General features: G+C 65.4%; 60 protein-coding genes and 3 tRNA genes. 19 read left to right on the top strand and 44 right to left on the bottom strand.

Annotation, left to right across the window (positions count from 1 at the left end; all coding sequences use genetic code 11):
• Nucleotides 1–169: 169 nt before the first annotated feature.
• The 3 genes from QMZ26_RS18050 to QMZ26_RS18040 all read right to left on the bottom strand — a co-directional run bounded on the left by QMZ26_RS18050 (nucleotide 170) and on the right by QMZ26_RS18040 (nucleotide 1,847).
• Complete coding sequence (locus QMZ26_RS18050; RefSeq protein WP_079222567.1) at nucleotides 170–373, bottom strand: hypothetical protein; 204 nt, start codon at nucleotides 371–373, stop codon at nucleotides 170–172.
• 133 nt (nucleotides 374–506) lie between these two features.
• A complete protein-coding gene (locus tag QMZ26_RS18045) occupies nucleotides 507–1,046 on the bottom strand; it encodes a DUF3011 domain-containing protein (RefSeq protein ID WP_108758165.1) in 540 nt (179 codons plus the stop codon).
• A 141-nt stretch (nucleotides 1,047–1,187) separates the two neighbouring features.
• A complete protein-coding gene (locus QMZ26_RS18040; protein WP_200734555.1) occupies nucleotides 1,188–1,847 on the bottom strand; it encodes a response regulator transcription factor in 660 nt (219 codons plus the stop codon).
• Nucleotides 1,848–2,087: 240 nt separating this feature from the next.
• On the opposite strand from QMZ26_RS18040, the gene QMZ26_RS18035 reads away from it, so the two are divergent.
• The 9 genes from QMZ26_RS18035 to QMZ26_RS17995 all read left to right on the top strand — a co-directional run bounded on the left by QMZ26_RS18035 (nucleotide 2,088) and on the right by QMZ26_RS17995 (nucleotide 7,089).
• Nucleotides 2,088–2,795, top strand: coding sequence for a hypothetical protein (locus QMZ26_RS18035; RefSeq protein ID WP_283222242.1), 708 nt, complete (start codon nucleotides 2,088–2,090; stop codon nucleotides 2,793–2,795).
• On the top strand, nucleotides 2,792–3,343 hold the full coding sequence (locus QMZ26_RS18030; protein ID WP_079222570.1) for a GTP-binding protein: 552 nt from the start codon (nucleotides 2,792–2,794) through the stop codon (nucleotides 3,341–3,343). The genes QMZ26_RS18035 and QMZ26_RS18030 overlap by 4 nt, the downstream gene beginning before the upstream one ends.
• On the top strand, nucleotides 3,336–3,710 hold the full coding sequence (locus tag QMZ26_RS18025) for a roadblock/LC7 domain-containing protein (protein ID WP_283222241.1): 375 nt from the start codon (nucleotides 3,336–3,338) through the stop codon (nucleotides 3,708–3,710). Before QMZ26_RS18030 ends, QMZ26_RS18025 begins: the two co-directional genes overlap by 8 nt.
• A 99-nt stretch (nucleotides 3,711–3,809) precedes the next feature.
• Entirely contained in the window at nucleotides 3,810–4,136 is a 327-nt protein-coding gene (locus QMZ26_RS18020) for a hypothetical protein (protein ID WP_200734558.1), read from the top strand.
• 106 nt (nucleotides 4,137–4,242) lie between these two features.
• On the top strand, nucleotides 4,243–4,686 hold the full coding sequence (locus QMZ26_RS18015; protein ID WP_283222240.1) for a pilin: 444 nt from the start codon (nucleotides 4,243–4,245) through the stop codon (nucleotides 4,684–4,686).
• A gap of 171 nt (nucleotides 4,687–4,857) precedes the next feature.
• Nucleotides 4,858–5,313, top strand: a complete 456-nt coding sequence (locus QMZ26_RS18010; protein WP_283222239.1) for a pilin — start codon at nucleotides 4,858–4,860, stop codon at nucleotides 5,311–5,313.
• Nucleotides 5,314–5,428: 115 nt separating this feature from the next.
• The gene (locus tag QMZ26_RS18005) at nucleotides 5,429–5,905 is read left to right on the top strand and encodes a pilin (RefSeq protein ID WP_283222238.1); all 477 of its coding nucleotides are present in this window, start codon (nucleotides 5,429–5,431) and stop codon (nucleotides 5,903–5,905) included.
• 103 nt (nucleotides 5,906–6,008) lie between these two features.
• Complete coding sequence (locus tag QMZ26_RS18000) at nucleotides 6,009–6,575, top strand: hypothetical protein (RefSeq protein ID WP_283222237.1); 567 nt, start codon at nucleotides 6,009–6,011, stop codon at nucleotides 6,573–6,575.
• A gap of 4 nt (nucleotides 6,576–6,579) precedes the next feature.
• Nucleotides 6,580–7,089, top strand: a complete 510-nt coding sequence (locus QMZ26_RS17995) for a pilin (protein WP_283222236.1) — start codon at nucleotides 6,580–6,582, stop codon at nucleotides 7,087–7,089.
• Nucleotides 7,090–7,128: 39 nt separating this feature from the next.
• Here QMZ26_RS17995 and QMZ26_RS17990 read toward each other — a convergent pair whose 3' ends face one another.
• Nucleotides 7,129–7,392, bottom strand: coding sequence for a hypothetical protein (locus QMZ26_RS17990; protein WP_283222235.1), 264 nt, complete (start codon nucleotides 7,390–7,392; stop codon nucleotides 7,129–7,131).
• Nucleotides 7,393–7,788: 396 nt separating this feature from the next.
• Here QMZ26_RS17990 and QMZ26_RS17985 point away from each other — a divergent pair, with 396 nt between their 5' ends.
• From QMZ26_RS17985 to QMZ26_RS17965, 5 genes are all read left to right on the top strand, one after another.
• Complete coding sequence (locus QMZ26_RS17985; protein WP_200733605.1) at nucleotides 7,789–8,064, top strand: hypothetical protein; 276 nt, start codon at nucleotides 7,789–7,791, stop codon at nucleotides 8,062–8,064.
• A gap of 9 nt (nucleotides 8,065–8,073) precedes the next feature.
• The gene (locus QMZ26_RS17980; protein WP_200733604.1) at nucleotides 8,074–8,307 is read left to right on the top strand and encodes a DUF1653 domain-containing protein; all 234 of its coding nucleotides are present in this window, start codon (nucleotides 8,074–8,076) and stop codon (nucleotides 8,305–8,307) included.
• A gap of 72 nt (nucleotides 8,308–8,379) precedes the next feature.
• On the top strand, nucleotides 8,380–9,147 hold the full coding sequence (locus QMZ26_RS17975; protein ID WP_345782694.1) for a transporter: 768 nt from the start codon (nucleotides 8,380–8,382) through the stop codon (nucleotides 9,145–9,147).
• A 47-nt stretch (nucleotides 9,148–9,194) separates the two neighbouring features.
• Nucleotides 9,195–9,767 (top strand): TetR/AcrR family transcriptional regulator, encoded by a 573-nt coding sequence (locus QMZ26_RS17970; RefSeq protein WP_283222234.1) that lies wholly within the window; start codon nucleotides 9,195–9,197, stop codon nucleotides 9,765–9,767.
• Between the two features lie 13 nt (nucleotides 9,768–9,780).
• On the top strand, nucleotides 9,781–10,113 hold the full coding sequence (locus QMZ26_RS17965; RefSeq protein WP_283222233.1) for an SMR family transporter: 333 nt from the start codon (nucleotides 9,781–9,783) through the stop codon (nucleotides 10,111–10,113).
• Nucleotides 10,114–10,145: 32 nt separating this feature from the next.
• On the opposite strand, the gene QMZ26_RS17960 is transcribed toward QMZ26_RS17965, so the two are convergent.
• Together QMZ26_RS17960 and QMZ26_RS17955 are read right to left on the bottom strand one after the other, a co-directional pair.
• Nucleotides 10,146–10,319, bottom strand: a complete 174-nt coding sequence (locus tag QMZ26_RS17960; protein ID WP_108747071.1) for a DUF1328 domain-containing protein — start codon at nucleotides 10,317–10,319, stop codon at nucleotides 10,146–10,148.
• Nucleotides 10,320–10,416: 97 nt separating this feature from the next.
• A complete protein-coding gene (locus QMZ26_RS17955) occupies nucleotides 10,417–11,055 on the bottom strand; it encodes a LysE family translocator (RefSeq protein WP_283222232.1) in 639 nt (212 codons plus the stop codon).
• 151 nt (nucleotides 11,056–11,206) lie between these two features.
• Between QMZ26_RS17955 and QMZ26_RS17950 the strand changes: the two genes are divergently transcribed.
• A complete protein-coding gene (locus tag QMZ26_RS17950) occupies nucleotides 11,207–11,899 on the top strand; it encodes an aspartate/glutamate racemase family protein (RefSeq protein ID WP_283222231.1) in 693 nt (230 codons plus the stop codon).
• A gap of 148 nt (nucleotides 11,900–12,047) precedes the next feature.
• Here QMZ26_RS17950 and QMZ26_RS17945 read toward each other — a convergent pair whose 3' ends face one another.
• The 12 genes from QMZ26_RS17945 to thrS all read right to left on the bottom strand — a co-directional run bounded on the left by QMZ26_RS17945 (nucleotide 12,048) and on the right by thrS (nucleotide 21,409).
• A complete protein-coding gene (locus QMZ26_RS17945) occupies nucleotides 12,048–12,440 on the bottom strand; it encodes a hypothetical protein (protein WP_108747073.1) in 393 nt (130 codons plus the stop codon).
• Nucleotides 12,441–12,743: 303 nt separating this feature from the next.
• Nucleotides 12,744–13,055, bottom strand: coding sequence for a helix-turn-helix domain-containing protein (locus tag QMZ26_RS17940; RefSeq protein WP_079222584.1), 312 nt, complete (start codon nucleotides 13,053–13,055; stop codon nucleotides 12,744–12,746).
• On the bottom strand, nucleotides 13,042–13,173 hold the full coding sequence (locus tag QMZ26_RS17935) for a hypothetical protein (protein ID WP_283222230.1): 132 nt from the start codon (nucleotides 13,171–13,173) through the stop codon (nucleotides 13,042–13,044). The genes QMZ26_RS17940 and QMZ26_RS17935 overlap by 14 nt, the downstream gene beginning before the upstream one ends.
• 427 nt (nucleotides 13,174–13,600) lie before the next feature.
• Nucleotides 13,601–13,677, bottom strand: a tRNA-Pro gene (locus QMZ26_RS17930).
• Nucleotides 13,678–13,745: 68 nt separating this feature from the next.
• The gene (locus tag QMZ26_RS17925) at nucleotides 13,746–14,102 is read right to left on the bottom strand and encodes a MerR family transcriptional regulator (protein WP_005410431.1); all 357 of its coding nucleotides are present in this window, start codon (nucleotides 14,100–14,102) and stop codon (nucleotides 13,746–13,748) included.
• Nucleotides 14,083–14,382 (bottom strand): integration host factor subunit alpha, encoded by a 300-nt coding sequence (locus tag QMZ26_RS17920; RefSeq protein ID WP_005410432.1) that lies wholly within the window; start codon nucleotides 14,380–14,382, stop codon nucleotides 14,083–14,085. Before QMZ26_RS17920 ends, QMZ26_RS17925 begins: the two co-directional genes overlap by 20 nt.
• A gap of 27 nt (nucleotides 14,383–14,409) precedes the next feature.
• Entirely contained in the window at nucleotides 14,410–16,806 is a 2,397-nt protein-coding gene (gene pheT, locus QMZ26_RS17915; RefSeq protein WP_283222229.1) for a phenylalanine--tRNA ligase subunit beta, read from the bottom strand.
• A gap of 83 nt (nucleotides 16,807–16,889) precedes the next feature.
• Nucleotides 16,890–17,885, bottom strand: a complete 996-nt coding sequence (gene pheS / locus QMZ26_RS17910) for a phenylalanine--tRNA ligase subunit alpha (RefSeq protein WP_283222228.1) — start codon at nucleotides 17,883–17,885, stop codon at nucleotides 16,890–16,892.
• A gap of 196 nt (nucleotides 17,886–18,081) precedes the next feature.
• Complete coding sequence (rplT, locus tag QMZ26_RS17905; protein ID WP_005410435.1) at nucleotides 18,082–18,441, bottom strand: 50S ribosomal protein L20; 360 nt, start codon at nucleotides 18,439–18,441, stop codon at nucleotides 18,082–18,084.
• Nucleotides 18,442–18,452: 11 nt separating this feature from the next.
• Nucleotides 18,453–18,650: a 50S ribosomal protein L35 gene (rpmI, locus tag QMZ26_RS17900; RefSeq protein ID WP_005410436.1), complete on the bottom strand. Its 198-nt coding sequence runs from the start codon at nucleotides 18,648–18,650 to the stop codon at nucleotides 18,453–18,455.
• A 266-nt stretch (nucleotides 18,651–18,916) separates the two neighbouring features.
• Nucleotides 18,917–19,444 (bottom strand): translation initiation factor IF-3, encoded by a 528-nt coding sequence (gene infC / locus QMZ26_RS17895; protein ID WP_075076340.1) that lies wholly within the window; start codon nucleotides 19,442–19,444, stop codon nucleotides 18,917–18,919.
• 63 nt (nucleotides 19,445–19,507) lie between these two features.
• Nucleotides 19,508–21,409, bottom strand: a complete 1,902-nt coding sequence (thrS, locus tag QMZ26_RS17890) for a threonine--tRNA ligase (protein WP_283222227.1) — start codon at nucleotides 21,407–21,409, stop codon at nucleotides 19,508–19,510.
• Between the two features lie 361 nt (nucleotides 21,410–21,770).
• On the opposite strand from thrS, the gene QMZ26_RS17885 reads away from it, so the two are divergent.
• Genes QMZ26_RS17885 through QMZ26_RS17870 form a run of 4 tightly spaced genes read left to right on the top strand, consistent with a single transcriptional unit; the run spans nucleotide 21,771 to nucleotide 26,061 of the window.
• The gene (locus QMZ26_RS17885) at nucleotides 21,771–23,909 is read left to right on the top strand and encodes a TonB-dependent siderophore receptor (RefSeq protein ID WP_283222226.1); all 2,139 of its coding nucleotides are present in this window, start codon (nucleotides 21,771–21,773) and stop codon (nucleotides 23,907–23,909) included.
• A 7-nt stretch (nucleotides 23,910–23,916) separates the two neighbouring features.
• Nucleotides 23,917–24,228, top strand: coding sequence for a hypothetical protein (locus QMZ26_RS17880; RefSeq protein WP_108747078.1), 312 nt, complete (start codon nucleotides 23,917–23,919; stop codon nucleotides 24,226–24,228).
• Nucleotides 24,228–24,491 (top strand): hypothetical protein, encoded by a 264-nt coding sequence (locus QMZ26_RS17875; RefSeq protein ID WP_108758148.1) that lies wholly within the window; start codon nucleotides 24,228–24,230, stop codon nucleotides 24,489–24,491. Before QMZ26_RS17880 ends, QMZ26_RS17875 begins: the two co-directional genes overlap by 1 nt.
• A 10-nt stretch (nucleotides 24,492–24,501) precedes the next feature.
• Nucleotides 24,502–26,061, top strand: coding sequence for a PepSY-associated TM helix domain-containing protein (locus QMZ26_RS17870; protein WP_079222590.1), 1,560 nt, complete (start codon nucleotides 24,502–24,504; stop codon nucleotides 26,059–26,061).
• Between the two features lie 123 nt (nucleotides 26,062–26,184).
• On the opposite strand, the gene QMZ26_RS17865 is transcribed toward QMZ26_RS17870, so the two are convergent.
• From QMZ26_RS17865 to tpiA, 26 genes are all read right to left on the bottom strand, one after another.
• On the bottom strand, nucleotides 26,185–27,369 hold the full coding sequence (locus QMZ26_RS17865) for a glycoside hydrolase family 18 protein (RefSeq protein WP_283222225.1): 1,185 nt from the start codon (nucleotides 27,367–27,369) through the stop codon (nucleotides 26,185–26,187).
• Nucleotides 27,370–27,521: 152 nt separating this feature from the next.
• A complete protein-coding gene (gene pnp, locus QMZ26_RS17860) occupies nucleotides 27,522–29,630 on the bottom strand; it encodes a polyribonucleotide nucleotidyltransferase (protein ID WP_283222224.1) in 2,109 nt (702 codons plus the stop codon).
• 150 nt (nucleotides 29,631–29,780) lie between these two features.
• Nucleotides 29,781–30,041, bottom strand: a complete 261-nt coding sequence (gene rpsO, locus QMZ26_RS17855) for a 30S ribosomal protein S15 (protein WP_005410445.1) — start codon at nucleotides 30,039–30,041, stop codon at nucleotides 29,781–29,783.
• Nucleotides 30,042–30,214: 173 nt separating this feature from the next.
• Nucleotides 30,215–31,123, bottom strand: coding sequence for a tRNA pseudouridine(55) synthase TruB (gene truB, locus QMZ26_RS17850; protein ID WP_283222223.1), 909 nt, complete (start codon nucleotides 31,121–31,123; stop codon nucleotides 30,215–30,217).
• A 106-nt stretch (nucleotides 31,124–31,229) separates the two neighbouring features.
• Nucleotides 31,230–31,613, bottom strand: coding sequence for a 30S ribosome-binding factor RbfA (rbfA, locus tag QMZ26_RS17845; protein ID WP_019660575.1), 384 nt, complete (start codon nucleotides 31,611–31,613; stop codon nucleotides 31,230–31,232).
• Between the two features lie 198 nt (nucleotides 31,614–31,811).
• Nucleotides 31,812–34,460, bottom strand: coding sequence for a translation initiation factor IF-2 (gene infB / locus QMZ26_RS17840; RefSeq protein WP_283222222.1), 2,649 nt, complete (start codon nucleotides 34,458–34,460; stop codon nucleotides 31,812–31,814).
• A 92-nt stretch (nucleotides 34,461–34,552) separates the two neighbouring features.
• Nucleotides 34,553–36,064, bottom strand: coding sequence for a transcription termination factor NusA (gene nusA, locus QMZ26_RS17835; RefSeq protein ID WP_200734531.1), 1,512 nt, complete (start codon nucleotides 36,062–36,064; stop codon nucleotides 34,553–34,555).
• A gap of 4 nt (nucleotides 36,065–36,068) precedes the next feature.
• A complete protein-coding gene (gene rimP / locus QMZ26_RS17830; protein ID WP_079222599.1) occupies nucleotides 36,069–36,659 on the bottom strand; it encodes a ribosome maturation factor RimP in 591 nt (196 codons plus the stop codon).
• 401 nt (nucleotides 36,660–37,060) lie between these two features.
• Nucleotides 37,061–37,137, bottom strand: a tRNA-Met gene (locus QMZ26_RS17825).
• Nucleotides 37,138–37,264: 127 nt separating this feature from the next.
• Nucleotides 37,265–38,725 carry an NADH-quinone oxidoreductase subunit NuoN gene (gene nuoN / locus QMZ26_RS17820; RefSeq protein ID WP_200734145.1) on the bottom strand — a complete coding sequence of 487 codons (1,461 nt, stop codon included), beginning with the start codon at nucleotides 38,723–38,725 and terminating at the stop codon, nucleotides 37,265–37,267.
• A gap of 15 nt (nucleotides 38,726–38,740) precedes the next feature.
• A complete protein-coding gene (locus tag QMZ26_RS17815) occupies nucleotides 38,741–40,249 on the bottom strand; it encodes an NADH-quinone oxidoreductase subunit M (RefSeq protein WP_283222221.1) in 1,509 nt (502 codons plus the stop codon).
• Between the two features lie 23 nt (nucleotides 40,250–40,272).
• Nucleotides 40,273–42,444: an NADH-quinone oxidoreductase subunit L gene (gene nuoL / locus QMZ26_RS17810; protein WP_283222220.1), complete on the bottom strand. Its 2,172-nt coding sequence runs from the start codon at nucleotides 42,442–42,444 to the stop codon at nucleotides 40,273–40,275.
• A gap of 7 nt (nucleotides 42,445–42,451) precedes the next feature.
• Nucleotides 42,452–42,757, bottom strand: a complete 306-nt coding sequence (gene nuoK, locus QMZ26_RS17805; protein ID WP_053519917.1) for an NADH-quinone oxidoreductase subunit NuoK — start codon at nucleotides 42,755–42,757, stop codon at nucleotides 42,452–42,454.
• A complete protein-coding gene (locus tag QMZ26_RS17800; RefSeq protein ID WP_283222219.1) occupies nucleotides 42,754–43,413 on the bottom strand; it encodes an NADH-quinone oxidoreductase subunit J in 660 nt (219 codons plus the stop codon). The genes nuoK and QMZ26_RS17800 overlap by 4 nt, the downstream gene beginning before the upstream one ends.
• Before the next feature lie 9 nt (nucleotides 43,414–43,422).
• Nucleotides 43,423–43,911 (bottom strand): NADH-quinone oxidoreductase subunit NuoI, encoded by a 489-nt coding sequence (gene nuoI / locus QMZ26_RS17795; RefSeq protein ID WP_005410456.1) that lies wholly within the window; start codon nucleotides 43,909–43,911, stop codon nucleotides 43,423–43,425.
• A gap of 4 nt (nucleotides 43,912–43,915) precedes the next feature.
• On the bottom strand, nucleotides 43,916–45,010 hold the full coding sequence (nuoH, locus tag QMZ26_RS17790; RefSeq protein ID WP_200734141.1) for an NADH-quinone oxidoreductase subunit NuoH: 1,095 nt from the start codon (nucleotides 45,008–45,010) through the stop codon (nucleotides 43,916–43,918).
• Nucleotides 45,007–47,241, bottom strand: coding sequence for an NADH-quinone oxidoreductase subunit NuoG (gene nuoG, locus QMZ26_RS17785; protein WP_283222218.1), 2,235 nt, complete (start codon nucleotides 47,239–47,241; stop codon nucleotides 45,007–45,009). Before nuoG ends, nuoH begins: the two co-directional genes overlap by 4 nt.
• Nucleotides 47,238–48,578 carry an NADH-quinone oxidoreductase subunit NuoF gene (gene nuoF, locus QMZ26_RS17780; protein WP_079222608.1) on the bottom strand — a complete coding sequence of 447 codons (1,341 nt, stop codon included), beginning with the start codon at nucleotides 48,576–48,578 and terminating at the stop codon, nucleotides 47,238–47,240. The genes nuoG and nuoF overlap by 4 nt, the downstream gene beginning before the upstream one ends.
• Before the next feature lie 4 nt (nucleotides 48,579–48,582).
• Nucleotides 48,583–49,110: an NADH-quinone oxidoreductase subunit NuoE gene (gene nuoE / locus QMZ26_RS17775; RefSeq protein ID WP_108769456.1), complete on the bottom strand. Its 528-nt coding sequence runs from the start codon at nucleotides 49,108–49,110 to the stop codon at nucleotides 48,583–48,585.
• Between the two features lie 97 nt (nucleotides 49,111–49,207).
• Complete coding sequence (locus tag QMZ26_RS17770) at nucleotides 49,208–50,515, bottom strand: NADH-quinone oxidoreductase subunit D (protein WP_283222217.1); 1,308 nt, start codon at nucleotides 50,513–50,515, stop codon at nucleotides 49,208–49,210.
• Entirely contained in the window at nucleotides 50,512–51,261 is a 750-nt protein-coding gene (locus tag QMZ26_RS17765) for an NADH-quinone oxidoreductase subunit C (protein WP_079222611.1), read from the bottom strand. The genes QMZ26_RS17770 and QMZ26_RS17765 overlap by 4 nt, the downstream gene beginning before the upstream one ends.
• 33 nt (nucleotides 51,262–51,294) lie before the next feature.
• Nucleotides 51,295–51,849: an NADH-quinone oxidoreductase subunit B gene (locus QMZ26_RS17760; protein WP_079222612.1), complete on the bottom strand. Its 555-nt coding sequence runs from the start codon at nucleotides 51,847–51,849 to the stop codon at nucleotides 51,295–51,297.
• Complete coding sequence (locus QMZ26_RS17755) at nucleotides 51,840–52,196, bottom strand: NADH-quinone oxidoreductase subunit A (protein ID WP_079222613.1); 357 nt, start codon at nucleotides 52,194–52,196, stop codon at nucleotides 51,840–51,842. Before QMZ26_RS17755 ends, QMZ26_RS17760 begins: the two co-directional genes overlap by 10 nt.
• A 110-nt stretch (nucleotides 52,197–52,306) precedes the next feature.
• Nucleotides 52,307–52,391: transfer RNA gene (locus tag QMZ26_RS17750), tRNA-Leu, on the bottom strand.
• A gap of 51 nt (nucleotides 52,392–52,442) precedes the next feature.
• Nucleotides 52,443–52,880: a preprotein translocase subunit SecG gene (secG, locus tag QMZ26_RS17745; RefSeq protein WP_079222614.1), complete on the bottom strand. Its 438-nt coding sequence runs from the start codon at nucleotides 52,878–52,880 to the stop codon at nucleotides 52,443–52,445.
• A gap of 32 nt (nucleotides 52,881–52,912) precedes the next feature.
• Complete coding sequence (tpiA, locus tag QMZ26_RS17740; RefSeq protein ID WP_079222615.1) at nucleotides 52,913–53,668, bottom strand: triose-phosphate isomerase; 756 nt, start codon at nucleotides 53,666–53,668, stop codon at nucleotides 52,913–52,915.
• Between the last annotated feature and the right edge of the window lie 291 nt (nucleotides 53,669–53,959).

The following is a 53,959-nucleotide window of genomic DNA, read 5'->3' as shown; positions in this document are numbered from 1 at the left end:
TCATCAGTGCGGACCAACGGTCCGCACCCACCCAGCCAGTAGATCCACGCCATGCGTGGATGGGCTCATCTGTGCGGACCAACGGTCCGCACCCACCAAACCAGTAGATCCATCTGTGCGGACCAACGGTCCGCACCCACCCAACCGGCGGTGCAACCGATGGTGGCGATCAACCGTAGCTGATCGCCTCGACAAACGCGCCGCTGGCTTCCACGCGCACGGCCGCACGCTGGCCGGTGTCGGTGAAGTGCAGGCGCGCGAGGGTTTCGGCGAAATCGAAGGCGCGGACACCGTCGCGGAACTCGATCGGTTCCGGTTTGTCCGGGTGCAGCACGCGCCACTGGCGCTGCTCACATTGCAGACGGATCAACATGCGTTGCTCACTCCTTGAACAGCGTATCGATGACGGTGGGCACACCGGGAGGCGCACTGCCCCCGGTTGCCGACGATACGAGGAATGAACTGTGACCGCCATCAGATTAATCTGAATCTGAGGGCCACTGCCGTCAGTTGATCTGGAACTGGGCCCGGCAGCCATCGCTGACCCACACACCGCGGCGGTCCCAACCCCAGGTACGACCTTCCACGCAGGGGCTGCGCGACTCCTGGCGCACCAGGCGCACGTCGCGACGGATGCGCGCATCGCAGTACTTCTGCCGGCGGTCGTTGGAATGGCAGGCGATCACCTGGCCGCCGTTGCCGCCCCAACCGCCGCCGCCGTGGCCCCAGCCGCCACGGGATTCGCCCACGAACTCGGCACGGCAGCCCTGGGTCACCCACACGCCACCACGCGACTGGCCCCAGGTGCGGCCCTCCACGCACGGCGAGCCGGACAACTGGCGGATCAGGCGCGCCCGCCCGTCCAGCCGGCACTCGTTGCTGCGGTTCTTCACCGATTCGCAGCGCACGATTCCGCCGCCGCGGTTGTCGTAGCGGTCGTCATAACCACGGTTCTGCGCCTGCGCGGCACCTGCAGCCGCCAGCATCGGCAGCACGAGGCATGCCACGGTTCCCCAGCCCAGTCCCCTGCCCGATCCCTTGCCCATTGCCACATCTCCAGATGAATACGATGGCGCAAGCATCGGAGATTCCGGGCGCGCCGCACAGAGGGGGCGCATGACATGGTTGGCATTCCGTTCAAGCAACCCAACCGGGCCTGACCAGAATCGATCAGTCGGCGGCGGCGATCACTCTCCCGCCGCCGCCATCACCTGCGGCGTCCCCAGCTTTTCCTCGAACGCAAACGCGAACAGCTCGGCGTCGTTGCTGATGCCCAGCTTGCGCATTGCCGAGATCCGCTGCCGGCTGATCGTGCTGACCGTCCGCCGCAACTGTGCGGCGATCTCGGTGATGGACGGCCCGGATACATACAGCCGCAGCACTTCCAGCTCCTTGGGCGACAGCACGGACAGGGTCCGCTGGCGCCCGGCCTCCTGCAGGCAGGGGGCAAGCTCGGAGTCCAGGTAGATGCCGCCGCCCATGACCGAATCGACCGCATTGCGAAGGCCGTCCACGCCACTGCCCTTGTAGACCAAGCCGCGCACGCCGGTCCGCATGGCCATGTTGAGCGTGGTGGGATTAGTGATCATCGTGACCAGGACTACGGGAATCCTGGGGTGATTGCGACGCAGCGCCTGCAGCATCGCTTGGCCATCCGGCCGCTTTCCACCGGGCATCGAAAAGTCGGTCACCACCAGATCCACATCTTCAGTGGCGAGCAGATCGAGCAGCGCTTCCGCGCACTGCGCCTCGCCCACGACGCTGTGCCGCCCCTCTGCCTCGATCACAAGGCGGGTGCCAAACAGCACCAGCGGATGGTCATCCGCGATGGCGATTCGAGTGAGCATGGTGATTGCCTGTAAATGGTCACGCCGCAGTGCGCACGGAAAACGCTAATAACCCTTGAACGCTTCGTCAACTTAACAACGGAAAATGCAATTCCTCATCGCAAACCCGCGCTCATGCATGCCTTTCCATTAATTGCATGACCCCCGCGCACATTTGCAACTTTCCCAATAGTTTCATGGAAACAAAAACAGAAACCGACTTATATATCCACCTCCAATCACTCATGGCGCCCGATGCTCATGGTCCGATTCCGCCGCCATCCTTTCGAAGATCTCGAGGCACCGCCTGCCCCTCTGTCGATGCCAGCGGCAACGCTGCCGGCCGCGGCGCTGCCCTTCGTGCAGCAGCTGCGCATCCATCTGGCGAACGACACCGCGACGCCGCGCAGGTCCGCCTATGCCGCCGTCATCCATGACGACACAGCCGTCTGCTGGCTGGACACGAAGAACGACCGCATGATGACCACGGCGCCCGCACCGATCACGCTGACACTGCTGCAGAAACTGCTCGCCGAGGAGCACCCGGCGTTGAGCCTTGCACCGGTCACGAAGGAGGTGTTCGAGCAGCGCGCGGTCGTGTCCAGCAACCTGGCGCTGCGCCCCACGCTGTGGAACATCGCGCTGGCCGCAACACGCTTGGACCGCTTGATGCTGCCGCTGCAGATGGACGCCAAGCTGCGCCTGCGCCGCTGGCCGGACTTCCGCATCCTCGCCCACCGCCACGACCACTTCCGCCTGTGCGCGCTGTTGATCAAGCAGGGCGCCTCCGTCCAGGCGTGCTGCGACATCCTCGACCTGCCGCAACGCCAGGTGCAGTCGTTCTTCAATGCCGCCTTCCTCACTGCCTACGCCTTCCCGGTGATGGGCAGCGACGCACCGGTCCGTCCCTCGCCCACCGATGGCCTGGTCAATCTGTGGCGCCAACTTCGTATCCGCTGGAGTGCATGAGCGTGCGTGAGCACAAGATCGTCGTTATGGGCCCGCTGGGTGCGGGCAAATCCACCCTCGTGCAGACCCTCACCCACGGCAAAGCCGTGGTGACCGAAGCCCGCAATACCGACCCCAGCGTGGGCAAGGAATACACCACCGTTGCCATGGATTACGGCGACATCGACCTGCCGGGCGGCGACCGGCTGCGCCTGTATGGCTCGCCCGGGCAGGAACGCTTCTCGTACATCTGGCCGATCCTGCTGGCGGGTGCCGAGGGCGCCATCGTGCTGGTGGATGGCAGCAAGTGCGTCAACGCCACACTCGCCGGCCAGCACCTGCAGGCCATCGCCGAGCACGCGCCCACCCTGCCGGTAGTCATCGGCATCACCAAGTGCGGCCGCACCGACGATCCGATCCTGCCGCACTGGCAGGCGTGGTTGAGCGAGCAGGCCCCGCACCTGCCGGCCTTGCCGCTGGACCCGCGTGACATGAAGCAGGCCATCACCGCCATGGACCTGCTGATGAGCCAGATTGAATGCAATGCAATGGCGGCCGCACATGAGTAACGCCCTTAACGCCGCACCGGCATTGAACGCACTGGCGCGCGACGTCCCGGGCATCCAGGCCATCGTGGTTGCCAGCGCCGACGGCTTCGCGCTCGCCCAGGCCGGGCCGAAAGGCAACGTGGCCGATCGCCTGGCCGCGATGACCAGCTCGATGCTGGGCCTGGCCAGCGCGCTGGGGCGCGAGCTGCGCTTTGGCGAACTGGACACGCTGATCCTCGACGCCGCCGACGGCAAGGTGCTGATGCTGGCCATACCCGGATCGCAGCCGCGGCTGCTGATGACCGCGTGCGACCACAGCTGTGTCATCGGCAACGCCCTGTGGCATGCCAAGCAGTGCGTGCGCACGCTGGCCGACAACACGAACTGATGCATGTCGCTCTCACTGCTCAGACGACTCTTTTCTTCCAAACACCCGCAACGGACGACTGAAATGAATACCGCCATCAACAAATGCCTGGACACGCTCATGCAGATCAACGGCGCACAAGCCGTTGCACTGGTCGACTACGAGAGCGGCATGCTGCTGGGCAACGCCGGCTCGGGCGTGGACATGGAGCTGGCCGCCGCCGGCAACACCGAAGTGCTGCGCGCCAAGATGAAAACCGCCGAAGCCCTCAACCTCAACGACAGCATCGAGGACATCCTCATCACCCTGGGCCGCGCTTACCACGTGCTGCGCCCGGTGTCGGCCAAGAAGGGGCTGTTCTTCTACGTCGTGCTGGACCGGCAGAAGGCGAACCTCGCCCTCGCCCGCCGCATGGTGCTGGATGTGGAGAGTTCGCTGGCGCTGTAACGGCCACAAACGCGTTCATGGGGAAGGCGTGCCGGGGCCGCTGGAGGAGCGGCCCCGGCACTGGGATGTCTTCCTCCCAAGGAACACAGGAGGGAGAGCCACTGCCATGCATGCAGCTTCTCCGGAACACAGGGACATCGTGCTGCCGCCCCGGGCCAGACCCTGGGCGGCCATTGCCATTTCGGCGGCCATCACTGCTGTTTATGCCGTCGTCCTGGCTGCGCCAACACTCGGCGGAAACAGCGAACGCGAGTACCTGCACACCGCCGTTGCCCGCATTGGCGAGGTGATCCAGGCCGTGGAAGCCAGCTACGCAGACGGCGATCTGCGGATCAGCGACCAACATCTCGGCCTGCCCGCCAGCGCGGCGTTCTGCAGGCAACTGCGCATGCACCTGCCCGACACCGGGCACGCACGACTGCGCTGCGAACTCCGCGGCGATGGACCCGTGCGCGGCACGTTGGCACTGCAACGCACACCGCAGGGCGCCTGGCGCTGCATGGCTGAAGTACCCGACCCGCAACTGCTGCCAGCAGCCTGCCGTCCGTGAACCGTATTGATTCAACAAATGGGAAAAGTGGGGAGATCAATCCGCCGGAGGCCAATTTTCCCATTAATGGAATATACCCGGAGCGACGCCCGTGATTATCTATCGCCACGCCACGAGGCACGAGCTATCGCGGCGATTTCGATGAATAACCCACGTCACCGAGGAAAGAAGATGGACACCTCTCGTTTCCGCACACATCGTGCATCCCGCATAAACTCCCGACAGAAAGGCTTCTCGCTCATCGAGCTTATGGTGGTCGTGGCGATCATCGGCATCCTGGCGATGATTGCGCTTCCGCAGTACCAAAAATTTTCCGCCAAAGCGAAGCTGGCGAGCGCACTGGCAGAGATAGCGGGCGGAAAAGTTGGCGTCGAGTCACTCCTGGCTGCGGGCACCGAGGTAACCACAGCGGCATCGATTGGCCTCCCCGATTCCAGCTCACGCTGCAGCTTCATTACTGTCACGGCAGATGCCGTAAGTGGTGCCACAAGCATCGACTGCCGGCTTGAGAGCGACGCCACATTTGGCACCGGCAGCCTGACGTTGAGTCGCGACCCGAATGGCACCTGGCTCTGCGAGAGCGACATCCCTGAGCAGGATCTACTTCCGCGCGGCTGTCAGGCCTGATCGCAGGCACATGCCGCTGCGCAGGCTCTCATCCCTGCATACAGTCGCATGTGCCTCTCCAGTCACTGCCTCATACCGTTCCCGGCTCAATGTTGGCTTCGCCATGGAGGAAACAATGGAAAACGAACTACCAAAGGATGGCCGTGCAGCTAAACGCGTGCAAGGCCAGCAAGGCTTCTCTCTGATAGAGCTGATGGTCGTCGTGGGCATCATCGCGATCCTGTCCATGATCGCAGTCCCGCAGTACAAGAAGTTCACTACAAGATCAAAGCTGGCTGCAGCCTTGGCAGACATAGCTGGCGGGAAGGCGGGCGTGGAAGCGTGGCTGGCAGAGCGAGGCGATATCTATGGCTCAGACAACAGGAAACTGGGGCTGCCAGAAAGTAGCGAACGCTGCGAAACCATTATAGTGCGCCCCTTTGCGAACGTGGAAATCGAATGCCTCCTGCGTCCTGATGCCGGCTACAACGTTGGCACGTGGAGCATGAGCCTGATGCTGATAAGGGATTCAGACACTCATGAATGGCGCTGCTGGACTGCCATTCCCGATTACGACCTCCTCCCAAAGGGCTGCGGCCCCGATAATCCATAGCCTGTGTGAAATAAATTGGACATCCGGGCGAGTCCATCGTCGTCAATGACGCGGCGAAGCCAACACCGTGCATCCAACATGGCTCGTACTTAAGGAGTTGGGCGTGCGGAAGTTCATCAGTCTCTCGCGCATCACCCACTACACCCACATGTCCACCGTACCCGCCGCCAACGACGATCGGTTTACCCCAGAAAGCCCTGTTGCCATCACCCCCAGGCTGTACGGCCAAGCCCATGCCCTGGTCATCGCAGATGCAAACCCCTGGGTCCGCAGCGAGCTCGCCCTCGGCATTTTCCCGCATCTGCAGGGTCAGGCTCCCCGCGAAGCCCGCTCACCGTCGGAGGTACTGGCGCGCATTGCCGACCCGGCCTGCAAAGTGCTGGTCATCGACCCCTGCATGCCTACCATTGGCCAAAGCGATGGCATTCCCCTGCTGCGGCGCATCTGCTGCCTGCGCCGCGACCTGCTCATCCTGGTGCTGGCCGAGGACCCGCAGCGGCTGCTGCAGGACAGGGCTCTGCCGGGGCAGATCGAACACGTCCACGCCAAGACCGTCAGCCGTGCGTGGCTGTGGCGCTTCATCACCCCGGCGCTCGAGCAGCAGTTTCCTGACCTGCCCGCCTCCGCAGCACCCGGACGGCATGCGGCACCTCCCGGCAAAGGAGCCTAAGAAAATGCACACCGGATCTGATAATCCTGAAACAGGCCAGACGCCAGCGCGCACGATAAAAGACGCAGGTTTCTCCCTGATCGAGCTGATGGTGGTTACGGCAATCATCGCCGTTCTGGCCATGATAGGCCTGCCGCAGTACCACCTGTTTTCGACCAAAGCAAAAATTGCCGCTGGGCTTGCTGAAATCGCGCCAGCGAAGGCAGCACTGGAGCACTTGATTGCGGAAGGCGATGATTTCGATGAATCCAAGTTCGGAGGTCTGCCCTACAGACTTACCTACCTTGGGCTCCCGGCCAGTGGCACGAGCTGCTCAAACATTCTTCTCGCCAACTCCAACCCAAGTCCTTACAAGGAGGACTTCAGCATCGTATGCATCATCAGAAATGATGGAGGTACATTTGTGTATCTCATACGCGACCATACTACCGGCGCGTGGCGCTGCGAAGTTGCGGTCAAAAACGCTGCCGTTGTTCCCGCATCCTGCCAGCATTCTGACAGCATTGGCCCATAGGCGGGAACCTTCCACCATGGTCGGGCCCCGGTCTACAGGCTACCGAGCAATCGCAGGATGCAGCTCCGTAGCTTGTGCGGGCACCGGCGCGACAGCCACCGCCTGGAAACGCACGGCTTCGATGCTGTTGCCCAGCGCTTCCACGCGCACGATGCTTTCCTGCCCGGTGCGGCGATAGTGATCCCCGGCCCGCTCGACGGCGGTATCGAAGGCGGCAGCCCCCGAACCGAACGCTTCGGCGCTGCCCGCAGCGGGATCCAGCAGCGACCACTGGGCGGCACTGCATTTGACGGTAATGACCATGACGGACTCCTGTGGTGGAAGGCGCAGGGGCCAGAGGCCGTCTGCTGATGCCATCCACCCTAGTCAGCCGGTCAGGGGCGGCCTATCAGAAAAATAAGAAAAATCCGCACGGAGCTGTCAGAACGCTACCCCCATCACATCTATGAGTCCGTTTAGTGAAGGTTTTCCGTGACTCTTGTCACGAAGTCAGGCGCGCTTCACACTACCGTCACTAACAGGGGCCCCTTCCACATGCGCACCTCGCTTCCGCTGCAGCGTTCGACCTTGCTGAAGTTCTACTTCGTGGCCAGCTATCTGGTCCTGCTTGAGGAGCTGGTCCGCGCCAGCATCAGCTGAGCGCTTGTTGCCGGCGCGGAAGCAGCCGACACTGAGGCCTCCGGACCCGAGGCCATGCCGATGAAGATCGCCCTTCTGCCGGTGCTGCTGGTGCTGGCACTGAGCGCCTGCGCACAGCCCGAACCCGCGCCCGCCCGGGATGCCGCCGCCGCCGTGCCCGTGGTCGGCGGTGATCGCGACGCCCACGGCTGCATCGGTTCGGCCGGCTACCAATGGTGCCAGCGCAGCGGGCGCTGCGAGCGGCCATGGGAGTTGGCCCAGGCCCAGGGCCTGGCCAACACCGCCGAGGCCATTGATGCCTGGTGCGCGCTGCCGCCCACGCCCGCGCGGAAGTAGAATTCCCGGATGTCCGACCTCAGCCCCCTGCCCCGCCTCGAGCCGGGCCGTTACCGCCATTTCAAGGGCGGTCTGTACGAAGTGCTCGATATCGTGCGCAGCAGCGAAACCCTGCAACCGCAGGTGCTGTACCGCGCGCTCTACGGCGAAGGTGGCCTGTGGGTACGCCCGTACGCCATGTTCGTCGAGCAGGTGCCCGGCGAGCACGGCCCGCAGCCGCGCTTCGCCCGCATCGACGACTGATCCCCGCGTTCACGGCGCCCCGACGCGCGGGTCGCGCATGCTCGGCAACACCCCTCGAGCTCGTCGGCCAGCATGCGCCAGTGCATCGTTCTGTTCGGGCTTTCCATGGCCTGCCTGTCCGCACGGGCAGAGCCTCCGTCCGCCCCGCCCGCCTTTGATCGGCCCGGCCTCGGCTTCAGTACCGACACGGTAGGCCGTGGCGCCGTCGCGCTGGAGTTCGGGCTTCCTTCCTACCTGCGAGAAACCGACGCCGAGGGCGTGCGCAGTACGACCTTGTCCGGCGATGCCCTGCTGCGCACCGGCCTGGCGCCCGGCCTGGAACTGCAGGTATCGGGTACACCGTGGAATCGCCAGCGCCTGCGCGCGCCAGATGGCGAGGACACCCGCCTGCGCGGGGCGGGCGACAGCAGCGTCGGCGTGAAGTGGGCCGGCCCCGGCAGCAATGACCGGACCGCATGGGCGGTGCTGGCCACGGCCGTGGTGGCGCGCGGCGACGCAGCCTTCAGCGATGGCCGGCAATACGCACTTGCGGCGAGCGTGGAGCAGGCCCTGACCGACCGATGGAGCCTGGGGCTGTTTGCCGAGCATCAGCGCGGCGCGGGCCAACGCACGACCACGTGGGCGCCCAGCCTGTCGCTGCAGGCCACCCCGACGGTGTCCACCTATCTGGAAGCGGGCTTCTTCGACGTGAACGATGCGCCCGACCAGACGCTGGCGGGGGCCGGCCTGAGCTGGCAGGTGCGCCCGGGCGTCCAGCTGGATATCTCGTTCGACGTCGGCCTGGACGATGACAGCCCGGACCTGCAGATGGCCAGCGGCCTGTCGGTCTACCTGGACTGAACCGCGGCTGCGCTACAATCATACCGTCCAGTCGGTTTCCTTCACTTATGTCTGCATCCCCCGCCCTCACCCGCCGCAAGGCGCCCGAAGCCGTGCGCCAGGCCCTGCTCGACGCCACCGCCCGCGTGATCGGCGAGGGCGGGCTTGCTGCGCTGACCGTGCAGGACGTCGCCCGTGCCGCTGGCGTCAGCAAGGGCGCCCTGTTCCATCACTTCAGCAGCAAACAGGCGCTGCTGGACGCAACGCTGACCGCGCTGGTTTCTGCGTTCGAGCAGGATCTGCGCGCGCACATGCTGCAGGCGCCGCCCGGCCATGGCTGCTTCACCCGCGCCTACGTCGAGGTGAGCTTCAACCATCTGCTGCAGCAGACCCAGGACAACGATATCGGCCTGACCATGGCCAACCTGCTGGAACCGGCCATGCTGGCGCACTGGCGCGAATGGATGCGCGGCATGCTGGCCGAGTTCCCCGGCGAGGCCACCGACCCGCGACTCTACGCGGCGCGCTGCGCAGCCGATGGCTACTGGGCCACGGCCTATGGCCGCCCGCTGGATGAGGAAGAACGGCGCAATGCGCTGGCCATGGCGGGCGAAGCCCTGAAGCTGTGCATGCCCGGCTGACCTGGAGCCCGCGATGAATCCTTATGCCTGCCTGGCCGCCGCCATCGCGCTGGAGGTGATCGCCACCTCGCTGCTGAAAGCGTCCGAGGGGATGAGCCGGCTCGCGCCCACGCTGGGTGCGCTGGCCTGCTACGGCGTGTGCTTCTACCTGCTGGCGCTCACGATGAAATCGATCCCGACGGGCATCGCCTATGCGATCTGGTCCGGCGTGGGCATCGTGCTGATTTCGCTGATTGGCCTACTGGTGTTCAAGCAGCGCCTGGACACGCCGGCGCTGATCGGCATCGGCCTGATCTGCGCGGGTGTGCTGGTCATCAATCTGTTCTCGAAAAGCAGCGCGCACTGAGCGCGCTGCCGCCGGCCACCTGGGGCAGGCTGTCAGGCGACCTTCTTGGCCACGCTCCTGCCGATCAGGAACAGGATCACCGCGATGATGATGCCTGCCCAGAACAGGAACTTGGCGATGCCGACTGCGGTACCGGCGATGCCGCCGAAACCGAGCACACCGGCAATGAGGCCGATGACAGCAAAAATGATGGCCCACTTGATCATGTCGATCCTTTCCCCACAGGGACTAGTAACAGTGGGATCAGGTTAGGCAGGCGCCGATCCGGGTGCCGTGAGCGCGCCGCGCGCGCGGCGTGAACGTTCAGCGCGGGCGGAAGCGCAGCAGCGCGACAGCGAACGCGAGGAACACGCTGCCCACCAGCCGTTCGAACCAGCGCTGCGCGAAGGGCTTGGCCAGCCAGCGGCGCAGGCTGTGCCCACCCGCTGCATACATCACGTACCAGAACAGTTCGCAGGCGGCGAAGGTGGCCACCAGCACCGTGTACTGCAGGCCCTGCGCACGCGCGGGATCGACGAACTGCGGCAGGAATGCGGCGGCGAACAGCAGCAGCTTCGGGTTGCTCAGCCCCACCAGCAGGCCACCGCGGAAGACCGACCACGCACCGTGCACCGGCGCCAGCAGCGGCTCGCTTGCGGTGCCCGTCGCGACCGGACGGCAGCTGTCGCGCCAGGCCTTGATGCCCAGCCAGGCCAGGTAGGCCACGCCCAGGTAACGCAGCACTTCGAACAACATCGGCGAGGAGCGCAGCAACGCGCTCAGGCCAGCAGCCGAAGCGGCCAGCACCAGCAGCATGGCCAGCAGGCAGCCGGCCATGGCCGGCACGCTGCGGCGGAAACCCAGCCCGACGCTGCGGCCCAGGATATGCAGCATGTTCGGGCCCGGCGTGCCGCACAGCACGAAGACCGTGGCCAGGAACCACCACCAGGTATGCAGGGCCATTGTTGTTCTCGACGCGGGGGAGCCCACCAGCTTACGGGCTGGCGGCGTGCGGCGGTACGTACAGCGCGGGCCACGAATGACGGTTACAGAGGGCGCCCTGCACGCGGCCGCCGGTCTGTGCTGCAATGGCGGTTCCAGCATGGAGATACGCATGAAGACCCTGGGCCTGATCGGCGGCATGAGCTGGGAAAGCTCGGCGCAGTACTACCGCCTCATCAACGAGGATGTCCGCCAGCGGCTGGGGGGCGCGCATTCGGCGCAGCTGCTGCTGTGGTCGGTGGATTTCGCCCGCATCAAGCAGATGCAGCACGACGGCGATTGGGACGCGCTGGGCACGGAAATGATCGATGCCGCACGCCGCCTGCAGGCCGGTGGCGCCGACCTGCTGGTGGTCTGCACCAACACCATGCACAAGCTGGCCCCGCAGATGGAAGCCGCCTGCCCGCTGCCTCTGCTGCATATTGCCGACCCCACCGCCCAGGCGATCCTGCAGGCGGGCCTGCGTACGGTGGGCCTGCTCGGCACCGGCTTCACCATGGAAGAGGATTTCTACCGTGGGCGGCTGAGCGACCGTTTCGGGCTGGAGGTACTGGTGCCCGACGCCGACGACCGCCGCGACGTGCACGACATCATCTACCGCGAACTGATCGCAGGCGTGGTCAGCGACGCTTCGCGACAGGTGTACGTGGACGTGATCGCGCGACTGGTCGCCCGCGGCGCCGAGGCGATCATCCTGGGCTGCACCGAGATCATGCTGCTGGTGCGTGAGCAGGACAGCCCTGTGCCGCTGTTCGACACCACTACCCTGCACGCACGCGCCGCCGTGGATGCCGCACTGGCGTAGCGGTTTGTAGAGTCGAGCTTGCTCGACTGCTGTTGCTTTGCTCCGTAGAGTCGAGCTTGCTCGACTGCTGTTGCTTTGCTCCGTAGAGTCGAGCTTGCTCGACTGCTGTTGCGGACAGTCGAGCAAGCTCGACTCTACAAAGCGCGCTTCAGCCTTCGCGTATTTCCAGCGCGGTCACCAGCCACTCGACCACCGCCGGCGAATCGCACAGGAAGAACACGGCATCGCCACTGCGCGCCTCGCTGAGCAGGCGGTACACGCTGATGGCTGCGGCGGCCTGGTTGGCAATGAACACCTCGCCGCTTCGAGGCCCCTCAACCTGCCGCGACTCGCGCTGCAACGCCTGGCGCGCGGCAACGGTTTCGGCCGGCTCGGCCTCGCGGCTGAGATCCTCGCCACGCAGGCCCCATGAAACAAAGACGCGCTTTTCCTTGAACGTGGTGTCCAGGACGCGGACGCCGTCCGTGCCTGCGTCGGCCGAACGATGAATGACGGTACTGCTGATCAACGCAACCCCCTGTGGTCGTCGTGGTCCGCGCATCGTCCTGCACGCCCGCCGCAACCGCCGGTGGCGGGTGCGAGGAGAATGCCGATGCAATCGGATGTGCGCCGATGATAAGGGAAGTACCGCAGCGTATGGGCTGCGGGCCTGAACGCCCGGTATCGCACACCCTCGGTAGAGTCGAGCTTGCTCGACTGCGCCACTGCAACGCAGGTCGGACTGACTGCAACAGGACCTGGCTGGCGGCATTGCACGCCCCTCTTTGAGGCGGCCGTCGGCCTGCGCAACGCGTTGTGGCTGCAGACGAAGCCCGCCTACCGGCGGGCTTGGTGATTCGACAACTCAGACTGCCAGCGCCTCATGCACGGCATCTGGACGCAACGCCGCGATCTTCAGAAGCGTTTTTGCGGCGCCGGATGGCTCGCGACGACCCTGCTCCCAGTCTTGAAACGTACGTACCGATACGCCGAGCATTCCGGCAAACTGCGCCTGGGACATGCCAAGCCGCTGACGCGCCTCTGCAGCAATCGACACAGGCACCATATTCACAGCACCCACTTTGCCAGCCTTCACCGAGCGAACAGCCTCCAGCAGCTCTGCGCCAATATTTCGGCCAGCATCACGGGCTTCTCGTTCTTTCTTATTCATCGGCATGGCCAAGCTCCTCCGCCAGTTCGCGCAGGATGTGCGCGGGAATATCCTCTGTGGTGCCTTTTCCGTAAATGGTGAGTGCCACTACAGCTCCATTTGCCAAGCGCAGGGTATAGATCACTCTCACTCCTCCACGCTTGCCTCTGCCATCACCCGACCAACGCACCTTCCGACATCCACCAGAGCCTGGGATCACGTCCCCCGCCTGGGGTTCCGGCAATGTAGGCAACAAAATCGCTGTGCTGTTCGGCCGTCCAATAGTCGGGCCAATACCTGCTGAACAGTGGGGACTCGATCACGGTCAGTAGCAACATGTCACAACTATACGGCAGAGCCGTATAGATCACAAGTGCCTGCGGACCAACTTGTTCAGCCACAACGTCGCGCTCGCCATGCAGGACCTTGGCAGAGAGAGCCCCTGTGAGGACGCGGCCTGTCAGCTAGAGTCGAGCTTGCTCGACCGCCTCGAAGATGAGTCGAGCAAACTCGACCCTACAAACAACAAAAAAGCCCACGCATCGCTGCGCAGGCTTTCTGTTTCATCACAGTGGTCGGGACGGCCGGATTCGAACCGACGACCCTCTGCCCCCCAGGCAGATGCGCTACCAGGCTGCGCTACGCCCCGACTGATGCTGCGATGTACCCACCAGTGCGGCGGGCCGTGAAGTATAGCGGATTACGCGGGGTTTTGGATCACCGGCGAAGCAATTGCAGCACTTCTTCCAGCTCCATGCGTACCTGCTTGATGATCTGGTTGCTCAGCGCCGATTCCTCGCGCGCATCCGGACCATCCAGGCGCAGGCGCGCGCCACCGATGGTGTAACCCTGTTCGTACAGCAGGCTGCGGATCTGCCGCACCATCAGCACGTCGTGGCGCTGGTAGTAGCGGCGGTTGCCACGGCGCTTGGCCGGCTCAAGGCTGGGAAACTCGGTTTCCCAGTAGCGCAGCACGTGCGGCTTGACGTCGCACAGCTCGCTTACCTCACCAATGGTGAAGTAGCGCTTGGCCGGGATCGGCGGTAGTTCGCGGTTACTGCCCGGATCCAGCATAAGCTTCCACCCTCTCCTTGAGCTTCTGGCCCGGACGGAAGGTGACCACCGTACGGGCGGAAATCGGAATTTCCTCGCCGGTCTTGGGGTTGCGACCCGGGCGCTGGTTCTTGCGCCGGAGGTCGAAATTACCGAAGCCGGACAGCTTCACCTGACGTCCCTGTTCCAACGCTTCACGCAGCACATCGAAGAACGCGTCGACGAATTCCTTGGCTTCCCGCTTGTTCAGACCGACTTCGTCGAACAGCTTTTCCGCCATCTCCGCCTTGGTCAATGCCATTGCCTGCTACCCCTGAGTGCTTCCCGCTCAGCCGCGGATCCGGGCGTGGTGTTCACGCTCGATCGCAGTGACCGCCTCGGCCACCACCGCTTCCACGTCGCGGTCCGTCAGAGTGCGCGACTTGTCCTGCAAAATCAAGCCCATAGCGAGACTCTTGAACCCAGGCTCGACCCCCTGGCCGACGTAACGGTCGAACAGGTTCAGCTCGCGCAGCAGCGGGCCAGCGGCCTGCCGGATGGTCGCTGCCAGGTCGCTCCAGGCCACCTGTTCAGGCACCAGGAACGCCAGGTCGCGGCGCACTGCCGGGAAGCGCGACAGCTCGCCGGCACGCGGCAGCGCACGGGCGGACAGTGCCTCCAGGTCCAGCTCGAAGGCATAGACGTCAGCCTCGATGTCCATGGCCTTGGCCAGGCGCGGATGGATCTGGCCGATCCAGCCGATCACCACGCCATCGCGGTACACCTCGGCCGAACGGGCCGGATGGCCGAAGGCACGGGTGGAGGGGCGGAACTCGAGCACGGCACCGCTGGCGGCGGCCAACGATTCCAGGTCGCCCTTCAGGTCATGGAAATCGACCTTGCGGGTCGGCAGGCCCCACTGCACGGACTGCGCATCGCCACAGATGGCGGCCGCCACGCGCGGGGTTTCCAGCGGTGCCGGCCGGCTTTCGCCGGGTGACGTCTCGCCAGCCTGCTGGGCGAACACCCGGCCCACTTCGAACAGGCGCACGCGGGCCAGCTGGCGGGCGGCATTGCGGCCCAGGGTGGCGACCAGGCCCGGCAGCAGCGCCGGGCGCATGACCGCCAGCTCGGCCGACAGCGGGTTGGCCAGCGGCACCAGGTTGTCGCGCAGCTGCCACTGGGTCAGCAGCGCATCATCGACGAAGGCGAAATTCAGGGTTTCCTGCAGATCGCGGGCGATCAGCTGGCGGCGCACGCTGAGCACATCAAGCTGGGTCTCGGTCGGCATCGCCACGCGCGCCGCGCCACCCGGCAGGGTGGTCGGGATCTGCTCGTAGCCGTGGATGCGCGCCAGTTCTTCAATCAGGTCTTCTTCGATGGCGATATCGAAGCGACGGCTCGGCGCGGTCACCTGCCAGCCTTCGCCGGCAGCGGTCACGCCCATGCCCAGCGCGCGCAGGATGCGCTCGACCTCGGCGTCTTCGATGGTGATGCCGAGCACACGGGTGATGCGGGCACGACGCAGGGTGATCGTTGCCGCCTTCGGCAGATCGGCCTCGTTGACGGCCTCGGTGACCGGCGCCGGGGTACCGCCGGCCAGGTCCAGCACCAGGCGGGTGGCGTATTCGATGGCGGTGCGCGGCAGCGCCGGATCGACACCACGCTCGAAGCGGTGGCCGGCATCGGTGTGCAGGCCCAGCTTGCGGCCACGGCCCATGATGGCGGCCGGCGCGAAGTGCGCAGCCTCCAGGAACACGGCGGCGGTGTCATCGGTGACGCGGGTATCGAAGCCGCCCATCAGGCCGGCCAGGCCGACGGCACGGTCGGCGTCGGTCACCACCAGGAAGCTGTCGTCCAGCACCGCATCGCGGCCGTCCAGCAGCTTGATCGCTTCGCCGGCGCGCGAACGGCGCACGGCGATGCTGCCCTGCAGGGTGCCCAGGTCATAGGCGTGCATCGGCTGGCCCAGTTCCAGCATCACGTACTGGGTGATGTCGACCAGCAGCGACACCGGGCGCACGCCGCTGCGGCGCAGGCGCTCGGCCATCCACAGCGGGGTCTTGGCGGCGGCGTTGACGCCCTCGATGACACGACCCAGGTAGCGCGGCGCTTCGGCGCCGGCGTCGAGCTGGATGGACAGCTCGCGGCTGCCGACCGCCGCAATGGCATCGGCGGCGAAATCCAGCACTTCGCTGCGGGTGGCGGCGGCCACGTCGTAGGCGATGCCGCGCACGCTGAAGCAGTCGGCGCGGTTGGGGGTCAGCTTGATCTCGATGCTGGCGTCGGGCAGGCCGAGGTATTCGACCAGGGTCTGGCCAACCGGCGCATCATCAGGCAGTTCCAGCAGGCCCGAGGCATCGGTGTCCAGGCCCAGTTCCTTGGCCGAGCACAGCATGCCGTTGGATTCGACGCCGCGCAGCTTGGCCGGCTTGATCTTCAGATCGCCGATCTGCGCGCCGACCATGGCCAGCGGCGCGACCAGGCCCGGGCGCGCGTTCGGCGCACCGCAGACGATCTGCAGCAGTTCGCCCTGCCCTGCATCGACCTTGCACACCTGCAGGCGGTCGGCTTCGGGATGGCGCACGGCCTCGACGATGCGTGCCACGACCACGTGCTGCAGGCCGTTGCCGAGCGCGGTCACTTCTTCCACTTCCAGGCCGATGGCGGTGAGCACCGCGCTCAGTTCATCGCGCGTGGCGGAGGTTGGGACGTGGCTGCGCAGCCAGTTTTCGGAGAATTTCATGGTGTCACCCTGGTGGGCCCGGCGCATGCGCCTGGGCCTGCGTTGTTGAGTCCGCCGGGCATGGCCCGGCGCTACCTGGTCCGTTACGCGAACTGCTTCAGGAACCGCACGTCGTTCTCGAAGAACGCGCGCAGGTCGTTGACGCCGTAACGCAGCATCGCGAAGCGCTCCACGCCCAGCCCGAAGGCGAAGCCGGTGTAGCGCTCCGGATCGATGCCGACGTTGCGCAGCACGTTCGGGTGGACCATGCCGCAGCCGAGCACTTCCAGCCAGCGGGTGCTGCCGTCGGGCTGCTGCCAGGCAATGTCCACTTCCGCGCCGGGTTCGACGAACGGGAAGTAGCTGGGGCGGAAGCGCATTTCGAAATCGCGCTCGAAGAACGCACGCACGAACTCGGCCAGCGTGCCCTTCAGGTCGGCGAAGGTGGAATGCTCATCCACCAGCAGGCCTTCAACCTGGTGGAACATCGGCGAATGGGTCTGGTCGCTGTCGCTGCGGTACACCTTGCCGGCGGCGATCATGCGCAGCGGCGGCTGGTGCTCGCCCATGTAGCGCACCTGCACACCGGAGGTATGCGTGCGCAGCAGGCGGCCGTCGCCGAAATAGAAGGTGTCGTGCATGGCACGCGCCGGGTGGTGCGGCGGGAAGTTCAGCGCTTCGAAGTTGTGCCAGTCGTCCTCGATCTCCGGACCCTCGGACAGCTCATAGCCCAACCGGCCGAAGATGCCGGTGATGCGTTCCAGGGTGCGGGTGATGGGGTGCAGGCCGGCGCGGTCGCCGTTGCGGCCCGGCAGGGTGATGTCGATCGCTTCGGCGGCCAGGCGCGCATCCAGTGCGGCGTTTTCCAGCACGGCCTTGCGCTCGCCCAGCGCGCTGGACAGCGCGTCACGGGCCTGGTTGATGGCTTCACCCGCGACCTTGCGCTCGTCGGCCGGCAGGGTGCCGAGCTGCTTGAGCTGGGCGGTGATGCTGCCGCTCTTGCCGAGCAGGGCCACGCGCAGCTGTTCCAGCGTGTCGGGGCTCTGTGCGGCGGCCACATCGGCCAGCGCCTGGGTGGTGAGGGATTGGATGTCGCTCATGGGGGGCCGGAACTCCAGTCGGTCTGCCATCGCGATGCGCGAAGGGCCGACCCCTGTCGCCACCGCCGGTCCCCGCACCGCGCGCCTGCGGCGTTGCCGGGACCCAAAAAAGAATGGGGAAGGACTTGCGCCCTTCCCCATGCATTGCCTCTACCTGACACCGTTCCCGTTGAACGGCAACGGCATCGGGAAGGACTTATGCCGCCAGTGCGCCCTTGGCCTTTTCGGCCAGTGCAGCAAAACCAGCTGCGTCGTGCACGGCGATATCAGCCAGGACCTTGCGGTCCAGGGTGATGCCGGCCTTCAGCAGGCCGTTCATGAAGCGGCTGTAGCTCAGGCCGTTGATGCGGGCAGCCGCATTGATACGGGTGATCCACAGCGAACGGAAGTTGCGCTTCTTCTGCTTACGGCCGATGTAGGCGTACTGCTGTGCCTTGATGACCGCCTGCTTGGCGACGCGGAAGACCTTGCGACGGGCATTGTAGTAGCCCTTCGCCAGATCAAGGATTTTCTTGTGGCGGCGACGCGCCTGTACGCCACGCTTAACTCGTGCCATTTTTCAGTTCCTCAGAGGTAAGGGAGCATGCGGTCCAGACGGCCTGCGTCTTCTGCACGGACATGGCCCGTCTGACGCAGATTACGCTTACGCTTGGTCGCTTTCTTCGTGAGGATGTGGCTACGGTTGGCGTGGCCGCACTTGTACTTGCCCGAGGCGGTCTTGCGGAAACGCTTGGCCGCTGCCCGGTTGGTCTTGATCTTGGGCATTGCAATGTCCTTGATGGGATATGACCCTGGTTTCTGACTGATCTGGCGGCGGCCTGGGCCGCTCTTTCCGTCCTGCCATGATCGGCGTACGACCCGTCCTGGGTGGGTCGAGCCGGGCATGATACAGGCAAAACCGCCCTGCCACCAGCCCCTGCGACCCTTTCCGGCATGAATTACCGGGTTACCGCAAAAGCAAAGGGACGCCCGTGGCGTCCCTTTACCCTGAACCATTCAGCCAGGCGCCCCGGAAGGCGGCCCGTCAGGCCTCAGGTCTTCTTCTTCGGCGCGATCATCATGACCATCTGACGCCCTTCCAGGCGCGGACGGGATTCGATGACGATGTCCTCGCCCAGATCGGTCTCGATCCGGTTGGCCATCTCGCGACCCAGTTCCTGGTGGCTCATTTCACGGCCACGGAAGCGGATGTTGACCTTGATCTTGTCGCCTTCCTCAAGGAAACCGCGCATCTTGCGCAGCTTGATCTGGTAGTCGCCCTCGTCCGTGACCGGACGGAACTTCACTTCCTTGATCTCGACCTGCTTGGTCTTCTTCTTGGCCTCGCTGGCCTTCTTCTGCGCTTCGAACTTGAACTTGCCGAAATCCATGATCTTGCAGACCGGCGGATCGGCCTGCGGCTGGATTTCAACCAGGTCCAGGCCTTCATCTTCGGCCATGGACAGCGCTTCGTCGCGCGACAACACGCCGATCATTTCTCCGTCACTGCCGATCACGCGGACGCGCGGCACACGGATTTCCTGATTCTTGCGGTTCTGTTTGTTGTCAGGGGTGCTGATATTACGTTCTCCCAAGGGTATCGAACCGGTCCGGGTGCCTGTGCGCCCGGACCGGACCTTTGCTTACGCGCCCTCGGCCTGGAGCCGCTCGATGAAGGCCTGCAGGCTCATGCTGCCCAGGTCTTCGCCAGAACGCGTACGCACCGCCACAGCTCCATTTTCCTTCTCGCGGTCACCGATGACCAGCAGGTAAGGCACGCGCTGCAACGTATGCTCGCGGATTTTATAGCCGATCTTCTCGTTACGCAAATCCGAGCTGACGCGGAAGCCTTGCTCCGCAAGGGTCTTGGTCACGCTGGAGACGTATTCAGCCTGAGCGTCGGTGATGTTGGCCACCACCACCTGGGTCGGCGCCAGCCAGGCCGGGAACTGGCCAGCGTGGTGCTCGATCAGGATGCCGAGGAAGCGCTCCATCGAGCCGACGATGGCCCGGTGCAGCATGACCGGATGCTTCTTCTGGCTGTTTTCGTCCACGTACTCGGCGCCCAGGCGGCCCGGCATCATGAAGTCGACCTGCATGGTGCCCAGCTGCCAGGTACGGCCGATGGCGTCCTTCAGGTGGTACTCGATCTTCGGGCCGTAGAAGGCGCCCTCGCCCGGCAGCTCCTGCCATTCCACGCCACAGGCGGTCAGCGCCGAGCGCAGCGCGCCTTCGGCCTTGTCCCAGGTGGCGTCGTCACCCAGGCGCGATTCCGGGCGCAGGGCGATCTTGATCTGGATCTCGTCGAAACCGAAGTGCTGGTAGACCGCCAGCGCCTGCTGGTGGAACGCGGTCACTTCCGATTCGATCTGGTTCTCGGTGCAGAACACATGGCCATCGTCCTGGGTGAAACCACGCACGCGCAGGATGCCGTGCAGCGCGCCGGACGGCTCGTTGCGGTGGCAGGAACCGAACTCACCGTAGCGGATCGGCAGGTCGCGGTAGCTGTGCAGGCCCTGGTTGAACACCTGGACATGGCCCGGGCAGTTCATCGGCTTGACCGCGTAGGTGCGCTTCTCCGATTCGGTGAAGAACATGTTGTCCTGGTAGTTGTCCCAGTGGCCGGACTTCTTCCACAGGCTCACGTCCAGGATCTGCGGGCAGCGCACTTCGCCGTAGCCGCTGCTGCGGTAGACCTTGCGCATGTACTGCTCGACCACCTGCCACAGCGCCCAGCCCTTGGGGTGCCAGAACACCAGGCCCGGGGCCTCTTCCTGCAGGTGGAACAGGTCCTGCTGCTTGCCGATGCGGCGGTGGTCGCGCATTTCGGCTTCTTCGATGCGCTTGATGTACGCCTCGAGCTGCTTCTTGTCGGCCCAGGCGGTGCCGTAGATGCGCTGCAGCTGTTCGTTCTGCGCATCACCACGCCAGTAGGCGCCGGAAATGCGGGTGAGCTTGAAGGCCTTCAGGAAGCGCGTGTTCGGCACGTGCGGACCGCGGCACATGTCCACGTATTCCTGGTGGTAGTACATGCCCATCGCCTGGATGTCGTCGGACATGTCCTCGATCAGGCGCAGCTTGTAGTCCTCGCCACGGGCCTTGAAGATCTCGACCACTTCAGCGCGCGGCGTCACCTTCTTGATGACGTCGTAGTCCTGGGCGATCAGCTCGCCCATGCGCTTCTCGATGGCGGCCATGTCTTCCGGCGTGAACGGGCGCTCGGAATAGATGTCGTAGTAGAAGCCTTCGGCGATGACCGGACCGATCACCATCTTCACGTCGGGGTACAGCTGCTTGACGGCATGGCCGACCAGGTGGGCGCAGGAGTGGCGGATGATTTCCACGCCCTCCTCGTCCTTGGCGGTAATGATGCGCAGGCGGGCATCGTGGTCGATGACGTCGCTGGCATCGACCAGCACGCCATCGACCGAACCGGCGATGGTGGCCTTGGCCAGGCCGGCGCCGATCGACTGGGCGACGTCCATGACGCTGACGGGGTTTTCGAATTCGCGGCGGCTGCCGTCGGGAAGGGTGATATTGATCATCGCAATGGCTTCGTGCGGGGCCCGCTCGGGCGGGCTGGAAAGCGTTCCGGGCGGTGCCCGGGCAATAAAAAAGCGCCGCGAGGGCGCCTGGAAACACAGGGCCTTCGGGGGCAGGTCAGCGGTGGGCGGTGGTAGTGCTCATGTCGCACGCTCGGCCGGCGCTGGGCGCGGGCCACCTTGTTCCAGTCAGGGTTCTGCGTCGATCTTAAACCAGCGCGCGGCAAAGCCCAAGCCAGCCGGGCCAATGCCGTGCCAGGGCGGCTGAATGGCGGCCGCTGGCGGGGCCAGATGGCAATGATTACCATACGCAGGCGTTTCTCACTTGCGTGTGGCGCGCCCCTTCCCGGCCCTGGATCCGCCCATGTCTACGCAGTCGCTGCCGGTTCGTGCCGGCCTGTTCCGTGCCCCGCTGTCCACCCTGGCGCTTGCGCTGGCCGCAGCCCTGTCCGGCGCGCTTCCCACCCTGGCCCAAGCCGATGAAGCGCGCACGCTGGACACCGTGCAGGTGACCGCCCCCATCGCCACCGAAAGCGGCAGCGCGACCAAGACCGACACCCCGCTGCGCGAGATTCCGCAGTCGATCTCGGTCATCACCGACCGGCAGATGCGCGACCGTGGGATCCACGGCGTGGAGGAAGCGGTGTGGTATACCGCCGGTGCCCAGGGCGGCCAGTACGGCGAGGACACCCGCAGCGACTGGCTGCTGGTGCGCGGCTTCAAGCCGGCCCGCTACCTCGATGGCCTGGCCACGGCGGAAGGCACCTGGACCGGCGAATCGCGCATCGAGCCGTATGGCCTGGAGCGCATCGACGTGCTGAAGGGCCCGGCCTCGGTCAACTACGGCGCGATGCCGCCGGGCGGCCTGGTCAATTTCGTCAGCAAGCGCCCCAGCGCCAACCCGCTGCAGGAAGTGGAACTGCAGGTCGGCAACTACGGCCTGAAGCAGGCCGCCTTCGACATCGGCGGCGCGCTCAACGACAGCGGCAGCGTGCTGTACCGCCTGGTCGGCCTGGCCCGCAACAGCGACAACGTCATCGACCAGGTCCATGACGACCGCTACTACCTCGCCCCGTCCATCACCTGGACCCCGGACGAGGCCAATTCGCTGACCGTGCTGGCCCGCTACCAGAAGAACGACACGGTCGAGACCGGCGGCTTCCTGCCCTACCAGGGCACGGTGGTGCCCGGTGCCAACGGCCGCTACATCTCCCGCCACTTCTTCAGCGGCGAGCCGGGGGTGAACGACTACACCAAGGAAGCCGCGTCGCTGGGCTATGAGTTCCGCCACGATTTCGGCGACGGCACCGTGTTCAACCAGAACGTGCGCTACAGCTGGGCCGAAGTGGATGCCAGCCACGGCAGCCTGGGCCTGTTCGGCCTGGCCGCGCCGGACAGCACCGAGCTGGTGCGCTACTACTACCCGCGCATGGACACCTCCGAGAGCGTGGCCATCGACAACAACCTGACGTTCCGCTTCCACAGCGGCCGCGTCGAGCACACCGTGCTGGCCGGGCTGGACTACCGCCGCGCGCGCAACGACTACGCCTCGGCCTTCCTGTTCGGCGCGCCCAGCATCGATGCCTACAACCCGGTATACGGCGCGCCCGTGCAGGTGCCCGACTACACCTCGCGGCAGGTGCAGACCCAGGGCACGCTGGGCCTGTACCTGCAGGACCAGATCCGCATCGACCGCTGGCTGGTGACCCTGGCCGGCCGCCAGGACTGGGTCGGCACCGATACCGAACAGCGCATCGGCGGCACCGGCACCGCCCACCAGAGCGATGACCAGTTCTCCGGCCGGGTCGGCGTGAACTACCTGTTCGACAACGGGGTCAGCCCCTACGTCAGCTGGTCGCAGTCGTTCCAGACCACCATCGGCACCGATTTCGAAGGCCGCGCCTTCGTGCCGACCACCGGCGAGCAGTTCGAGGCCGGCGTGAAGTACCAGCCTGAAGGCGGCCGCCTGCTGCTGACCGCCGCTGCCTACCAGATCGAACAGGACAACACGCTCACCGTCGACCCGCAGCACACCCTGTTCTCGATCCAGCAGGGCCAGACCCGCGTGCGCGGCGCCGAGCTGGAAGGCCGCTGGAACATCGGCCAGGGCCTGAGCGTGTATGGCAGCTACACCCGCCTGGACGCCAAGGTCCGCCGCAGCACCGATGCCGCTTCGCTGGGCAAGCGGGTGGCGCTGGTGCCGAAGGAAAGCGCCTCGCTCGGCGCCGACTACACCTTCACCGCCGGCGCGCTGAGCGGCTTCGGCTTCGGTGCGGGCGTGCGCTACAACGGCGGCATCTACGGCGACATCTACAACGACTGGTACACCCCGTCGTTCACCCTGATCGACGCCAGCGTGCATTACGACCGTGGCCCGTGGCGCCTGCAGGTGAACGCCGCCAACGCGGCCGACAAGAAGTACGTGTCGGCCTGCAACAGCGCGACGTGGTGCTACTACGGCTACCCGCGCACCGTCACCGCCAGCCTGCGTTACCAGTGGTGAGCCGACGATGATCACCGTGGGCCTGTCCACGCTGGGCTTCTGCAGCCTGGCCATGCTGTCGGCGATGTTTTCCGCCCTGGCGTTCTACGCGGCATCGCCGCACTGCCGCTGGCCACGCCTGCGCCGTGCCGGCCGCCTGGGCCGGCAGATCGGCATGGTCGCGGCGGTCGCATCGCTGTGGCTGTGGATGGCCGAACTGGGCGTTGCCGCCGGCCTGGTGGCGATGCTGTGCACCTGGATGCTGGTGGCCCTGCTGCTGCCGGCACTGGCGGCCTGGCACCGTCCGGCCACGGACCTCCCCGGCAGAGGCCCGCGCTGATGTGGATGCGCGCCCTGTCGGGCATCTTCGCTGGCTTCTTCCTTGCCGCCGCTGCCACCGGCCTGCTGACCTGGCTGCCGCCGGGGCCGTGGCCGAGCGCGGTGGTGCCGGCCCTGATCGCCTTCGTCCCGCTGTGGATGCTGGCGGCGCTGTGGGCCTTCAGTTTCCGCACGGTGGCGCGCGCCTGGCTGGTGCCCGCCGCCTGTGCCGCCGGCGGCTTCGCCGCGCTGTGGCTGCTGCGCCTGAGCGGCGCGGTGCAATGAGAACGACCGCATGAAATTCAGTTCGCAGACCCTGCGTACCTTCACCACCCTGCACACCTGGGTCGGCCTGGTGGCCGGCTTCGGCCTGTTCGTGGCGTTCTATGCCGGTGCCCTCACCCTGTTCCACCACGACCTGCCGATGTGGCAGACGCCGGGCGCGGCCAGCGTGCTGCCGGCCGGGCTGGATGATGCGCAGTACCTGCTGGACGACGTGCTGGCCAAACACCCGGAGGCACGCCGCCATGTCGGCATGACCTTCCCCGGCGCCGAGCACCCGCAGCCGCTGGCCTACTGGCAAGGGGCCGACGGCGGCTGGCGCTATGCCTGGCCCGGCCAGACCGGCGGCAGCCCGACGCCGCCGCAGGCCGGCCTGGCCGAGCTGGTCAACGAGCTGCACTACAGCCTGGGCCTGCCGGTGGCCGGCATCTACGTGATGGGCATCGTCAGCCTGCTGTACGGCATGGCCCTGCTCAGCGGCGTGGTCATCCACCTGCCCAAGCTGCTGGGTGACCTGTTCGCGCTGCGCCCGGGCCGCAACCTCAAGCAGATGTGGCAGGACGCGCACAACGTGATCGGCGTGCTCAGCCTGCCGTTCCACCTGATGTTCGCGGTGACCGGCGCCCTGCTCTGCCTGGTGTTCATCCAGATCGCCCTGCTCAACCCGCTCATCTTCGAAGGCAAGGCCATGCAGGTGGTGCCGGCGGCGATGGACACCGCGCCGGTGCGCGAGGCCGCAGGCGTGCCGGCCGCACCGGGCAGCCTGCGCGAGCTGCACGCACGCGCCCTGGAAGTGGCGCGCGCACAGGGCGTTGCCGATTTCGAACCGGCCTACCTGAAGCTGGCCAATGGCGCAGATGCCAACGCCACCATCGAGATCACCGGCGAATCCAGCGGCACCCTCGGCCCGCTCGGCTCGGTGGCGCTGGATGTGGCCAGTGGCCGCGTGCTGGCCAGCCAGCTGCCCGGCCATCGCGACGCGAACCACGCCACGCTCAGCGCGGCGTACGCCCTGCACTTCGGCGAGTTCGGCAACGGCGTGGTGGTCTGGCTGTACTTCCTGCTGGGGCTGGGCGGCGCCTTCCTGTTCTACTCGGGCAACCTGCTGTGGATCGAATCGCGGCGCAAGCGCCGGCAGCCGCAGCAGCCGCGTTCGGGGGTGAACATGGCGCGGGCAACGGTGGGCGTGTGCATCGGCCTGTGCGTGGCGATTTCGGTGGCGTTCGTCACCGCGCTGGTGCTCGAACGCGTGGCCCCGGCCGCGGTGGACCACGGCATCCGCTGGGCCTGCTTCGGCACCTGGGCGGCGTGCGCGCTGTGGGCGGCCCTGCGCCGGCCGGCGCAGGCCGCGCGTGAACTGCTGTGGGCCGCAGCCATCAGCACCGCCTTGGTGCCGGTGATGCATGGCGCACTCAACGGCGACTGGCCGTGGCTGGCCGCCGCGCGCGGGCTGTGGCCGCTGTTCTGGATCGACGTGGTGGCTCTGGCGATGGCGTTCGGCTTTGCGCGGCTGGCGGTGGCCAGCCAGCGCCGTGCCCGTGATGGCGACCCCAACAGCGTGTGGGCCAATTGAGGCACCCGCCGGGCATGGCCCGGCGCTACCGGTACGCACCGCCCCGGTAGAGTCGAGCTTGCTCGACTGCTGTTGATTTCGCGCCGAAGGCAGTCGAGCAAGCTCGACTCTACAAAGGCGTGGTCAATCGCCGACGCGGGCCTTGTGCCACGGCGCCAGCATGGCGTTGAGCAGGCTGGCCTGCTCGTCATCGCCGGTCAGCTCCCACATGAACACGCCGGCCAGGCCCTGCTCGCGGGCGAACTGCGCACGCAGGCCGATGGAACGCGGGTCTTCGTAGCTGATGAAGATCTTCTCGGCCGCGTTGTACAGCCAAGGGCTCTGCGCCTGCGGCTGCCAGTGTTTCGTCCAGCCCGGCTGGTCCAGGTAACGGGCCTTGATCACCCGCCAGTCGCCGGCATCGGCCGGTGCGCTGTAGGCCTGGTACACCCCATCAGGCGCCTCGCCGGTCACCTTGAAGCCACGCCCGTAGAACGGCACGCCCAGCACCAGCTTGTCGGCCGGCACGCCATGGTCGCGGTAGTACTGCACCGCACCGGCCACGTTGTTCCAGCGCCGCAGCTCCGGCGCCAACGGGTCGGCCGCCACCTCATGCAGCGGCGCATTGAAGGTGGACACCGCCGAGAAGCCGGTGCCCATGTCGTAGCTCATCAGGTTGATGAAATCGAGCACATTGGCCAGCGCCGGCAGGTCATAGCTGGCGGCCGGATCATACGGGCCATCGGTCTGCAGGCGGCCGGCTGCGAGGGCGGCGGTCAGCAGCATCGGCTGGCCACGCTTGCGGCCGCGCGCATCCAGCGCCACGCGGAACGCCTGCGCGAGCCGGGTCATGTTCGCGCGGTCCTGCGGGCGATGGGCCAGCTCCTTCGGGCCGCCACTGACCGGGAATTCCCAGTCGATGTCCACGCCATCGAAGCTGCCCGCGTACTGGTCGAAGAACAGCGCCATGCACGAATCGACCAGGCGCTTGCGGCTGGCCTCGGTCAGCGCGGCATCGGAAAAGCCACCTGCGCCCCAGCCGCCGATGGAGATCAGCGTGCGCAGGTGCGGGTGCGCCTTCTTCAGCTCGGCCAGCGCAGCGAAGTTGTCCGCCGCTTCGGCGCCGACCGTGCAGCGCCCGGCGTCGATGGTGGAGAACGCATAGAACAGGTGGGTGAGGCGATCGGCTGGAATACGCGACACCGGGTAGCGCTCGGCCGATCCACCGGGGTAGTAGGCACCGTAGATCCGCGGCTGCGCCGCGTGGCTGGCGACAGGAACGGCGGCGGCGATCAGCAGGGCAAGCCCGGCCAAGGTCTGGCGCAACATGGAAACTCCCGGTAGGTAGAGACGAGCGTGCTCGACTCTACGAAAGGCGCGGAATCGCAGGCAAAGAAAAAGCGGGCCGAAGCCCGCTTTTTCATTTCGGCGAAAGCCTGAGGACCAACGGTCCTCACCTACCGTCATCGACCAGAGGTCGATTACTCGGCGCTGGCGCCTTCGCCTTCTTCCACGGCCTTCATCGACAGGCGGATACGGCCCTGCTTGTCGACTTCCAGGACCTTGACCTTGACCACATCGCCTTCCTTCAGCACGTCGCCGACCTTCTCGACGCGGTCGCTGGAGATCTGCGACACGTGGACCAGACCGTCCTTGCCCGGCAGGATCGTGACGAACGCACCGAAGTCCATGATCTTGGCGACCTTGCCTTCGTAGATGCGGCCCGGCTCGACGTCCGAGGTGATCTGCTCGATGCGGGCCTTGGCGGCCTGGGCAGCGATGGCATTGACCGAAGCGATGACGATGGTGCCGTCATCCTGGATGTCGATCTGGGTGCCGGTTTCCTTGGTGATGGCCTGGATGGTCGAGCCACCCTTGCCGATCACTTCACGGATCTTGTCCGGGTGGATCTTGATGGTCAGCAGGCGCGGCGCGTAGTCCGACAGCTCTTCACGCGGAGCGGTCAGGCCGTGGGCCATTTCGCCCAGGATGTGCAGACGGCCAGCCTTGGCCTGCTGCAGAGCCTGCTTCATGATCTCTTCGGTGATGCCTTCGATCTTGATGTCCATCTGCAGGGCGGAGATGCCCTCAGCGGTACCGGCAACCTTGAAGTCCATGTCGCCCAGGTGATCTTCGTCACCCAGGATGTCGGACAGGACGACGAAGCGATCGCCTTCCTTGACCAGGCCCATGGCGATACCGGCAACCGGTGCCTTCACCGGCACGCCGGCGTCCATCAGGGCCAGCGACGAACCGCAGACCGAGGCCATCGACGAGGAGCCGTTCGACTCGGTGATTTCCGAGACGACGCGGATGGTGTACGGGAAGGATTCCAGCGACGGCATGACAGCCAGCACGCCGCGCTTGGCGAGGCGACCGTGGCCGATTTCGCGGCGCTTCGGGCCCATCATGCGGCCGGTCTCACCCACCGAGTAGGGGGGGAAGTTGTAGTGGAACAGGAAGTTTTCCTTGTACTCACCGGAGACGGCATCGATGACCTGGCCATCACGGGCGGTGCCCAGGGTGATGGTCACGATGGCCTGCGTTTCACCGCGGGTGAACAGCGAGGAACCGTGGGTACGCGGCAGGATGCCGGTCTGCACGGCGATCGGGCGGACGGTGTCCAGCGCACGGCCGTCGATGCGGACCTTGGTGTCCAGCACCGAGTTGCGCATGGTGCTGTATTCCAGCTCGCCGAATTCCTTCGACAGCTCGGCCGGGTTCCAGCCCTCAGCGGCCACGCGGCCAGCCAGGGTTTCGACCACGTCCTTCTTGATCGCCGAGATGGCGTCACGGCGCTGCAGCTTGTCGCGCACCTGGAAGGCTTCGCCCAGGCGCGGGCCGATGGCTTCCTGCAGGGCGCTGATCAGCACGTCGTTCTTGGCCGGGGCCACCCAGGTCGACGGCTTGGTGCCGGCTTCCACGGTCAGCTCGTTGATCGCGTTGATGACCTTCTGCATTTCGCGGTGACCGAAGGTCACGGCGCCCAGCATCACGTCTTCGGACAGCAGTGCGGCTTCGGATTCAACCATCAGCACGGCGTTGGCGGTACCGGCAACGACCAGCTCCAGCTCCGAATCCTTCAGTTCCGACACGGTCGGGTTGAGGATGTACTCGCCGTTCTTGTAGCCGACCTTGGCGGCGGCGATCGGACCCTTGAACGGGGTACCGGCCAGCGACAGGGCAGCCGAGGCACCGATCAGCGCCGGGATGTCACCATCGATTTCCGGGTTCAGCGACATCACCGTGGCGATGATCTGGACTTCGTTCTTGTAGTCTTCCGGGAACAGCGGACGGATCGGACGGTCGATCAGACGCGAGATCAGGGTTTCCTTCTCGGTCGCGCGGCCTTCGCGCTTGAAGAAGCCACCCGGGATACGGCCACCTGCGTAGAACTTCTCCTGATAGTCACAGGTCAGGGGGAAGAAATCCTGGCCTTCGCGCGCGCTCTTGGCGGCAACGGCGGAGACCAGCAGCACGGTGTCGTCGAACTTGACGATGACGGCGCCACCGGCCTGACGGGCGATTTCGCCGGTTTCAAGCGTGACGGTGTGCTTGCCGTACTGGAAGGTTTTGGTGATTTTTGCCACGGAGGGTGTCCTTGGGGATGCTGTCTGCGAGTTTGGACCGTCGGCGACCCTTGCCGCCTGCGGGTGACCGGATCGTTCCGGTCTGAATCGGTATTTCGATGCTACAAAACAAAACCGCGGCGCATCGCTGCGCCGCGGGGGATTCTTTGCTTAGCGACGCAGGCCAAGCTTTTCGATCAGGGCCTTGTAACGCTCGACGTCCTTCTTCTTCAGGTAGTCGAGCAGGCTGCGACGGCGGTTGACCATCTGCAGCAGGCCGCGGCGGCTGTGGTGGTCCTTCTTGTGGGTCTTGAAGTGGCCGGTCAGCAGTTCGATGCGGGCGGTCAGCAGGGCAACCTGGACTTCCGGGGAGCCGGTGTCAGCCGAGCTGCGCTTGTTGTCTTCAATGACCTTCTGGGTGTCGATCGACATTTTCTTTTTCTCTGTGATGCGTGGCCGGCAGGAACGCGCTTCGCGCACCGCCAGGCTCGCCGTGGACTACGAGGATGAAACCTGCGCGAGGCAGGTTGCCGGAAAACGGCCGCGAAATTGTAACGGTCAGGGGCTCCGGGAACAAGGACCGGGGCTGAACCGCCCTCCCCCTGTCAGAGGTTGAACCGGCGCTGCGGGGCCAGCAGGCCACTGTCGTCGACCTGGCCCAGGCCTTGGACAGCATCGTCCGGACCGTACACGGCCACCAGGCCGCGCGGCCATGATGCGTCGCGCTGGCGCTGGCCGACACAGAAGCGATGGGCCTGTTCAGCGTCGAGGTCGACGCGCGGGTATTCGGCCAGGCCGGCGGCCAGCGGCAGCAGCAGTGCGTCCATGCCCGCTTCGTCGCCGGCCTCGACCATCGCCCGCAGCTGGTCCAGGGTGACCATGGCCGGGGCATGGAACGGCTCGACCCACAGCCGGCGCAGCGCGCTGATGTGGGCGCCGCAGCCCAGCGCCTCGCCGAGGTCGCGGGCCAGGCTGCGGATGTAGGTGCCCGAACCACAGGTCACGCGCAGGCGCAGGCGATCGGCCTGCTGCTTGAGCACCTCGATGGCCTGCACGTGCACCTCGCGCTCGGGCGCCTCGATGGCTTCACCGCGGCGGGCCTTCACATACAGCGGCTCACCACCCTGCTTCAGCGCCGAATAGATCGGTGCCCGCTGCAGGATGCGGCCGGTCAGCGGCGCCAGGGCGGCCTGCAGGGCCTCGGCACTGATGGCCGGCACCGGGCGCTGCAGCAGCACCTGGCCTTCGGAATCGTCGGTATCGGTGGTCTGGCCGAGCTGGATCTCGGCGTCGTAGGCCTTGGCCGAGCCCAGCAGCAGGCCGGCGATCTTGGTCGCCTCGCCGAAGCAGAGCGGCAGCAGGCCGGTGGCCAGCGGGTCAAGGCTGCCGGTATGGCCGCCCTTTTCGGCACGGAACAGGCGGCGGGCCACCTGCAGGGCGGCATTGGAGCTCATGCCGGTCGACTTGTCGAGCAGCAGGATGCCATCCAGGCGGCGGAACTGAATTCGGGTCATGACAGATACGGGTAGCGCCGGGCCATGCCCGGCGAGCGCGAAGCGCGGCCAGCGTCCGGCCTCGCACGGTCAGAATGGAAAACGCCGGGCATCACCCGGCGCAAGCTTATTCTTCGTCGCTCTCGCGACGCTTCTCCGCGGCCAGCGTATCGGGCAGGTCGCGCAGGAGGTTGTCGATGTGCTCACCACGGTCGACCGAGTCGTCGTAGTGGAAATGCAGCTCAGGCACGTGGCGCAGCTTCATCGCGCGGGCCAGGTCCATGCGCAGGCGGTAGCCCAGCTCCTTCAGGCCGGCCACGGCTTCGGCCGAACGTTCCGGCATCAGCGCGGTGACGAACACCTTGGCATGGGCCATGTCGCGGGTGATTTCCACGTCGGACACGCTCACCGAGGGCAACCCGTGCTCGCGCACGGCGTTGTGCACCAGGGTGCCGAGTTCACGGCGCAGCTGGGCGGAGACACGGTCGGTTCGATGGAAAGTCTTGGGCACGAGGCGCTACTCTTGATTCAATGGTCGCCCGACCAACGGTCGGGCGCTACATCTACAGGGTACCCGACCAACGGTCGGGCGCTACAACTACAGGGTCGCCCGACCAACGGTCGGGCGCTACATCTACAGGGTACCCGACCGTTGGTCGGGTTCTACATCGAGGTAGGGCCCGACCGTTGGTCGGGCCACCTTGCAGCATTACAGGGTGCGCGGCACTTCGATACGCTCGAAGCACTCGATCTGGTCACCCGGCTTGACGTCGTTGTAGGCCTTCACCGCGATACCGCATTCGGTACCGTTGCGGACTTCCTCGACGTTTTCCTTGAAGCGGCGCAGCGATTCCAGCTCGCCCTCGAAGATCACCACGCTGTCGCGCAGCACGCGGATCGGCTTGTTGCGCTTGACCACGCCCTCGATGACCATCGAACCGGCAACGGCGCCCAGCTTGGAGCTGCGGAACACGTCGCGGACCTCGGCGATACCGATGATCTCTTCGCGGATTTCCACACCCAGCAGACCGGAAGCCACCTGCTTCACCTGGTCGATCACGTCATAGATGATCGAGAAGTAACGCAGGTCCACGCCGTTGGATTCGATGATGCGACGGGCCGAAGCATCCGCACGCACGTTGAAGCCGATGACGGTGGCCTTCGAAGCGGCGGCCGAATTGGCGTCCGACTCGGTGATGCCGCCCACGCCGGAGTGGATCACGTTGATGCGGATGTCTTCGTTGGACAGCGCGACCAGTGCCTGGCTCAGGGCCTGCACCGAACCCTGCACGTCGGCCTTGATGACCAGGTTGAGAACCTGCTGGCCCTCGCCCTTGCCCAGGGTCGCCATGATGTCTTCCATGCGGCTGCCAGCGGTGGCGACCAGGCGCGATTCACGGCGCTTGGTCTCACGCTGCTGGGCAACGTCCTTGGCCAGGCGCTCGTCCTCGACGACCACGAAGTCGTCACCGGCTTCCGGCACGCCGGACAGGCCCAGGACCTGCACCGGGATGGACGGGCCAGCGAACTCCGGCTGCTTGCCGGTTTCGTCGAACAGCGCACGCACGCGGCCGTACTGGATGCCGCACACCAGGTAGTCGCCCTTCTTCAGGCGGCCCTGCTGCACCAGCACCGTCGCAACCGGGCCACGGCCCTTGTCCAGCGACGATTCGATCACCACGCCTGCGGCGCGGCCTTCGTCGACGGCCTTCAGTTCCAGCAGTTCAGCCTGGACCGAGACGGCGTCCAGCAGGTCGTCGATGCCCAGGCCGGTCTTGGCCGAGATCTCCACCATCTGGATGTCACCACCGAAGTCTTCGGCCACGACCTGCTCGGAGAGCAGCTCGTTCTTGACCCGCATCGGGTCGGCACCGGACTTGTCGATCTTGTTGATGGCCACGATCAGCGGCACACCCGCCGAGCGGGCGTGCTGGATCGCTTCCTTGGTCTGCGGCATGACGCCGTCGTCGGCGGCAACCACCAGCACCACGATGTCGGTCAGCTTGGCACCGCGGGCACGCATCGAGGTGAACGCGGCATGGCCCGGGGTATCCAGGAAGCTGATGACGCCCTTCGGCGTATCAACGTGGTACGCACCGATGTGCTGGGTGATGCCACCGGCTTCGCCGTGGGCGACCTTGGTGCGGCGGATGTAATCCAGCAGCGAGGTCTTGCCGTGGTCGACGTGGCCCATGATGGTGACCACCGGCGGGCGCTGCACGGCTTCGCCCTGGTTTTCACCGGTCGAGGCCAGCAGTGCGTCTTCGGCGTCGTTGTCATTGGCACGGATCGCCTTGTGGCCGAGTTCTTCGGTCACCAGCGCGGCGGTGTCATGGTCGATGGACTGGGTGATGGTGGCCATCACGCCCATCTTGAACAGCGCCTTCACCACCTCGCCGCCCTTCAGCGCGAGCTTCTGCGCCAGGTCGGCCACGGTGATGGTTTCGCCGATCGCCACTTCACGCACGACCGGTGCGGTCGGACGCTCGAAGCCGTGCGGACCGGCATTGTTGCCACCGCGCGACATGTCGCGACGGCCTCCACTCTGGTTGCGGCCACCCGGACGACCACGGTTGTTGCTGTTGCTGCTGTTGCCACGACGCGCACGGTCGGCAGCCGACAGGTGCATCTGGCCGGCGAAGCGATCGCCCGGGCCACGCTCGTTGCGCGGCGCGCTGCGGTTGTTGCGGTCGTCGCTGCGCGGCGGCGCCGGCGGTGCACCACGCGGTGCGGCCGGAGCGGCAGCCGGGGTACGCGGCGGGCGCGGCGCGGTTTCGTCGATCGGCGCACGCTTGGGCTTGGTGGCAGCCAGGGCCTCGGCGGCCTTGGCGGCCACTGCAGCTTCCTCGGCAGCCTTCTTCTCGGCCTCGGCGCGTTCCTTGGCGGCAACTTCTTCCTCACGGGCACGGACGATGGCTTCGTCGCGCAGACGATCCTTTTCGGCCAGGGCCTGCTGTTCGGCGAGGTTGCGGGCGCGCGACTCTTCCAGCTTGCGCAGGATGTCGGCACGCTCTTCGTCCGGCGTCATGGCACGCGCACCATCCTTGACGTAGGTACGCTTCTGGCGCACCTCGACATTCACGGTCGTCTTGCTGCGACCGGAATTGACCGTCACTTCCTGCTGTTTCCGGCGGTTGAGCGTGATCTTCTTTGCAGACTGATCAGTCTCTTCCGGGGCCTGCTCGGGCTTGCCGTGCGAACGACGAAGGAAGCCCAGGAGCTTCACCTTCTCGGTGCTGGTCACGACCTGGTCGGGACCGCTGAACTTCATGCCGGCACCGGCCAGCTGTTCCAGCAGTTTCTCGACCGGCGTGTTGACCAGTTCGGCAAGCTTGCGGATGGTGGTTTGCTGCGACATTCGGATCCTATGATCTTGTGGGCGCCCCCCCGCAGATGGAGGTGGCGCGGATTCTACGCCCTGATCGGCTCAGGGCCCTGTTCATTGCCGGCTCATTCGCCGCGTTCCAGTCGGGCGATCTCCTCGGCACGCGCGGCCAGGATCAGCGCCGCGGCGCGCTCCTGGTCCAGCCCTTCGATGCCGAAGTCCATGACCTCGTCGGCGGCCAGGTCGGAAAGCTCCTCGCTGGTGCGCACGCCGTGGCCGGCCAGCGCGTACGCGGTGGCTTCGTCCATGCCCTCAAGGGACAGCAGGTCCTGCGCCGGCTGGCCGTCTTCAAGGCCTTCTTCGACTGCCAGGGCCTCATTGAGCAGCGCATCGCGGGCACGAGCGCGCAGCTCTTCGACGATGTCCTCGTCGAAACCTTCCACGGCCAGCAGTTCGCCGACCGGGACATATGCAATTTCTTCAACCGTGCCGAAGCCTTCGCTGACCAGGATGCCGGCGATTTCCTCGTCCACTTCCAGCTTGTCCATGAACAGCTGGCGGGCCGAGGCCTGCTCGGCCTCGGACTTGGCGGTGACCTGGTCCTGGGTCATCACGTTCAGCTGCCAACCGGTCAGGCGGCTGGCCAGGCGCACGTTCTGGCCGCCCTTGCCGATGGCCTGGGCCAGGCGGTCTTCGGCCACGGCCAGATCCATCGAGTGCTTGTCTTCATCGACGATGATCGACTGCACTTCGGCCGGCGCCATCGCGTTGATGACGAAGTTGGCCGGGCTGTCGTTCCACAGCACGATGTCCACGCGCTCGCCATTGAGCTCGTTGGACACGGCCTGCACGCGCGAACCGCGCATGCCGATGCAGGCACCGATCGGATCGGTACGGGTATCGTGGGCCAGCACGGCGATCTTGGCGCGGTCGCCCGGATCGCGGGCACAGGCCTTGATTTCCACCAGGCCCTGGCCGACTTCCGGCACTTCGAGCTTGAACAGCTCGATCATGAATTCCGGGGCGGCGCGGCTGATGAACAGCTGCGGGCCACGCGGTTCCGAACGCACTTCGGCCAGGTAGCCGCGCACGCGGTCACCGGCGCGCAGCACGTCGCGCGGAATGCCCTTGTCCTTCGGGATGAAGCCTTCGGCGTTGCCGCCCAGGTCCACGTAGATGTTGCCGCGCTCGGCGCGCTTGACCACACCGGTGATCAGCTCACCGACGCGATCCTTCCACGCATCGACGACCTGCTGGCGCTCGGCTTCGCGCACGCGCTGCACGATGACCTGCTTGGCGGCCTGGGCGGCGATGCGACCGAAATCGGGGTTTTCAATCTGTTCTTCAATGTAGTCGCCGACGTCCACGCCTTCGGCTTCTTCGATGGCGTCCATCAGGCGGATCTGCCGGTCCGGCGATTCCATGACCACGTCATCGGCCACCACTTCCCAGCGGCGGAAGGTTTCGTAGCTGCCATCCTTGTGGTCGATGACCACGCGGGCCAGCACTTCCTCGTCGGGATAGCGCTTCTTCGCTGCGGACGCCAGGGCGGCCTCGATCGCATCGAAGATCACTTCACGCGGCACGCCCTTCTCGTTGGCGACCGCGTCCACTACCAGCAACAGTTCCTTGCTCATTGGCTCACTCCGCGCGCGGCTTTTTTGCCGCCGGCTCGTTGGAAGAAGAATTCTTGTCCGGCTTCGGACGCTTCGGCGCCGGGCCGGTCGGCTTGCTCGGGGCCAGGCCCAGGGCAACCCAGTCCGGCATGATCCGGGCCTTGTCGATGTTGTCGGCCGACACGACCACTTCGGTCTTGTCGACGATGAACGTGATGGTGTCCGCGGCCTCGTCGGTCGCTTCGATGCGGCCCTGCAGACGACGACGGTTGTCCTGCGGCAGCTTCAGCGTGACCTTGGCCATTTCGCCCAAGTGACGGCCGAACTGCTCCAGGTTGAACAGCGGACGGTCGACGCCCGGCGAAGACACTTCCAGCGTGTAGTTGCCGCTGATCGGGTCTTCCACGTCCATCTGCGCGGACACTTCGCGGCTGACGCGCTCGCAGTCGTCCACGTTGATGATGCGCTCGGGCTGTTCAGCCAGCGGCACGTCGATGTAAAGGCGCAGGGTCGCACCGCCGGGGGCCGGCAGATACTCAACGCCCAGCAGCTCCAGGCCCAGCGACACAACGGTCGGGGCGAGCAGATTCGCGATGTCGGTTGCCTTGTCGCTCACAGCCTGCCTTGATCTCTTGGTTGGGTGCCGGCCACAGCCGGCGGGAAACATGACGCCCCGGAAACGACAAAGGGCCCGCTGGGCCCCTTTTTCCGGAAAGACTCCGGTGACTGGATTCCGGTTGCAACGCGCTGCGTAAGCGTGTTGCGAGCCCTCCTTCCGGACCGGGTCTCCCGATGGGAGGCCGCCTTCAGGGGTACTGCCTAGGCCGCTGATGATAGCGGCTGCACCGCACTGGTGCAAGGCTTGGGCCGGCCTGAAACCGACCGCTGCGCTCGCCGGGCATGGCCCGGCGCTACCGGGGCAACGCGAGGCAGTAGCGCCGGGCCATGCCCGGCGGATCCAGCAGACCCCAAAGAAAAACGCCTTCGAAGCAGGACTTCGAAGGCGATCTCTTTACTTGGTAGCGGGGGCAGGATTTGAACCTGCGACCTTCGGGTTATGAGCCCGACGAGCTGCCAGACTGCTCCACCCCGCACCGGAAGTGTTTGAACTGCTGCCCTGCTCTTTCGAGGAGGGCTACCGCAACGATGTTCTGGCTGAACCGCTGCAGTGACAACTCAGGCTGCGCATATTACACGAATCGCGCAGCTTTGTGTCAACTTTTATGCAAGATGCGCAAATGCCTGCTGGCACCAGACCATGATCGGGTTCCAGGCCAGGCCCAGGGCCAGCAGTGCCAGGGCATTCACGCCCAGCACCACGCCCAGCACGCGGTCGTTGTTGCGCGGCATGGCCTCGCCCACCGGCTCATCGAAGTACATGACCTTGATGACGCGCAGGTAGTAGAAGCAGCCGACCACGGCGCACAGCACGCCCAGGATGGCCAGCCACAGCAGGCCGCCGTTGACGGCTGCGCCGAGCACGGCCAGCTTGGTCCAGAAGCCCAGGAACGGCGGGATGCCGGCCAGCGACGCCATGATGCACAGCACCAGACCGGCCATCCACGGGTTGCGGGCGTTCAGGCCCTTGAAGTCCTCGATGTTCTCGGCTTCAAAGCCGGCGCGCGACAGGGCGATGATCGCACCGAAGGCGGCGGTGGACATGATGGCGTAGGCCAGAGCGTAGAACAGCGCGGCGGCATAACCCTGCGCGCCACCACCGGCGATGCCCATCAGCAGGAAGCCGATGTGCGAGACGGTGGAGAACGCCAGCATGCGCTTGAGGTTGCTCTGCGCGATGGCCATCAGGTTGCCGATGACCAGCGACACAGCGGCCAGGCCGGCGATCAGCAGCTGCAGTTCGGTCGACAGCGGGCCCACGCCCATTTCCAGCAGGCGGTACGCCATGCCGAAGGCGGCCAGCTTCGGTGCCGAGCTGATGAACAGCGCGATCGGTGCCGGGGCACCCTGGTACACGTCCGGCAGCCACATGTGGAACGGCGCGGCACCCAGCTTGAAGGCAACGCCGGCGATCATGAACACCGCACCGGTGACCAGCAGCACGCGCTCCTCCGAATGCGGGATGGCGGCCTGGATGGCGTCCAGGTGCAGGCTGCCGGTGGCGCCGTAGATCAGCGACATGCCGTACAGCAGCAGGCCCGATGCCAGCGAACCGAGGACGATGTACTTCATCGCCGCTTCCGAGGCCAGGCCGCTGTCGCGGTTGCTGGCGACCAGGGCGTAGGAGCACAGGGCCAGCAGTTCCAGGCCCAGGTAGACCATCAGCAGGCTGCCGGCCGAAACCAGGATCATCATGCCGGCGGTGCCGAACAGGATCAGCACCGGGATCTCGCCCTGGAACAGGTTGCGGTCGCGCAGGTAGCGCCAGCCGTAGACCAGGGTCAGGCCGCTGAGCAGCACGATCCCGGTCTTCATCACATCCGCGGCGGTATCGCGCACGAACATGCCGTGGAAGACCTCACCCTGCCCGCCCACGCCGGTGGCGAGCATGAACAGCACCACGGCCAGGGCAGCGACCGAGAACAGGTGGGTGACGATCTTGTTCCGGTTGCTGACGAACAGGTCGAGGATCATCAGGGCGAAGGCGCTGCCGATCAGCACCAGCTCGGGAGCGAGCGGTGGCAGGTCAGCGGCGGTCAATGGCAACAGCGGCGAGGTGGTCATCATCAAATCCTGGAATTACAGCAGCTTGCTGGATGCGATCTGCATCGCCAGCTTCGCGATCGAGGGCTCCATCAGGTCGGTCAGCGGCTTGGGGTAGATGCCCAGAGCCAGCACGCCGATGGCGAACACGGTCAGCAGCGCCCATTCGCGGCCGTTGATGTCCTTCAGCTCAGCCACGTGGCTGTTGGCCACTTCGCCGAAGAAGATACGCTTGTACAGCCACAGGGTGTAGGCCGCACCGATGATCAGGGTGGTGGCGGCGCCCAGGGCGATCCACGGATTGCGCTGGAACGCAGCCAGGATGACCATGAATTCACCGGCAAAACCACTGGTGCCCGGCAGGCCGGCATTGGCCATGAAGAACAGCATGGCGAAGGTGGCGAACCACGGCATCACGTTGACCACGCCGCCGTAATCGGCGATGCGGCGGCTGTGCATGCGGTCGTACAGCACGCCGACGCAGGAGAACATCGCACCGGACACGAAGCCGTGCGAGATCATCTGCACCATGGCGCCCTGCAGGCCCAGGCGGGCGGCATCGGCGTTGCCGGCTTCACGCACCAGCCACAGGGCGATGAAGGTGCCCAGGGTGACAAAGCCCATGTGCGCGATCGACGAATAGGCGATCAGCTTCTTCATGTCGTCCTGCACCAGGGCGACCAGGCCGACGTAGATCACGGCGATCAGCGACAGGGCGATGACCAGCCAGGCCCACTCGCTCGACGCATCGGGGACGATCGGCAGGTTGAAGCGCAGGAAGCCGTAGCCACCGATCTTCAGGGCGATGGCGGCCAGGATGACCGAACCGGCGGTCGGCGCTTCCACGTGGGCGTCCGGCAGCCAGGTGTGCACCGGGAACATCGGCACCTTGACCGCGAAGGCGATCAGGAAGGCGAAGAAGATCCAGGTCTGTTCCCTGGCGCTCAGCGGCAGCGCGTACAGATCGGCCAGCTGGAAGCTGCCGCCCTTCATGTACAGGTAGATCAGCGCCACCAGCATCAGCACGGAGCCGAGGAAGGTGTACAGGAAGAACTTCATCGCGGCGTAGATGCGGCGCGGGCCGCCCCAGACACCGATGATGAGGAACATCGGGATCAGCATCGCCTCGAAGAACACGTAGAACAGCATCGCGTCCGTGGCCGAGAAGATGCCGACGGTGACGCCTTCCAGGATCAGGAAGGCCGCCACGTACTGGTTGACGCGCTTGTCGATCGCGCTCCAGGCGCCCAGCAGGGCCAGCACGCCGACCAGGGTGGTCAGCAGGATCAGCGCGATGGCGATGCCATCCACGCCCAGGTTGTAGCCGATCTTGTACGCCGGGATCCACGCATGGGTCTCGACGAACTGCATGCCATCGGCAGCCGGGTTGTAGCCGCTGAGCAGCGAGAGACTCGCAACGAAGGTCAGCAGCGCCACGCCGATCGACGCCCAGCGGGCGGTCTGCGCATCACGGATCGCAAGGATCAGGGCACCGCCGAGGATCGGCAGCCAGATGAGGACACTGAGTAGGGGCCAGTTCGACACGTCTTCTTATTCCGTACAGGTCATCAACGCAGGTAATGCATCAGCACGCCCAGGAGGGCAATCAGGCCGATGATCATCGCGAAGGCGTAGTGATAGAGGAAACCGGATTGGGTACGACGCAGCACGCCGGCTGCGACGTCCACAACACGTGCCGAGAGATTGACCACGCCATCGACGATGTTGCTGTCGATCCAGCGTGCGACCTTGCCGAGCTTGACGCTGCCACCGGCGAAGCCATCGATCCACAGCTTGTCGAAGCCGTACTTGTTTTCCAGCACCGAGACCAGCGGAGCGAAGGTCCTGCGGGCCTTGCCCGACAGGTCCGGCTTCCACAGGTAGAACAGCGCGGCCAGCAGGAAGCCTGCCAGGGTCAGCCAGAACGGCGGCAGCATCATGCCGTGCAGCGCGAACGCCACCGGACCATGGAACTCCTCGCCGAGGAAGCCGACGGTGTTCTTGGCCGGATCGTCGAAATCGACGATGCCGGTGAAGAACGTGGTCGCCTGGCCCTTGATCGCCTCGTGGGCGTGGTGGCCGGCCCAGTCGGTGCCGTGCAGCATCGGGCCGATGCTGAAGAAACCGATGGCGATCGAGGGGATGGCCAGCAGGATCAGCGGCAGGGTCACCACCCACGGGGTTTCGTGCGGCTCATGCGGACCGTGGCCATGGCCGTGGTCGTCATGGGCATCGCCGTGGTGCGCGTCGGCATGATGGGCATCGGCGGCATGATGGTCGTCATGGCCGTGGTCATCATGGTGCGCATCGCGGAAGCGTTCCGGACCATGGAAGGTCATGAACAGCAGGCGGAAGCTGTAGAAGCTGGTCACCAGCACGCCGCCCAGCACTGCCCAGTAGCCATAGGTGGCCACCCAGCTGTTCTGGATGTGGGCGTGGATCTCGGCCGCCTCGATGATGGTGTCCTTCGAGTAGAAGCCGGAGAAGAACGGCGTACCGACCAGGGCCAGCGTACCGATCCACATGGTGATGAAGGTGATCGGCATGTACTTGCGCAGGCCGCCCATCTTGCGCATGTCCTGCTCGTGGTGCATCGCGATGATGACCGAGCCGGCACCCAGGAACAGCAGCGCCTTGAAGAAGGCGTGGGTCATCAGGTGGAACACGGCGGCCGAGTAGGCCGACACGCCCAGTGCAACCGTCATGTAGCCCAGCTGCGACAGGGTCGAGTACGCGACCACGCGCTTGATGTCGTTCTGCACGATGCCGATCAGGCCGGTGAAGAACGCGGTGGTGGCACCGATGAAGAGGATGAAGTTCAGCGCGGTCTGCGACAGCTCGAACAGCGGCGACATGCGGGTGACCATGAAGATACCGGCGGTCACCATGGTCGCAGCGTGGATCAGTGCCGAGATCGGGGTCGGGCCTTCCATCGAGTCCGGCAGCCACACGTGCAGCGGGACCTGGGCCGACTTGCCCATGGCGCCGATGAACAGGCAGATGCAGATGACCGTGGCGATCGACCAGACGACCGGCTCGCTCAGCAGCTGCATGCCCAGCAGGGTGCCGTCCCAGACCTGCATCTGCGCCTGCGGGCTGGACAGCACGCTGGCCTGTGAGAAGACCTGCGAGTAATCCAGGGTGCCGAACACCCACAGCACGCCGGCGATGCCCAGCAGGAAGCCGAAGTCACCGACGCGGTTGACCAGGAACGCCTTCATGTTGGCGAAGATCGCGGTCGGGCGCTTGAACCAGAAGCCGATCAGCAGGTACGACACCAGGCCCACCGCTTCCCACCCGAAGAACAGCTGCAGGAAGTTGTTGCTCATCACCAGGGTGAGCATCGAGAAGGTGAACAGCGAGATGTAGCTGAAGAAGCGCTGGTAGCCCGGGTCTTCTTCCATGTAGCCGATGGTGTAGATGTGGACCAGCAGCGACACGAAGGTCACCACCACCATCATCATCGCGGTCAGCTTGTCGACCATGAAGCCGACATGGGCCGAGTACTGGCCCACTTCGAAGAAGGTGTACAGGTTCTGGTTGAACGGCTGCGCACCGCCCCAGACCAGCTGGTACAGGGTGTACATCGACAGGGCGCAGCTGATGGCCACGCCGAGGATGGTGACGGTCTGTGCGCCGAAGCGCTTGACCTGGCGACCGAACAGGCCGGCGATGATGCTGCCGAACAGCGGTGCAAGCACCACTGCGATCAACAGACTCTTGGAGAGAGTGATTTCCATCTGTGGATCAGCCCTTCAGCGAATCGACTTCGCCGACATTGATTGTGCGGCGTGTACGGAACAGGGTCACCAGGATCGCCAGGCCGATGGCGGCCTCGGCTGCGGCAACGGTCAGGATGAAGAACACGAACAGCTGGCCGGACGGATCGCCCAGCTGGCGCGAGAACCCGACGAAGTTGATGTTCACCGACAGCAGCATCAACTCGATGGACATCAGCAGGACGATGATGTTCTTGCGGTTGAGGAAGATGCCGGCAAGGCTGATGCAGAACAGCACCGCGCCCAGCGCCAGGATGTGGCCGAGAGTGATCATGCCTGGGTCTCCTCGTCGCCCGCGACCGGCTTGGTGTTGCTGTGGACCAGCGGCTGTTCGGCGTCCATCTTGACCATGCGCAGGCGCTGGCCAGCCTTGACCATCGTCTGGTCGCCCGGGTTCTGGCTCTTCACGCCGGTACGACGGCGCAGGGTCAGCATGACGGCGGCCACCACGGCCACGGTCAGGATGACGGCGGCGAACTCGAACGGCAGCAGGTATTCGGTGAACAGGCTGCGGGCCAGCCAGGTGATGTTGGACGTGTCCGCGGCCAGGGCCGCAGCGTTGTCCGCCGGGAAGGCGTTGACCGCCCTGCCCTTCACCCCGATCAGGATCAGCATCTGCACCAGCATGGCCACGGCCACGATCAGGCCAACCGGCAGGTAGCGCACCCAGCCCTCACGCAGGTTCGTGGGATCGATGTCGAGCATCATCACCACGAACAGGAACAGCACCATCACCGCGCCGACGTAGACCAGCACCAGCGCGACACCGAGGAACTCGGCACCCACCAACAGCCACACGCAGGCGATGGAGAAGAAGGTCAGCACCAGGCAGAGCACGGCGTGAACCGGGTTGCGCACGCTGATCACCGCACCGGCCGAAACCGTTGCCGCGATGGCGAACACCCAGAAAGCGATATTTACCCAATCCATCTCTCGACCTCAGCGGTAAGCGGCATCGGCGGCACGACGCTCGGCGATCTCGTTTTCGAGACGATCGCCAAGGGCCAGCAGCTGCGGCTTGGTAACGATGTTTTCGCCACGGTTCTCGAAGTGGTACTCGAGGATGTGGGTTTCGACGATCGAGTCCACCGGGCAGCTTTCTTCACAGAAGCCGCAGAAGATGCACTTGAACAGATCGATGTCGTAGCGGGTGGTACGGCGAGTGCCGTCCTCGCGCTTGGCCGAGTCGATGGTGATGGCCAGTGCCGGGCACACCGCTTCGCACAGCTTGCAGGCGATGCAGCGCTCTTCACCGTTGGGGTAACGGCGCAGGGCGTGCAGGCCACGGAAGCGCGGCGACTGCGGGAACTTCTCCATCGGGTACATCATCGTGTACTTCGGCTTGAAGCTGTACTTCAGCGTCAGCCAGAGACCGGCCAGCAGTTCGAGCAGCAGCAGGCTCTTGAAGTAATGGGTAATCCTGTTCATCACTTTAGACGCCCTTTTGAATCACGCCGAAGAACACCATGACGGCGGTAACCGCGATCCACAGAATGGCCAGCGGGATGAAGACCTTCCAGCCCAGGCGCATGATCTGGTCATAGCGGAAGCGCGGGAAGCTGGCACGGAACCAGATGTAGGCACTGGCGAAGAAGAAGACCTTGACGAACAGCCACGGTGCGCCGCCCTTCCAGATCCAGTCGACCAGCGGCGAGACATCACCGAAGTTGACCCAACCCTGGATCGGGCTCAGCCAGCCGCCGAGGAAGAAGATCGAGATCAGGAAGCTGATCAGGATCATGTTCGCGTATTCGGCCAGGAAGAACAGGGCAAAGGCACCGCCGGAGTATTCGACCATGTGGCCGGCGACGATTTCCGATTCGCCTTCCACCACGTCGAACGGCGCGCGGTTGGTTTCAGCCACGCCCGACACCCAGTAGATGACGAACAGCGGGAACAGCGGCAGCAGGAACCAGTCGAAGAAGCCGGAATTGCCGGCCTGCGCCATCACGATGCTGCTCAGGTTCAGGCTGCCCGACGCGATCATCACGCCGACCAGGGCGAAGCCCATCGCGATTTCGTAGCTGATCATCTGCGCCGAGGCGCGCATCGCACCCAGGAACGCATACTTCGAGTTGGATGCCCAACCGGCCAGGATGATGCCGTAGATGCCCAGCGAGGTCATCGCCAGCAGGTACAGCAGGCCGGCGTTGGCGTTGGACAGCACGATCTGCGAGTCGAAGGGCACCACCGACCAGGCCGCGAAGGCCGGGGCCAGGGTGATCAGCGGTGCGAGCAGGTAGATCGCCTTGTTGGCGCTGCTCGGCTGGACCACTTCCTTGAACAGCAGCTTGAAGACGTCGGCGAAGGCCTGGAAGATGCCCATGCCCACGTACATCGGGCCGTGGCGGACGTGCATCCAGCCGATCAGCTTGCGTTCCCAGACCACGTAGAAGGCCACCGAGATGATCACCGGAACGGTGATCACCAGGATCTTCAGGATGATCCAGATCAGCGCGCCGATATCACCAAGGCCAAGCAGCCACTGGTGCAGCGGGTCGACCGCGTTCAACAGCAATTCGTTCATGCAGCCACCACCGATACGCGAGCGGCACCCAGCGGCGCGGTCGCGCCGTGGCCCGATTCAATCCAGACCGAACCCGCAGCGACGCGGGCGTCGACCACCACCGGCAGGGTGGCCTTGCCGGCATCGGTGCCGACCTTGGCCATCTGCCCTTCCTGCAGCTGCAGGCGCGCGGCATCGTCAGCGTTCAGCACGATGCGCGGGGCGTTGTTCAGCGGATGCGACTGCAGCGCCGGGGCGCGGCGGACCACCGCATCGGTGCGGTAGATCGCAGCGGTCGAAGCCACTTCCAGGCCTTCGCCGGCAACGGCCGGCTGGGCCGAGGCAGCCACGGCGACCGACACCGGCGCCAGGCTGGCACGCAGGCCGGCCAGGTCGGTGAAGTCGAAACCGGCCAGTGCCATCTCGCCGCCCAGTGCGCGCAGCACGCGCCAGCCTTCACGGGCCTCGCCCGGCAGCTTGCCGCCGGCACGGGCCGACTGCTCGCGACCATCGAGGTTGGTCAGGGTGGCGTCGATTTCCGGCAGCGCGCCGATCGGCAGGATGACGTCGGCAACGTCGCGGGTGGAGACACAGGCGAACTGGCTGAAGGCCACCACCTTGGCACCGACCAGCGCCTTGCGCGCGGCAGGTGCATCGGCGAAGTCCAGGCCCGGCTCAAGGCCGTACACCACGTAGGCCTGGCGCGGCTGCGCCAGCATGGTGGCCACGTCCTTGCCGGCCGGCAGCACGCCGGCGCGGGCCAGGCCCACGGCATTGGCGCCCTGCGGGATGCGGCACAGCCTGGCACCGGTAGCGGCAGCGAAATCACGCGCAGCGGCGCGGATCGCGGCGGCCTGCGGGTGGTTCTCGGCGATGCCACCAACGATCAGCACGGTATTGGTACCGCCCTGCACGGCCGAACGCAGTTCTTCGTTGGCCAGCGCGTCGACGAACTTCGACGGGGCGACGATCTGCTTGCCGGCAACGCTGAAGGCGAAGTCGAAGTCCACCGGGTTGACGACGTGGATCTTCGCGCCCTTGGTCGTCTGCGCCTTGCGCAGGCGGGCGTGCAGCAGCGGCAGTTCGTGGCGGATGTTGCTGCCCAGAATGACGATGCGGTCGGCGCCTTCGATCTCGGCCAGCGGCAGGCCGAACACTTCGGCGGTTGCGGCGTCGGAGAAATCGCGGTTGTTGATGCGGTGGTCGATGTTGTTCGAGCCCAGGCCCTTGGCCAGGCGGGCCAGCAGCGCGCCTTCCTCGTTGGAGGTCGACGGGTGCACCAGCACGCCCAAGTGGTCACCCTGGTGGGCCTTGAGGATCTCGGCGGCCGCGGCCAGGCCTTCGGCCCAGCTCACTTCCTTCCACTCGCCATTGACCTTGCGCAGCGGCTTGACCGCACGGTCTTCGCTGTACAGGCCCTGGTGCGAGTAGCGGTCGCGGTCGGACAGCCAGCACTCGTTCACGGCTTCGTTGTCGCGCGGCACGGTACGCAGCACTTCGCCGCGACGCACGTGCAGGAACAGGTTCGAACCCATGGCGTCGTGGTAGCCCAGCGATTCGCGCGCGGTCAGTTCCCACGGGCGGGCGCGGAACTGGAACACCTTGTTGGTCAGCGCGCCGACCGGGCAGACGTCGACGACGTTGCCGGACAGCTCGGTGGTCAGCGGCTTGCCGTCGTAGGTACCGATCTGCAGGTTCTCGCCGCGGTACATGCCACCCAGTTCATAGGTGCCAGCCACGTCGGCGGTGAAGCGCACGCAGCGGGTGCACTGGATGCAGCGGGTCATCTCGGTGGCGACCAGCGGACCCATGTCCTCGTCCGGCACCACGCGCTTGCGCTCGTTGAAGCGGCTGACCGAACGGCCATAGCCCAGCGAGACGTCCTGCAGTTCGCACTCGCCGCCCTGGTCGCAGATCGGGCAGTCCAGCGGGTGGTTGATGAGCAGGAACTCCATCACCGAACGCTGGAACTTGAGCGCCTTCTCACTGCGGGTGGCGACCTTCATGCCGTCCATCACCGGGGTGGCGCAGGCCGGCGCCGGCTTCGGCGACTTCTCCACGTCCACCAGGCACATGCGGCAGTTGGCGGCGATCGGCAGCTTCTCGTGGTAGCAGAAGCGCGGAATGGAGATGCCAGCCTTGTCGGCGGCCTGGATGATCATCGAGCCCTTGGGCACGACCAGCGACTTGCCATCGATCTCGATGGTGACGTGATCGGGTGGGACGCTCGGATTTACGGGTTGCGCGCTCATGCAGCGGCTGCCTCCACCTTCTTGCCGTCAACCATCGAATGACCGTTGACGATGTAGTACTCGAACTCGTCCCAGAACTGGCGCAGGAAGCCCTGGATGGGCCATGCAGCCGCTTCGCCGAACGCACAGATGGTGTGGCCTTCGATCTGGCCGGCCACCGCCTTCAGCTGGTGCAGGTCTTCCATCGTGGCCTTGCCGGCGACGATGCGCTCCAGCACGCGGTGCATCCAGCCGGTACCTTCACGGCACGGGGTGCACTGGCCGCAGGATTCCTTGTGGAAGAACTGGCTGATGCGGCAGGCGAACTTGACGCAGCAGACGCTGTCATCCAGCACCACGACGGCGCCCGAACCCAGGCCGGAGCCCAGTGCACGGATGGTGTCGTAGTCCATCGGCAGGCCCTTCAGCTCGGCCGCGGTCAGCACCGGCATCGACACGCCGCCCGGGATCGCGCCCTTCAGGGTGCGGCCCGGACGCAGGCCACCAGCCATCGCCAGCAGGTCGTCGAAGGTGGTGCCCAGCGGCACTTCGAAGTTGCCGCCGTTCTGCACGCAGCCGGAGACCGAGAAGCACTTCGGGCCACCGTTGGCGGTCAGGCTCAGGCCCTTGAACCACTCCGGACCGTTGCGGATGATCGCCGGCACCGAACCGTAGGTTTCGGTGTTGTTGATCGTCGACGGCTTGCCGTACAGGCCGAAGTTCGCCGGGAACGGGGGCTTGTAGCGCGGCTGGCCCTTCTTGCCTTCCAGCGATTCCATCAGCGCGGTTTCTTCGCCGCAGATGTAGGCGCCGGCGCCCAGGGCACCGTAGATGTCGATATCCACGCCCGAGCCCATCACGTTCTTGCCCAGCCAGCCATTTGCATAGGCATCGGCCAGGGCCTGTTCGAAGTTCTCGAACGGCTCGTGGTGGAACTCACCGCGCAGGTAGTTGTAGCCCACGGTCGAGCCGGTGGCGTAGCAGGCGATCGCCATGCCTTCCACGACCGAATGCGGGTTGTAGCGCAGGATGTCGCGGTCCTTGCAGGTGCCCGGCTCGGATTCATCCGAGTTGCAGAGGATGTACTTCTGCATGTTGCCCTTGGGCATGAAGGACCACTTCAGGCCGGTCGGGAAGCCCGCGCCACCGCGGCCGCGCAGGCCCGAGGCCTTGACCATCTCGATGACCTGCTCCGGCGGGATCTTCTCTTCGAGGATCTTGCGCAGGGCGGCATAGCCACCGGTCTTCAGGTAGCTTTCGTACGACCACGGGGTGTCGTAATGCAGGGTGGTGTAGACCACCTGGTGCGGCAGCGGCGCGGGGCCGACCGGACCCTTGGATTCGTGGTGATGTGCCATGCCCTTACTCCAGCCCGTCCAGCAGCTCGTCGACCTTTTCCAGGGTCAGACGCTCATGGTAATGACCGTTGATGACCATCATCGGTGCACCACCGCAGCCTGCCAGGCACTCTTCCTCGCGCTTGAGGTAGACGCGGCCGTCCGGGGTGGACTGGCCGTGCTTGATGCCCAGCTTCTTCTCGCAATGGCGCACGATGTCCTCGGCGCCATTGAGCCAGCAGCTGATGTTGGTGCAGATGGCCACGTTGTTGCGGCCCACCTTCTCGGTCTCGAACATCGAGTAGAAGCTGGCGACCTCGTAGGCCCACACCGGCGGCAGATCCAGGTACTTGGCCACGCCGGCGATCAGCTCGTCGGTCAGCCAGCCCTGGTTCTGCTCCTGGGCCGCATGCAGGCCCTGCAGCACGGCGGAGCGCTTGCGGTCCGGCGGGAACTTGGACAGCCAGTGATCGATGTGAGCGCGCGTCTTGTCGCTCAACACCACCATCGGGTCGACGTCGCGCGCCGTCTCGAAATTACCTGTCGCCTTCATCGGCCGACCTCAGCGAAATGCATAACGTGAAATTGCAGAAACTGCGGCGCCGGCTTGCGCCGGCTGCCTGCAGCAGGCGTTGGCTTGGCAGACGTCATTACCGGTCAACCTCGCCGAACACCAGATCGTAGGTGCCGATCATTGCCACCACGTCAGCCAGCATGTGGCCGCGCACGATCGAATCGATCGAGGACAGGTGGGCGAAGCCCGGCGCGCGCAGGTGCACGCGGAAAGGCTTGTTGGCGCCATCGGAGACCAGGTAGCAGCCGAACTCGCCCTTCGGGGCTTCCACCGCCGAATAGGTTTCGCCGGCCGGGACGCAATAGCCTTCGCTGAACAGCTTGAAGTGGTGGATCAGCGCTTCCATGTCGTCCTTCATGTCCTCGCGCCTGGGCGGAGCGACCTTGAAGTTCTTCACCATCACCGGGCCCGGGTTGGCCTTCAGCCACGCCACGCACTGCTTGATGATGCGGTTGGATTCGCGCATTTCGGCCACGCGGCACAGGTAGCGGTCGTAGCAGTCGCCTTCCTTGCCCAGCGGGATGTCGAAATCGACGGCATCGTACTTGGCGTACGGACGCTTCTTGCGCAGATCCCAGGCAACGCCCGAACCGCGCAGCATCACGCCGGTCATGCCCCACTGGTGGGCCAGTTCCGGGCTGACCACGCCGATGCCGACCGTACGCTGCTTCCAGATACGGTTGTCGGTCAGCAGGGTTTCGTATTCGTCGACGCGACCCGGGAACTCGTTGGTGAAGTTCTCCAGGAAGTCCAGCAGCGAGCCTTCACGCGAAGCATTGAGCTGCTTCAGTGCCTTGCCCTTGTGCCAGCGCGATTCCTTGTACTTCGGCATGTGGTCCGGCAGGTCGCGGTAGACGCCGCCCGGACGGTAGTACGCCGCGTGCATGCGCGCGCCGGAAACTGCTTCGTAGCAGTCCATCAGCTCTTCGCGCTCACGGAAGGCGTACAGCATGACCGCCATCGCACCCAGATCGAGGGCATTGGAGCCCAGCCACATCAGGTGGTTCAGGATGCGGGTGATTTCGTCGTACATCGTGCGGATGTACTGCGCGCGTTCCGGCGCCTCGATTCCCATCAGGGTCTCGATCGAGCGCACGTAGGCGTGCTCGTTGCACATCATCGACACGTAATCCAGGCGATCCATGTAACCGATCGACTGGTTGAACGGCTTGGATTCGGCCAGCTTTTCGGTACCACGATGCAGCAGGCCGACGTGCGGGTCGGCGCGCATGATGGTTTCGCCATCCATTTCCAGGATCAGGCGCAGCACACCATGGGCGGCCGGATGCTGCGGGCCGAAGTTCATGGTGTAGTTGCGGATTTCCTGCCGGCTTTCGGCGGGGTTGCTGGCGAAGGCTTCGCCGGCCTGGTGTACGTGGCTCACTTCACTGCCTCCTGCGCGCGCTCACCTTCTGCGGTCTGCAGACGGGCGTCGTCGCGGATCACGCGCGGCACGCCGACGCGCGGCTCCACCGAGGTGACCGGTTCGTAGATCACGCGCTTCTTTTCTTCGTCGTAGCGGACTTCGACGTTGCCGATCAGCGGGAAGTCCTTGCGGAACGGATGGCCGACGAAACCGTAGTCGGTCAGGATCCGGCGCAGGTCCGGGTGACCTTCGAAGATCACGCCGTACAGGTCGAACGCTTCGCGCTCGAACCAGTTCAGGCCCGGCCAGATGCCGGTCAGCGAGGACACCACCGGCAGTGCTTCGTCAGGGGCGAAGCAGCGCAGGTGCAACATCAGGTTGTGCTGGTAGGAGCGCAGCTGGGCGACCACGGCGAAACGCTGGGTCGGCATGTGCTGCGGGCTCGCTCCATCGGCACCGTTTTCCTCGGTGGGGAACTCGCCCCACGCGAAACGGCCCTGGGCCTTGCCTTCGACGCCGCGGCTGAAGCCCTGCGAGGACACGTCAGCGGTGTCCCATTCGTCAGAGCCATAACCGAGGTAATCGACGCCGCAGAGATCCACGGCCTGCTCGAAACCAAACTCGTCACGCAGCGCCAGCGCGGTGGCATGCCACTCGGCGGCAGGCACCTCCAGCGTCACTTCGCCGCGGGGTTCGACCACGATGACCTTAGCACCAGCGAAACGTGCGGAGAGTCGGTCGATGAAGGATGCTTGCTCTGCCATGGGGGCTTGGCGCGCTCTTGTAGTGTGGAAGGGTCAGCGGGCGATGGTCTGTGTACGCCAGATCTTCTTCTGCAGCTGCAGGATCCCGTACACCAGCGCCTCGGCGGTCGGCGGGCAGCCCGGGACGTAGACGTCCACCGGCACCACGCGATCACAGCCGCGCACGACAGAATAGGAGTAATGGTAGTAGCCGCCGCCGTTGGCGCAGCTGCCCATCGAGATGACCCACTTCGGGTCCGGCATCTGGTCGTAGACCTTGCGCAGCGCCGGGGCCATCTTGTTGACCAGGGTGCCGGCCACGATCATCACGTCGGACTGACGCGGCGACGGGCGGAACACCACGCCGTAGCGGTCAAGGTCCAGGCGCGCGGCGCCGGCGTGCATCATCTCGACCGCGCAGCAGGCCAGACCGAAGGTCATCGGCCACATCGAGCCGGTGCGCGCCCAGTTCAGCAGTGCGTCGACGCTGGTGGTGACGAAGCCCTTTTCCAGCAGCGGGTTGTCGCCCTCCGGCCGCAGGATGTCATCAACCCGCCCTTCCGGGACCGGGTTGTTCATGAGGCCATCGAGAGTCTGAATCACTCCCATTCCAGCGCTCCCTTCTTCCAGACGTAAATGAAACCGAGGAACAGCATGCCGACGAACAGGCCCATGGTGACGAGCGAACGGGCGCCCAGCTCCATGAAGACCTGGGTCCACGGCACGATGAAGATGATTTCCAGGTCGAAGACGATGAACTGGATCGCGATCAGGTAGTAGCGCACGTCGAACTTCATGCGCGCGTCTTCGAAGGCCTCGAAGCCGCACTCGTACGGCGAGAGCTTTTCCAGATCGGGGCGGCGGGGACCGAGGAATCGACCGATCAGCATCAGCGTGATGCCGATACCGGTCGCGACGATCAGAAACAGCAGAGACGGCAAATATTCGGCCAGCACAGCGATTCTCTCTTGCCTCTGCCGCCGCGCCTGCAGGCGCTTTGGCATGGGGGAGTGGACGGGAAACGGCTGGCGCATTGCGCGCCAGGAGAACCCGCTTTACTTACAAATGGTGCCCAAGAGGGGACTCGAACCCCTACGACCTAAGTCGCTACCACCTCAAGGTAGTGCGTCTACCAATTCCGCCACCTGGGCAAACGATCACATCAGTCAGATAACCCGATGCGCCGCATATTGTAACCGTCTTCAGTCTTTCTGGGAGCCTTCCGAAGGCTTTTCTTCACCAGAAACCGAAGATTCCGCCTGAGCCGGCACAGTCGCGGCCGGAACCGGGGCGGCCGGGACCGCATCGGCCTTCGGAACGGCCGGAAGTTCACCCGCCGGAGCGGCCGGAGCGCTGGCCGCCGGGGCGGACATCAGGCCCAGGTCCTGCTCGGCCGCCGGACGGCTGCCGTGACCGGCATACCAGGCCATGAAGAGGCTGATGCCGAAGAACACCACGGCCAGCCACTTGGTCGACTTGGACAGGAAGTTGGACGCGCCACGCGCACCAAACACAGTGCCCGAGGCGCCAGCGCCGAAGCCTGAACCAGCCGCCGCACCCGAACCACGCTGCATCAGGATGAGCGCGATCATGGCCACGGCCACGAGCACGTAGACGACATTGAGGATCAACATCAGCATTGGGAATCCGCCCTCGGACAATACTTGTAGAGTTAGTTCGCAGCCGCCGCCTGCGCGATGGCCAGGAAGTCCGCGGCCACCAGGGAGGCGCCGCCAACCAGCCCACCATCGACATCCGGCTGCGCGAACAGTTCCCCGGCATTGTCGGGCTTCACGCTGCCGCCGTAAAGAATGGGCAGTGAATCAGCGATTCTAGCATCGATGCGCGCCACTTCGCCACGGATGAACGCGTGGACCTGCTGCGCCTGCTCCTTGCTGGCGGTCTTGCCGGTGCCGATGGCCCACACCGGCTCGTAGGCGACCACGGCAGTGGCGAAACCCTCGCCCCCGACCAGGGCCAGGACCGGGGCCAGCTGGGCAGCGATGACCGCCTCGGTCTGCCCGGCCTCGCGTTGTTCCAGGGTTTCACCCACGCACAGCACCGGCACCAGGCCGGCATGCAGGGCGGCGGCGAACTTGCGCGCGACCAGCTCGCTGCTTTCATTATGGTACTGGCGGCGCTCGGAGTGGCCGACCAGGCCGTAGCGGGCACCGACCTCATGCAGCATGGCGGCGCAGACCTCCCCGGTATAGGCGCCCTTCTCGTTGCTGCTGACGTCCTGGGCACCGAACACCAGGCCGGTCCCGCCGAAGTCCTCGACCAGCTCGCCCAGGTAAGGCAGCGGCGGCAGGATGACGACTTCCACCCCGGCCTTGGGCAGCCCCGCAGCCACCTGGCCCAGCAGGTCAGTGGCGAATTGACGGCTGCCGTGCAGCTTCCAGTTTCCGGCGACGATCTTGCGGCGCATGAGCGGGGGGCTCCTGTATGAAGTCAGCCGCCCATGATACCCGTTACGGGAAAAACCCGTTTGCTTGTAAGCGGTTACATGGGTTTTCAGCGAACGGCGCAGCCCCTCGTGGCAGGTCGGTTGGGTTGGGTGGGGTGGGTTGGTCGCGAACGGCCCGGTTTGATTTATTGGCTTGGCCGGGCGCGGCAGGGGCGCGGGACGCGCCGTGAACCCATCCATGAAGTGACCCCCGGGAGTTGGACACCTGATCCGACCCCGAGGGTTACATGAATAGATATGAGGTTTGTTTCA

It is taken from the genome of Stenotrophomonas sp. PFBMAA-4, assembly GCF_030053215.1.
Lineage (GTDB): Bacteria > Pseudomonadota > Gammaproteobacteria > Xanthomonadales > Xanthomonadaceae > Stenotrophomonas.
The sequence above is the reverse complement of the archived record's forward strand: the minus strand, read 5'-3'. Positions and strand labels throughout refer to the sequence as shown.

What these genes read in the sequence shown, in the direction of transcription:
- nuoL (WP_283222220.1), bottom strand. Translation starts at nt 42,444, where the DNA reads ATGGAAATCACTCTCTCCAAGAGTCTGTTGATCGCAGTGGTGCTTGCA.
- QMZ26_RS17950 (WP_283222231.1), top strand. Translation starts at nt 11,207, where the DNA reads ATGAAGACCCTGGGCCTGATCGGCGGCATGAGCTGGGAAAGCTCGGCG.
- QMZ26_RS17945 (WP_108747073.1), bottom strand. Translation starts at nt 12,440, where the DNA reads ATGCGCGGACCACGACGACCACAGGGGGTTGCGTTGATCAGCAGTACC.
- QMZ26_RS18050 (WP_079222567.1), bottom strand. Translation starts at nt 373, where the DNA reads ATGTTGATCCGTCTGCAATGTGAGCAGCGCCAGTGGCGCGTGCTGCAC.
- QMZ26_RS17760 (WP_079222612.1), bottom strand. Translation starts at nt 51,849, where the DNA reads ATGGGAGTGATTCAGACTCTCGATGGCCTCATGAACAACCCGGTCCCG.
- nuoH (WP_200734141.1), bottom strand. Translation starts at nt 45,010, where the DNA reads ATGAACGAATTGCTGTTGAACGCGGTCGACCCGCTGCACCAGTGGCTG.
- QMZ26_RS17975 (WP_345782694.1), top strand. Translation starts at nt 8,380, where the DNA reads ATGCGCCAGTGCATCGTTCTGTTCGGGCTTTCCATGGCCTGCCTGTCC.
- nuoE (WP_108769456.1), bottom strand. Translation starts at nt 49,110, where the DNA reads ATGAAGGCGACAGGTAATTTCGAGACGGCGCGCGACGTCGACCCGATG.
- QMZ26_RS18040 (WP_200734555.1), bottom strand. Translation starts at nt 1,847, where the DNA reads ATGCTCACTCGAATCGCCATCGCGGATGACCATCCGCTGGTGCTGTTT.
- rpmI (WP_005410436.1), bottom strand. Translation starts at nt 18,650, where the DNA reads ATGCCCAAGATCAAGACCAACCGGGCAGCGGCCAAGCGTTTCCGCAAG.
- thrS (WP_283222227.1), bottom strand. Translation starts at nt 21,409, where the DNA reads ATGATCAATATCACCCTTCCCGACGGCAGCCGCCGCGAATTCGAAAAC.
- QMZ26_RS18005 (WP_283222238.1), top strand. Translation starts at nt 5,429, where the DNA reads ATGGAAAACGAACTACCAAAGGATGGCCGTGCAGCTAAACGCGTGCAA.
- pheS (WP_283222228.1), bottom strand. Translation starts at nt 17,885, where the DNA reads ATGAGCGACATCCAATCCCTCACCACCCAGGCGCTGGCCGATGTGGCC.
- pheT (WP_283222229.1), bottom strand. Translation starts at nt 16,806, where the DNA reads ATGAAATTCTCCGAAAACTGGCTGCGCAGCCACGTCCCAACCTCCGCC.
- nuoF (WP_079222608.1), bottom strand. Translation starts at nt 48,578, where the DNA reads ATGGCACATCACCACGAATCCAAGGGTCCGGTCGGCCCCGCGCCGCTG.
- QMZ26_RS18035 (WP_283222242.1), top strand. Translation starts at nt 2,088, where the DNA reads ATGGTCCGATTCCGCCGCCATCCTTTCGAAGATCTCGAGGCACCGCCT.
- QMZ26_RS18025 (WP_283222241.1), top strand. Translation starts at nt 3,336, where the DNA reads ATGAGTAACGCCCTTAACGCCGCACCGGCATTGAACGCACTGGCGCGC.
- nuoK (WP_053519917.1), bottom strand. Translation starts at nt 42,757, where the DNA reads ATGATCACTCTCGGCCACATCCTGGCGCTGGGCGCGGTGCTGTTCTGC.
- rpsO (WP_005410445.1), bottom strand. Translation starts at nt 30,041, where the DNA reads ATGTCGATCGACACCCAGAAGGTCATTGAAGACAACAAGCGCAGCTCG.
- QMZ26_RS18045 (WP_108758165.1), bottom strand. Translation starts at nt 1,046, where the DNA reads ATGGGCAAGGGATCGGGCAGGGGACTGGGCTGGGGAACCGTGGCATGC.
- QMZ26_RS17995 (WP_283222236.1), top strand. Translation starts at nt 6,580, where the DNA reads ATGCACACCGGATCTGATAATCCTGAAACAGGCCAGACGCCAGCGCGC.
- QMZ26_RS17940 (WP_079222584.1), bottom strand. Translation starts at nt 13,055, where the DNA reads ATGCCGATGAATAAGAAAGAACGAGAAGCCCGTGATGCTGGCCGAAAT.
- QMZ26_RS17870 (WP_079222590.1), top strand. Translation starts at nt 24,502, where the DNA reads ATGAAATTCAGTTCGCAGACCCTGCGTACCTTCACCACCCTGCACACC.
- QMZ26_RS17990 (WP_283222235.1), bottom strand. Translation starts at nt 7,392, where the DNA reads ATGGTCATTACCGTCAAATGCAGTGCCGCCCAGTGGTCGCTGCTGGAT.
- nusA (WP_200734531.1), bottom strand. Translation starts at nt 36,064, where the DNA reads ATGAGCAAGGAACTGTTGCTGGTAGTGGACGCGGTCGCCAACGAGAAG.
- infB (WP_283222222.1), bottom strand. Translation starts at nt 34,460, where the DNA reads ATGTCGCAGCAAACCACCATCCGCAAGCTTGCCGAACTGGTCAACACG.
- QMZ26_RS18015 (WP_283222240.1), top strand. Translation starts at nt 4,243, where the DNA reads ATGCATGCAGCTTCTCCGGAACACAGGGACATCGTGCTGCCGCCCCGG.
- secG (WP_079222614.1), bottom strand. Translation starts at nt 52,880, where the DNA reads ATGCTGATGTTGATCCTCAATGTCGTCTACGTGCTCGTGGCCGTGGCC.
- QMZ26_RS17985 (WP_200733605.1), top strand. Translation starts at nt 7,789, where the DNA reads ATGAAGATCGCCCTTCTGCCGGTGCTGCTGGTGCTGGCACTGAGCGCC.
- QMZ26_RS17765 (WP_079222611.1), bottom strand. Translation starts at nt 51,261, where the DNA reads ATGGCAGAGCAAGCATCCTTCATCGACCGACTCTCCGCACGTTTCGCT.
- QMZ26_RS17960 (WP_108747071.1), bottom strand. Translation starts at nt 10,319, where the DNA reads ATGATCAAGTGGGCCATCATTTTTGCTGTCATCGGCCTCATTGCCGGT.
- QMZ26_RS18020 (WP_200734558.1), top strand. Translation starts at nt 3,810, where the DNA reads ATGCAGATCAACGGCGCACAAGCCGTTGCACTGGTCGACTACGAGAGC.
- QMZ26_RS17875 (WP_108758148.1), top strand. Translation starts at nt 24,228, where the DNA reads ATGTGGATGCGCGCCCTGTCGGGCATCTTCGCTGGCTTCTTCCTTGCC.
- nuoI (WP_005410456.1), bottom strand. Translation starts at nt 43,911, where the DNA reads ATGAACAGGATTACCCATTACTTCAAGAGCCTGCTGCTGCTCGAACTG.
- nuoG (WP_283222218.1), bottom strand. Translation starts at nt 47,241, where the DNA reads ATGAGCGCGCAACCCGTAAATCCGAGCGTCCCACCCGATCACGTCACC.
- nuoN (WP_200734145.1), bottom strand. Translation starts at nt 38,725, where the DNA reads ATGACCACCTCGCCGCTGTTGCCATTGACCGCCGCTGACCTGCCACCG.
- QMZ26_RS17920 (WP_005410432.1), bottom strand. Translation starts at nt 14,382, where the DNA reads ATGGCATTGACCAAGGCGGAGATGGCGGAAAAGCTGTTCGACGAAGTC.
- QMZ26_RS18030 (WP_079222570.1), top strand. Translation starts at nt 2,792, where the DNA reads ATGAGCGTGCGTGAGCACAAGATCGTCGTTATGGGCCCGCTGGGTGCG.
- QMZ26_RS18010 (WP_283222239.1), top strand. Translation starts at nt 4,858, where the DNA reads ATGGACACCTCTCGTTTCCGCACACATCGTGCATCCCGCATAAACTCC.
- QMZ26_RS17800 (WP_283222219.1), bottom strand. Translation starts at nt 43,413, where the DNA reads ATGGATTGGGTAAATATCGCTTTCTGGGTGTTCGCCATCGCGGCAACG.
- QMZ26_RS17965 (WP_283222233.1), top strand. Translation starts at nt 9,781, where the DNA reads ATGAATCCTTATGCCTGCCTGGCCGCCGCCATCGCGCTGGAGGTGATC.
- tpiA (WP_079222615.1), bottom strand. Translation starts at nt 53,668, where the DNA reads ATGCGCCGCAAGATCGTCGCCGGAAACTGGAAGCTGCACGGCAGCCGT.
- QMZ26_RS17885 (WP_283222226.1), top strand. Translation starts at nt 21,771, where the DNA reads ATGTCTACGCAGTCGCTGCCGGTTCGTGCCGGCCTGTTCCGTGCCCCG.
- QMZ26_RS17955 (WP_283222232.1), bottom strand. Translation starts at nt 11,055, where the DNA reads ATGGCCCTGCATACCTGGTGGTGGTTCCTGGCCACGGTCTTCGTGCTG.
- QMZ26_RS17865 (WP_283222225.1), bottom strand. Translation starts at nt 27,369, where the DNA reads ATGTTGCGCCAGACCTTGGCCGGGCTTGCCCTGCTGATCGCCGCCGCC.
- rplT (WP_005410435.1), bottom strand. Translation starts at nt 18,441, where the DNA reads ATGGCACGAGTTAAGCGTGGCGTACAGGCGCGTCGCCGCCACAAGAAA.
- QMZ26_RS17880 (WP_108747078.1), top strand. Translation starts at nt 23,917, where the DNA reads ATGATCACCGTGGGCCTGTCCACGCTGGGCTTCTGCAGCCTGGCCATG.
- QMZ26_RS17980 (WP_200733604.1), top strand. Translation starts at nt 8,074, where the DNA reads ATGTCCGACCTCAGCCCCCTGCCCCGCCTCGAGCCGGGCCGTTACCGC.
- QMZ26_RS17970 (WP_283222234.1), top strand. Translation starts at nt 9,195, where the DNA reads ATGTCTGCATCCCCCGCCCTCACCCGCCGCAAGGCGCCCGAAGCCGTG.
- QMZ26_RS17925 (WP_005410431.1), bottom strand. Translation starts at nt 14,102, where the DNA reads ATGCTGGATCCGGGCAGTAACCGCGAACTACCGCCGATCCCGGCCAAG.
- truB (WP_283222223.1), bottom strand. Translation starts at nt 31,123, where the DNA reads ATGACCCGAATTCAGTTCCGCCGCCTGGATGGCATCCTGCTGCTCGAC.